We start from the raw sequence: 57,671 nt of genomic DNA, 5'->3' as shown, positions 1-57,671 counted from the left end.
CTTAGACTCGCGTAATACCACCCTCTCCCCGTTTGGGAGAGGGTGACAAGATTACCAGTACGGCTTCCAGCTCTGCGTCATGCGCACCAGCGCTTCCACATAGAAGTAATCTCCCCAGCTGCAGCACTCATCCACGCCTTTATCGCTGGCGAAGTGATAAACCGAGTGTTTCAGTACGCCGGTTCCCGGCTCATCCACGCCGACTAAGTAGCGTTTTGATAGCGATGACATCATGGCCATCGCCCACTGCTGATAACGTTCACGATCCGGATCGGTGATCGGCAAATACTTCACCAGTTCCAGCAGGCCACAGACCGCAATCGCCGCCGACGACGAATCACGTAGCGCGTCGGTACCGACCAGCGCTAAATCCCAATGGCAGATGGCATCTTCCGGCAGGCGGTTCAGGAAGTAATTCGCCAGTTTTTTCGATAGGCCAATGAGTTCTTTATCGCCGGTGTAAAGGAAGCTCAGCATAAAGCCATAAATCCCCCACGCCTGTCCCCGCGACCAGCACGAGTCATCGGCGTAACCCTGCTGCGTCTTGCCAAATCGCGGTGCGCCGGTTTGCACATCCATATAGTAGGTGTGCCAGGTTGAAGCATCGTCGCGCACCAGGTATTTTGCCGACTGACGCACGTGGGCGCGGGCGGCGTCGGCAAAGCGCGGATCGCCTGTCTGCTCGGTCGCCCAGTACAGCAGCGGCAGGTTCATGGTGCAGTCGATAATCATGCGGCCCGCCTGCTCCGGATCGGTCAGTACGCCCCAAGCTTGGATAATCTCGGCTTTACGGTGGAAGCGTTCTAACAGCGCTTCCGCCGCCTGCAATGAAAAACCTCGCGCCTCGCGGTTACCGGTCAAACGCCATGCCGCCACGCAGGAGAGCGTATATAAAAAGCCCAGATCGTGGGTGTTGGTATCCTGACGCCCGGCGATACGCAGGCCAAAAGAACGCACGTGTTTTTCGGCCAACTCGCGGTACTTTTCCTCTCCGGTCATTTCCCACGCCAGCCACAGCTGACCGGTCCAAAAACTGGTGGTCCATTCCACATTTTCCGTTAACGGGTAGATGCCCTCTACGCAGGCTTCGCCTGGGAATTTATCACCGAAATCCGTTATATGACGGCTAATCAGCTTAAGGACATGGCTACGCGCCGAGCACAGTTCATCGTTAAACGCTTGGAGATTAACGGGTGCCCCAGGGTATTCGCGCAGTTTTTCCAGAGCGATACGAGTTAACATTTTCGGTTCCTTCATTCAGTCGAGCTTATTTAGAAATACCGTTTTCAGCCACATCCAGCGCAGGCTGGCGATGATTCTGGCGTTGACAAGCGGATAGCGTGAAAGCGGAGATAAGCGTGAAGAACAGCGCAATACCGCCCATGATCATATAGGTCTTTTCAAAGCCAATTCGGTCGTATAATAAACCGGCGGGTGAAGAGACAACGACGTTACCGATATAAAGCATGGCCTGATAACCCAATAAATACATGGTTGCGTTGACGCGCTTATCAAAATGCTCAGCGATATATTTAAATACCGACACCAGCAACAAACAGATTTCCAAACCATACAACGGTTTGATAACTGAAATAAGCAGGTGAGAATCGCACAGCCCGGAAATAACCAAGCGAGCGCCAACTAAAACACCAACAATCAACAGGCCGCGTTTTGCGCCAATATAGTTAACGAACATCGGCATGAAGATATACATCACGAATTCGGTGCCAGACTGTACCGTCCCCAGCAGGCCAAATACCGTATTGCCCTCATGAACATCGCTAAAGAACGTCACGAAATAGCGGGAGAACTGTTGCTCCGCAACAAACATCATCCACGCCACCCCCGCCACGTACAGGCAGAAGGCCCAGAATTTACCGCTTTTCAGCAGATCAAAAACGTCTTTCAAGACAATCTTATCTTTGGAGATAACCGCGTCGGCATTGCGGGTCTGAGTATCAACCTTCAGGCTTATCAGTACCGCCAGCATCACAAGTGACGCCACGCTACCGAGAATAAAGTTATAGGCCGGAGAGATATTAAACAGCAGGCCGGAGAAGGATGAAGCGACCGCCCAGCCGAGCGAACCCCACATACGAATCTGGCCGAATTCCATGCTGTTTAGGCGGCTGTAGCGATCGGCATAAGACTCACAGGCCGCCACGCCCGCATACCAAGCAAAACTCAAGTAAATTGCCCCGACCACAATCCCCACCGTGGTGTGGGACAGCAGCAGCGGCTGATAGACATAAATAAAGAAGGGTGCCATCAGAGCCGACATCACCACTACAAAATAGAGCAAATATTTGCTCATGCCTATTTTATCGAGGATATAGCCATAAATCGGTTTTAAGACAACCGAGAATATACCGTTTACCGCAAATACAGTACCAATTACCGCGCCGCTCAATTCCGCTTTCTGCCCTAACCAGATGGCAAACAAGCCAATACTGGCCGACCAAGTAAAGAAGTATAAAAATATGAAAGAGCTTATTTTATAATATTCCAGTCTGTTTTGAGACGATATTTTTTCCATACGGTCCTCGACCAAACGTTGTAGGGTGTACGCTCTGAATATTGCTTTCAGAGCGTGCCAGAGGTTTTTATTTATTTCGTTATTTTAAATATGCAACACAAGGGTTTTACTACAGGTGTTATCCGTCACGCGCAGTGTATTATTTTCAATAAGCAGCGTTGGCAATACCGGCTGAAGCGCATTATCGTCGCCGCTGGCGTTGACGGCGCAGCATAGCCAATGTTCGCCGGGTTCAATTTCGCCCGTTAAGGTTGGGATCACCGCGCACTCGGCAAACATCACGCTACTGTTAGGTGGTGTGACTACGCTGTCGCCCTGGCGGGCAACAGGCGAAATATCGGCAATCATGCTGACGCCGTTGGTCGCCCGCACCCGGCTCCACCGCGCACGCGATTCGACATCCGCCTTCATCACGGCAAAGCCACCTTCTACGGTCTGTAGCCGCCGTGCGGTATTAACACGGTGTACGCGCACGTGCCAATCGCCGCACAGAATAAGCCAGGTCTCAATCCGCACGTCGTGCCACGGCAGCCAGCGGGAATAAATTGCCCCCTCCAGCATTTCAACGCACTCGCACTCGCGGCGTCCACGCCAGTAGTTGTCGCTATCCGATAACAGCAGCATCGAGTCACAGGCCGCATGTTTGATACCGTAACGCCCCCGTTCGATGGTGAAGCCAAAGCGGGTGGAATAGGCAAACTTGGTGTATTTGGCCTCGGTGTTGACGTAATTGTTCAGCTCCAACTGCCCAGAGGTCAGCATGACCACGTGCTGTGAGTTTTCGCTGTGCTGCAAAATTTGCTGAGCCGGAACAATCGCGTGAGTTGCTGACAGCGTCGGCAGCGGCATTTCTTCGGCCAGCCAGAAAGCGTGGTCTGCCGGCAGCGCTAAAATCAGGAACATTTTCAGCGCCCAGTACGGTGAGCCCGGTGCGTTGTAGTCTTCACACATCGCCAGATTCGGGTAAGCAAATCCGAGCGTTAAGATGCCATCACGGTCGAAAATCGGTTGCTTCAGCCACCAGCGCAGGTGACGCAGAATAATGCCCTTCACCACACCTGGCGAGAAAACGTCCAGCCCAGCAAAGGCTACGCCACTCCAGAAAGCGACCATCGCAAAGCGGTAGGTCAGGCTGCGGCCAAAAGGCACCGATGCGCCGTCGGCGGCGGAAAGATAGATGAAGTCTTTGGCAAACAAGCAGGCGCGTTCGCGCAACGTCGCCGCACGCGTCGGGTCGTCATGTGCGTTCAACGTGGCGTAAATCAGGCCATAGAAATGGAACGCCATCGAGATATAGTAATCTTTTGGCCGACCAGGGCCATCTGAGTACCAGCCATCGCCAAGGTAGTAGGCTTCCATCATGCCGAAGCGGCGATCGATTGCCGCCTGGTCGTACGGCAGGCCCGCACGTTTAAAACCGAGCTGAACGATAATGGCAAAGTAGTTCCAGTTACTGTCCGGCATCTGGGCGTCGGTGATTTGGTTAAGCCAGCGGTGCAGGTTGGCTAACTCAGCCTCGCTGAATACGTCAGTGAGTTTATTCTGCAACAGCGCCAGGCCCAAACCATAGGCTGCCATCTCCACCAGACGCTGATCGTACGGCCCGGTTTCGCCCCAGTAAGACGGGCTTTGCGGGTCGGTGCCAAGCTTTATCGCGGTAATGTATTTATCGCTAAACGGCACGTCGGCTCCGCCCGCCAGCAGCGGAAACAGGCCCCAAAGCGCTCTCGATAAACCCTCCATCTCCGCTATATCCGTGGAATAGTGCGCACAGGTTTTACCCAATGAGAACTGCGCCACGTCTGCGGGAAATTGTTTATCGAGAGCGCTCAGCATCGTCACCAACGTTTGCGTGACGTCTTCACGCGATGACAATATTTTTGATATTTCAGCCACTGTCCTGACCCCTAATTTAACCATCCTCGAAAGTGGCTAAAGCATAGAGAATCCAGCCGATAGAGAAATGTTAACCCGATCACAACTGATAGTATTGTCTGAACCACGTCTTGATAAAATTTAAAACAGTGGTTTAGTAGTAAGATTAACCCGGTAAAAATTTAAATTTATTGCACATGACTGCGTCTTGGAATGCCGAACATCTGGAGCTCATCACACTGAATGACACTGTGGCGTCATTCAGCCGACTTTTTGCCAATACCGTGCGCTACCACCACTGGCATCAGTGTCTGGAAATTCTCTATGTCGAAGAGGGATTTGGCGTGGTGATTGTCGATAATCGCCAGTACACCATGCGCCCCGGCAGGCTCTTTTTCTTCCCGCCGTTTACGCTGCATAAAGTCATGGTGGATGAGAAAGCGCAGGACAGCTATCGCCGCACCATCATTCACGTTGACCAGCATGCAATCGCTACATTTTTCCGCCATTTCCCTGAAAATCACCGCCGTTTGCAGGCGCTTTCCGCTCGCGGTCGCCCGGCATTTGTTGCCGATTTAGCGGATATTCACCCGCATATCGACCATCTGTTCAGCCTGTATACCCACGCCGCCACGCGCTCGGCCCTAAGCACCGAACAGATCGCCTGTATGCTGATGACGCTGTTCACCATGCTGCCGCCCGTACAGGAGAAAATGGCGGATACCGCACAGGGTATCGCCAGTCCGGTGATGTTCTGGATTGAAGAAAATTATCAGAAGAAGTTCAGCCTCGATGCGTTGGCAGCAGAGCTTGGAAAATCGCGCAGCTATCTGTCGCGCCGCTTTCATGCCGAAACCGGAGAACATATTCACGATTATCTCAATACGCTGCGCCTGCGTCGCGCCTGTGAACTGCTGCTGCACAGCGCCCTGCCGGTCAATGAAATTGCCGGACAGGTAGGATTTGCCGAGGTGACCTACTTTATTAGCTCATTTAAAAAGGGGATCGGCGAGACCCCCTTGCAGTATCGGAAAAATCACATTCAGCGCGGTTAGCGAAAATGCCCCGGCAGCCACAGCGAGATTGTCGGGATGTAAGTAATGGCAATCAGCACCAGGAACAGCACGCAGTAGAACGGGATCATCGCTTTCACGACGGTCTCAATTTTCTGCCCGCTCACGGCGCTCGCCACGAACAGTACGGAACCAACCGGCGGCGTGATTAGGCCAATCCCGAGGTTCATCATCATGATGATGCCAAAGTGCACCGGATCGATGCCCAGCGCAACCACCACCGGAAGCAGGATCGGCGTGAGGATCAGAATCAGCGGCGCCATATCCATCAGACAGCCTAGCAGTAACAGCATAATGTTGATAATCAACAAAATGACATACTTGTTGTCCGACAGTGACAGCAACCCGGCAGAAATTTCCTGCGGCAGCCCCACCAGCGTCATCACCGAGCCAAAGGCGGCGGCGAAGGCAATCAGCACCATCACCATGGTGACGGTCTTGATCGTGCGATGGATAAGCTTAGGGAAATCTTTGAGTTTATATTCGCGATAGACAAAGAACGTGACGAACATCGCCCAGATACAGGCAATGGCGCCGGATTCCGTTGGGGTGAAAAAGCCCGACAGAATGCCGCCGGAGATAATCACGATAGTGACCAGCCCCCAGATAGCATCTGAGGCAATTTTCAGTTTCCGCTTAAGCTCAACGCGCTCCTCTTTCGGGTAGTTATTTTTGCGCGCTGCAATCAGGCACATAACGATTAGCGTAACGCACAGCACCAGCGTGGGAATAATCCCGGCAAGGAACATCGCCGGAATGGTTACCGCGGCGGTGTTTGCCACGATCGCGAACAGCACCGAGTTGTGACTCGGCGGCACAAGGATCGCCTGTACCGAGGCGCTGGCGGTCAGCACCGCGCCGAAGGAACGCGGATAACCTTTACGCTCCATCTCGGGGATCAGCACCGATCCGATAGAAGCGGTATCCGCGACAGACGATCCGGAGATCGCACCAAACAGCGTGGACGCGAGGATATTCACCAACGACAGGCCGCCGCGGATCCAGCCGACGAACAGGCCGGCAAAATCCACCAGCCTACGCGCCATCCCGCCTTCAGCCATAATCGCCCCAGCGAACACAAAGAACGGGATGGTCAGCAGGTTGACGTTATCGGTGCTGTGGAAGATGGTAATGATCAGGCCATCGAGTGAGAAATCTGCGAAGGCCGTCACTACCACGGCGGTCAGGCCAACGGCGTACGCCACCGGCATCCCGACAGCCATCAACACCACGAAGGTCACAACAAAAACAATCAGCGTTAAGTCCATGATTACCTTTCCTTAGTGACCCACTTTTGGCGATCCAAACTGCACCAGCTCGCGGTGCGTTTGCGGACCACACAGTAGTTTCTCCACCACGAACAGCAGCGTGAAGAACGCGCCAATCGGAATCGGCATATGGGTGATACCGGAAGTCAGGAACGGCAGCGATGGCACCACGTCCTCCCAGGCATCCATACAGCCAATAATTCCCCAGTGGATAATAAACAAGCAGGTTGCCAGCATTGCCAGATCGACAAATACCGCCAGCGCCTTTTTCATCGCCGGGTTGATATGATCGACCAGCATGGTAATGGCAATATGGCTTCCTGCGCGGTACGCGGCTGCAGCGCCGACGAAGGAAAACGTGATCATGCAAATCTGCGACAGCGGCTCGGGCCAACTGGTTGACGCGTGCGGTAAAAAGCCAAGCCACGCGGGAAAGTCAGGGCGAAAGCGGGCGTAGATCCCCACCAGATAAATAAACGTCATAAACAACAGGCTAATCCCTGATAGCCAAATGCAAATCCGATATACGCCATCCATGACCAGGACATAGAAATTTTTCATCTTTATCTCCAGCTCAAATCGGGCAGACTGGACGCAGCCAGCCCGCCCCAATGCGCATTATTTGGTGTCCTGAATTTCCTGCATTAAATCACTGAACTGTTTACCGTATTTTTCACGTACCGGCGCAGTCGCGTCGACGAACGGCTTTTTATCGACCGGGAGGAATTTCACGCCCTGGCTCTGCAGACGCTGCTTGGATTTCTCAACGTATTCGGCCCACAGCACGCGCTCTTCCGCTTGCGCTTCTTTCGCCAGCTTGGCGATCAGAGCCTGATCTTCTGGCGTGAGTTTGCTCCATTTACGTTTCGAGAAGGCGAGCACTTCTGGGATCATAAAATGCTCGGTCAGATCGAAGTACTTGGTTCCTGCCACCACGTAGTTTTCGGTATCAAAGGTAGGTTCGTTGTTTTCTGCGGCGTCGATAACCCCGGTTTGCAGGCTAGCAAATACATCGCCAACCGGCAGAACAATAGGGTTCGCGCCAAGTGCTTTAAAGGTATCCAGACCAATCGGGTTGTTCTGCAGGCGGATTTTCACCCCTTTCAGATCGTCGAGAGTGGTGATCGGTTTTTTGGTGATCAGGCTGCGGGAGCCCGCATCCATCCATCCGAGGAATACCAGGCCGAGGTTGCTGTCGGAGATCTCTTTCGCCAGCTTGGTCCCTATGTTTCCATCCAGCACTTTGTGCTGATGATCGACGTCGCGGAACACAAACGGCATGTTGAATACGCTAACCTGAGGAAGAATGCCGCCGACCGGCGCCATGGAGACACGCAGAATATCAATTGCCCCTGCGCGTGTTTTTTCCAGCGTTGTACTTTCATCGCCCATCTGCCCGCTTGGGAACATCCGGATGGAAAGCCGCCCATCCGTTTGCGCGCTGAGTTTTTCACCCATATGGATAACCGCTGCGGTCGTCGGATAATCAGCCGGGTGCACATCGGAAGCAATGAACACCGTTTTTGCCATCACGGCCGCAGACCCCATCAGTAACGATAAAGATAAAACGCTTACTGCCAGTTTTGTTCTTAACATAGACGATTCTCTGTTGATGAAAGATAAAATTCACTATGCGAATCAATTGCCAGCACAGATTGACGTCCATGTTCAGAAGTATGTTTTATATCCCGCGAATGAATATGCAAGAAGTCATACAACTAAAATGTGACCTGTCATACCAAATTTTAAAATGGCATTTCAGTATGCGTAGAAATTAGAATTGAATCGATTCATTTGCCCGTAAGAACGCTGGCAAGATGTGCAAAAGGGTGTTGCGGGTAATAAAAAAGGAGACGCAAGCGTCTCCTTTTCATCATGTCGGATAAGTTTAGCGTATCAGCCTTCGATATCCGCCAAGTCGCCTTTTTCCTGCAGCCAGTTGCGACGGTCTTCCGAGCGTTTCTTGGCCAGCAGCATATCCATCATCGCATTGGTTTGATTTTCATCTTCATCGGTGATGAAAAGCTGCACCAAGCGGCGGGTGTTAGGATCGAGTGTCGTTTCACGCAGCTGCAGGGGATTCATCTCACCCAGACCTTTAAAGCGCTGAACGTTCGGTTTGCCCTTCTTGCGCTTTAACTGCTCCAGCACACCCGCTTTTTCCTCTTCGGTCAGGGCGTAGTAAACCTCTTTGCCCAGATCGATACGATAAAGCGGCGGCAGCGCCACATAAACGTGGCCTTCTTTTACCAGCGCGCGGAAGTGTTTCACAAACAGCGCACACAGCAGGGTCGCAATGTGTAAACCATCGGAGTCGGCATCCGCGAGGATACAGATCTTGCCGTAACGCAGCTGGCTGAGATCGGCGCTGTCAGGATCGATACCGATCGCCACGGAAATATCGTGCACTTCCTGCGACGCCAGCACTTCATCAGAAGAGACTTCCCAAGTATTGAGGATCTTACCCTTCAGCGGCATGATCGCCTGGTATTCACGATCACGAGCCTGTTTCGCAGAGCCACCCGCCGAGTCACCTTCAACTAAGAACAGTTCGGTACGGGCCAGGTCCTGCGCGGTGCAGTCTGCCAGCTTGCCGGGCAGCGCCGGGCCGCTGGTGAGCTTTTTACGCACCACTTTTTTGGCGGCGCGCAGACGACGCTGGGCGCTGGAAATCGCCATTTCCGCAAGCAGCTCAGCTGACTGAACGTTCTGGTTTAGCCACAGGCTGAAGGCATCTTTTACCACGCCGGAAACAAAGGCCGCACACTGACGCGAAGAGAGACGCTCTTTGGTTTGCCCGGCAAACTGCGGGTCCTGCATCTTCACGGAAAGCACGTAGGCGCAGCGATCCCAGATATCTTCCGCCGACAGCTTCACGCCACGCGGCAGAATATTGCGGTATTCGCAGAACTCGCGCATGGCGTCGAGCAGCCCTTGACGCAGGCCGTTCACGTGGGTGCCGCCCTGCATGGTTGGGATCAGGTTGACGTAGCTTTCAGTCAGCAGCTCGCCACCTTCCGGCAGCCACAGCAGCGCCCAATCGACCGCTTCAGTGTCGCCAGAGAAATTACCGACAAACGGTTTTTCCGGCAGCAACGGCAGGCCGTTAACCGCTTCGCTCAGATAATCGGTCAGGCCGTCGGCGTAGCGCCAGGTCTGTTCGGTATCATTCACTTTGTCTTTAAAGACAATTTCCACGCCCGGGCAGAGTACCGCTTTGGCTTTCAGCAGATGGCTTAAGCGGGAAGCTGAGAAACGTGGGCTATCGAAGAAGCTCTCGTCAGGCCAGAAGTGAACGCTGGTCCCGGTGTTGCGTTTGCCGCAGGTGCCGGAAACATGCAGTTCTTCAACCTTTTCGCCGTGTTCAAAGGCGATGCTGTAAATCTGACCGTCGCGGCGCACGTTAACTTCCACGCGTTTTGACAGGGCGTTAACCACCGAGATCCCTACGCCGTGCAGGCCGCCGGAGAACTGGTAGTTTTTATTCGAAAACTTGCCCCCCGCATGCAAACGACAAAGGATCAGCTCAATCGCCGGTACACCCTCTTCCGGGTGAATGTCGACGGGCATGCCGCGACCGTCATCAATAACTTCCAGCGACTGATCGGCATGAAGGATCACCTCGACACGCTTGGCGTGCCCGGCCAGCGCTTCATCCACGCTGTTATCAATCACTTCCTGACCCATGTGGTTAGGACGTGTGGTATCTGTATACATCCCCGGGCGGCGGCGAACCGGCTCAAGCCCGGTGAGTACCTCAATGGCATCAGCGTTATAAGAAGATTGCGTCATGATCTATTCGTAGGTAGTTGGCGCTGCTTAATGCAACCCCAGAAAATCGATAATCTGTGTGAAGTGATCTTCAAAGCCGGTAAATGCGTGATTACCGCCCTCCTCGACCGTTTGTCGGCAGGAGGTGAAATAGTCCACGGCCTGGCGATAATCAAGAACTTCATCACCGGTTTGCTGTAGCAACCAGATAAGATCCGGCGCTTCAAGCGGGTCAATTTGCATCACTTTAAGATCGTAAATATGGCGAGACTCTAGCACATATTGCTGCCCGGTGTAGGGATTCTCGTTCGGGCCAAGGAAATTCACCAGCAGTTCAAACGGCCTGACAGCCGGGTTCACCACCACCGCAGGCAGCATGAAACACTGCGACAGCCAAGTGGCGTAATAACCGCCCAAAGACGACCCAACAATGCCGAGCGGCGCACCGCCGTTTTTCAGCACCAGCGCCTCAAGCAGCTCGGCCGCCTGAGCAGGATATGCCGGCAATTGAGGGATCAGCATGTTCACATCGGGATAATGCTCCGCCAGCCATTGCTTAAGCGCGGTAGCCTTCGCCGACCACGGGGAGCTGTTGAATCCATGCAGATAGAGAAGCGTTGACATCAATAGCCTTCAGATGCGGTATCAGGATGGAATTCCACCCCGGCCAGACGGCAGACTTCGGTGGTCAGGGAACCATCATCATGCAGTTCCAGCCAGCGCCACCCTGGGGAGACGGTATCCAGAGTAAAGTTCGAGCAATGCGGTTTAAACTGCACGCAGGTCGACGGAGTCGCCATGATACGCCGACCATTCCAGTCAACGTCCAGCTCTTGGTGAATGTGACCACACAGCAGGTTTTTCACGCGCGGATAACGCGCCAACACGCCGTCCAGCGCCCCGGCATTGCGCAAACTGTGCTGATCCAACCAGCTACAACCTGACGGGAGCGGATGATGGTGTAAAAGCAGGAGAGTATGGCGCTCAGGCGCCTCGGCCAGACGTTTCTCCAGCCACTCCAGCTGAAACTCGCTCAGTTCACCGTGAGGCACGCCGAATACCTGGCTGTCCAGCAACAAAATCTGCCAGCGTTCGCCCACCAGCACGCGCTTCGCCGGGGAAATTCCAGCATCTTGCAGCGTGCTGTACATTGAAGGCTGAAAATCATGATTGCCCGGTAGCCAAACGCAGGGTGCAGAAAAACTCGCGATGCCATCAGCAAAATGCTGATAGGCCGCGGACGAGTGATCCTGTGCTAAATCGCCGGTTGCGACCACTAGGTCAATATCCCGCGCCGAGGCATGAATCGCCTGCAAGACGGCGTGATAGCTCTCCCAAGTGTTCACCCCTAACAGCGTTTCATCTTTCTGGGCAAACAGGTGAGTGTCAGTAATTTGCAGTACCCTAACACTGGCCCCACCAGCCAGAGGAAGGTTTAAAAGGCTTTCCAAATGGTGTCCTTAGGTTTCACGATGCAAATATACACATCATCCTCTCAGGCTACTTCGCGCGCGCTGCGTCTTTGATGACGCCTGAAGGGTGCTATGTACAAACCGGAATCGCCATCGCTCCATGTGCTAAACAGAATCTCAGCCAATCAGCCAAAAACTGATTAATTTGATGCTTTTCGTCGCGTTGATGCAACTTTTTATTTGGATAATCATACCGCGCTTTGAAGCGAAAGATCTGCTGACTTGAACACACTTCAGCCACCATCGCATCATGATACAGTCGAACCGTCATTGACGGCAGGCTCCAATAGCTTACCGCTGGCAGCGTTTGTTCAATCGTAACCAGCGTAGTGTAACGAGTTGATTCGACTATCGTTAAGCGATATTGCGCATTGGACACCTGATAGCTCACCGTTTCGCCGGCTTCATCAACGCGCGGCAGTAAGCGACGCAATTGTGCGAAGTTCGTTTCGCACAGGCGCATCATTTCTGGGAAGTCAGGTGTATATCGCTTCATTTGGTCCACTCTTTTCGTAAGTCCTGATAATGCAGCTGCAGCCATTGCAAAGCGATGACAGACGCTGCGTTGTCAATTTTTCCATCCTCTACACACTGATAAGCGAACTCCCGGCTTACCACGTGAACCCGAATGTCTTCGTGTTCATCTGCCAGGCCATGAATACCTTTGGCCGTTGTCGCGTCCACTTCGCCGACCATAATGGTCAGACGCTCGCTGGTACCACCCGGACTTGCCAGATAGCTAAGGCACTGTTTCACGCGCCCCACATCCAGCCCCGCCTCTTCCTGCGACTCCCGTCGCGCAACGTCCTCGACGGTTTCCCCTTCTTCTATCATGCCGGCGACCATCTCCAGCAGGTAGGGCGTTTCACTGGTGTCATAGGCGGCGATGCGAATCTGTTCAATCAGCACCACTTCATCGCGCACTGGGTCAAAGGGTAGCAAGACTGCAGCGTGACCGCGCTCAAAAATTTCACGTCTGACCTCACCGCTCATCTCGCCATTGAACAGGCGATGGCGAAAGCGATACACATCAAGCGAAAAAAAACCGCGATATACCGTTTCTCGTGCAATAATTTCTACATCATTTTTCGAGAGCGTTGCCACAGGGTTAACTGTTTTTTTCATAGACAGGCCTATGCAATAATTGTGTTGAAATTGTGGATTTAAAGTCGGTGGTTCTAAGGATTCACCAACTCTATGGTAGATTGGTGCAAATTAACGCCAGATGGCACATTACGACAACTTTTTAACGTGACAGACTCTGGTACAATCGGTGAATATTTTTTCTGTGAATTAGATCAGCGCTAAGCTTCACAACAAGGAATGCAAATGCAAATGAAGAAATTGCTCCCTATTCTTATTGGTCTGAGCCTTACGGGTTTCAGTGCAATGAGCCAGGCAGAGAATCTGTTACAGGTCTATCAGCAGGCACGGACCAGCAACCCGGATCTCCGTAAATCTGCCGCAGATCGTGATGCCGCATTCGAGAAGATCAACGAAGCGCGCAGCCCTCTGTTACCGCAGTTAGGCTTGGGTGCTGATTATACCTATACCAATGGTTTCCGCGACAGCAACGGCGTGAACTCTAACGTGACCAGCGGCTCACTGCAGTTAACGCAGAGCCTGTTTGATATGTCTAAATGGCGTGCTCTGACTTTGCAGGAAAAATCTGCGGGCATCCAAGACGTCACGTATCAGACCGACCAGCAGACGCTGATCCTCAATACTGCCACCGCGTACTTCAACGTTCTGAGCGCCATCGACTCGCTCTCCTACACCGAAGCACAGAAGCAGGCCATTTACCGCCAATTGGATCAAACGACCCAGCGCTTTAACGTTGGCCTCGTCGCTATCACCGACGTGCAGAACGCCCGTTCACAGTACGATACCGTCCTTGCGAACGAAGTCACCGCGCGTAACAACCTCGACAACGCCGTTGAAGCGCTGCGTCAGGTCACCGGTAACTACTATCCAGAGCTGGCTTCTCTGAACGTTGACGGTTTTAAAACCGACAAACCTCAGGGCGTAAATTCGCTGCTGAAAGAAGCAGAAAACCGCAACCTGGCCCTGTTGCAGGCTCGCCTGAGCCAGGATCTGGCGCGTGAGCAAATTCGTTTGGCACAAGATGGTCACCTGCCGACGCTGGATTTAACCGCTTCCACCGGGGTGTCTAACACTTCCTACAGCGGTTCCAAAACTAACGGTTCCAACTACAACGACAACGATGCCGGCCAGAACAAAATTGGCCTGAGCTTCTCCCTGCCGCTGTATCAGGGCGGGATGGTTAACTCGCAGGTCAAACAAGCACAGTACAACTTCGTGGGCGCCAGCGAACAACTGGAAAGCGCACACCGTTCTGTGGTGCAGACCGTCCGTTCTTCCTTTAACAACGTCAATGCCTCTATCAGCAGCATCAACGCCTACAAACAGGCAGTGGTTTCTGCGCAGAGTTCTTTGGACGCGATGGAAGCGGGTTACTCCGTGGGTACGCGTACTATCGTTGACGTATTGGATGCAACCACCACGCTGTATAACGCAAAACAGCAGCTTTCCAGCGCGCGTTATAACTACCTGATTAACCAGCTTAATATCAAATCTGCGCTCGGCACGCTCAACGAGCAGGATCTGCTGGCGCTGAACAATACGCTGGGTAAACCGGTTTCAACCTCTAACGCCACCGTCGCGCCGGAAAATGCTCAGCAGGACGCTGCGGCTGATGGTTACACCTCGGCGGCAACCAGCAAAGCACGTATTCGCTAACTCTGATTTAGCGTAAATAAAGGCTCGCATTATGCGAGCCTTTTTTATTTAGCCCCTCTCAACGTAAGGCAACGTAAAGATCCCCCGCTTTATCCCCTTCTTCGCTTCATTTTCAACCACTCATCCACTATCCTGAGCGCTATTGCAATACCACTCTACTGGGTCCAGGAAGATTAAAATGAAACGGACAAACAATATTTCGCACGCCGCATTTCGTAAAAGCTGGGGCGCGCGCCACTTAACGCCGGTCGCACTCGCCGTTACCGCAGTATTCATGCTGGCGGGCTGTGAGAAAAGCGACGAAACCGTAACGCTGTATCAGAACGCAGACGACTGCTCTGCCGCCAATCCGAGCAAAAGCGCGGAATGTACAACGACCTACAACAACGCCCTGAAAGAAGCCGAGCGCACCGCTCCGAAATACGCTAGCCGTGAAGACTGTATCGCTGAATTCGGTGAAGGCCAGTGCCAGCAAGCACCTGCACAAGCAGGTATGGCACCGACTGGCGAAGGCCAGGCTCAGGCGCAGAATCAGAGCAGCGGTAGTTTCTGGATGCCGCTGATGGCAGGTTACATGATGGGCCGTATGATGAGCGGCGGCATGGGCGGCTATCAACAGCAGCCGGTGTTCACGTCGAAGAACCCATCAAGCCCAGCGTACGGTAAGTACACCGATGCGGGCGGCAAAAACTACGGTGCAGCGCAGCCGGGTCGTTCAATGAACGTACCGAAAACGGCGATGGCACCAAAACCGGCAACCACCAACACCGTCACCCGCGGTGGCTTTGGTGAGTCCGTGGCAAAACAGTCCACCATGCAACGTAGCGCAACGGGCACCACCTCCCGTTCGATGGGCGGCTGATTATCATGGAAAGAGTCAGTATTGTTGAACGCCCGGACTGGCGTGAAAAAGCAACCGAATACGGCTTTAACTTTCACACCATGTACGGCGAGCCGTACTGGAGCGAAGAAGCCTATTACAAGCTGACGCTCGCTCAAGTGGAAAAGCTGGAAGACGTCACCGCCGAATTGCACCAGCTGTGCCTGAAAGTGGTTGACCGCGTTATCGCCAGCGATGAGCTGATGGCGAAATTCCGCATTCCAAAGCATACCTGGGGCTTTGTTCGCCAGTCATGGCAGACGAACCAGCCGTCGCTCTATTCCCGCCTCGATCTGGCGTGGGACGGCACCGGTGAGCCGAAGCTGCTGGAGAACAACGCCGATACGCCAACCTCGCTGTACGAAGCAGCGTTCTTCCAGTGGATTTGGCTGGAAGATCAGCTTAACGCTGGCAACCTGCCGGAAGGCAGCGACCAGTTCAACAGCCTGCAGGAAAAGCTAATTGAGCGCTTTGTCGAGCTGCGCGAGCAGCACGGTTTCCAACTGCTGCATATGACCTGCTGCCAAGATACCGTGGAAGATCGCGGTACGGTGCAATATTTGCAGGACTGTGCGGCAGAAGCGGAAGTCGCGACCGAGTTCCTCTATATCGATGAAATTGGGCTGGGCGAAAAGGGGCAGTTTACCGATCTCCAGGATCAGGTTATTGGCAACCTGTTCAAGCTTTATCCGTGGGAATACATGCTGCGTGAGATGTTCTCCACCAAGCTCGAAGACGCGGGCGTTCGCTGGCTTGAGCCGGCGTGGAAGAGCATCATCTCCAATAAAGCGTTGCTGCCGATGCTGTGGGAAATGTTCCCGGATCACCCGAACCTGCTCCCAGCCTACTTTGCCGAAGACGCACACCCACCGATGGATAAATTCGTGGTGAAACCGATCTTCTCCCGCGAGGGGGCAAATATCTCGATCGTCGAAAACGGTAAAACCATTGAACAGGTGGAAGGTCCGTACGGCGAAGAAGGAATGATCGTGCAACAGTTCTATCAGTTGCCGAAGTTTGGCGATAGCTACATGCTGATCGGCAGCTGGCTTATCAACGATCAGCCCGCTGGGATTGGTATTCGTGAGGACAGAGCGCTGATCACTCAGGATCTGTCACGTTTCTATCCCCACATTTTCGTTGAGTAATCGCTAGCCTATCAGTACCGATAGCATGCTTAAGGAGCCCATTTCGATACCGTCCACCGGGATCGTGATGGGTTCTTCTCCATCCCACGCGCCTAAGACATACAGCAGCGGCAGGAAGTGCTCCGCCGTTGGGTTCGAGAGCGAGCCGCCTTCATGCGCTAGATAGTTCACCAACGGATGCTGTTCAACCGGCCCTGTCCATTTCAGATTCGCTTTAACATAGTCGTTAAATGACGTCGCCCACGGATAAGGTGAGGAATCACCGTGCCATTTCGCGGTACGCAGGTTATGTACCACGTTGCCACTCGCCACCAGCATAATGCCTTCATCGCGCAGGCTGGCCAGCTTTTTCCCCATCTCAAGATGCCATGCCGCTGGTTTGGTACTATCAATACTCAACTGCACCATCGGAATATCGGCGTTCGGGTACATCTTAATCAGCACGCCCCATGACCCGTGGTCGAAACCCCAAGCTTCCGTATCCAGCGCGACGGGAACCGGTGACAGTAGCTCAACCAGTTTTTGCGCTAACTCAGGCGAGCCTGGAGCCGGGTAATGCGTGTCGTACAATGCCTGCGGGAAACCGCCGAAATCGTGGATCGTTTTTGGCGTTTCCATCGCCGTCACGCCCGTGCCACGGGTGAACCAGTGCGCGGAAACGACGACAATCGCTTTCGGACGAGGCAATGTCTCACCGAGGTGCTGCCAAGTACGGGTATAGAGGTTATCTTCCAGTACGTTCATCGGGCTACCGTGACCTAAAAACAGTGCTGGCATTCGGTTACGAGACATGATGTTATCCTTTCAGAGGCATAATTGAATAACACCACATTAACCTGTTTTCCGTGAGGATAAACTCAGATAAGCATGATGATGATCTTCAGAAAATTTGAATGTAAGGATGAGGTAAAGAATGCTGTCGCCTCTCGCCAGCCATCACGAATTTCAATATTATGAATGATAATCATTATCATAAGGAGTAAGCGATGTCGGTACCGCTGATTCTGACATTACTGGCAGGAGCTGCCACATTTATTGGCGCCATTCTCGGCGTCATTGGCCAAAAGCCGTCAAACCGGGTGCTGGCGTTTTCTCTCGGCTTCGCCGCCGGGATCATGCTGCTTATCTCGCTGATGGAAATGCTGCCTGCAGCGTTGGGCACTGAAGGCATGTCACCGGTGTTAGGTTACGGCATGTTTGTGGTCGGGTTGCTCGGTTACTTCGCGCTCGATCGTGCGCTACCGCACGCCCATCCGCAAGATTTGATGCAGAAAACCAACCCGCCTCTGCCGCGTAATATCCGACGCACGGCCGTGCTGCTCACGCTCGGCATCAGCTTGCACAACTTCCCAGAAGGTATCGCTACCTTCGTCACCGCCAGCAACAATCTCGAACTGGGGTTTGGTATCGCGCTCGCCGTGGCGTTGCACAATATCCCTGAAGGCTTGGCTGTCGCCGGGCCGGTATACGCGGCGACAGGTTCAAAGCGTAAGGCGGTATTCTGGGCCGGGATCTCAGGGATGGCGGAAATCCTCGGCGGCGTGCTGGCCTGGGCCATTCTCGGCAGCATGGTGTCGCCAATACTGATGGCGTCGATCATGGCGGCCGTGGCCGGAATTATGGTTGCCCTGTCGGTAGATGAATTGATGCCGCTGGCAAAAGAGATCGATCCTAACAACAACCCAAGCTACGGCGTGCTATGCGGAATGTCGGTGATGGGATTGAGCCTAGTGGCATTACAGGCGATGGGGATTGGTTGATATCGACAAAAAAGCCCGGCACATCTGGCCGGGCTTTAAATTCGTCATACTGCATCGCAGCTTAATTAGCTCGCTTTACGCTCGTGTTCACGACGGTAGGCCACTAAGTCTTCGATAGTTACCAACGCCATATTGTGTTCCTTCGCAAACTTGATGCACTCCGGCGCGCGCGCCATGGTGCCATCGTCATTGGTCAGTTCACACAGCACGCCTGCTGGTTTAAAACCTGCCAAGCTCACTAAATCGATAGTCGCTTCGGTATGGCCACCGCGGGTCAGGACGCCGCCCGGCTGCGCGCGCAGCGGGAATACGTGGCCAGGACGGTTCAGGTCTGACGGTTTTGCGTTGTCGGCAATCGCCGCACGCACGGTAGTCAGGCGGTCAGCAGCAGAAACGCCGGTGGTCACACCGTGCGCCGCTTCGATGGTGACCGTAAAGCCGGTGCCGTAGGCGCTGGTGTTGTTTTCCACCATCATCGGCAGTTCCAGCTGTTTACGACGTTCATCGGTCAAGCACAGACAAACGATGCCGCTACCGTGACGGATAGTCAGCGCCATTTGTTCAACGGTCATGTTTTCGGCGGCAAAGATCATGTCGCCTTCGTTCTCGCGATCTTCGTCGTCCAGCACCATCGCACCGCGGCCTTCGCGCAGAGCAATCAGCGCGTTTTCAACGCGTTCGAAAGAAGTACCAAAAGAGGAAAGTAGCGTCTGATTCATGGTAAAAAAACCTCATTAAAATTATGGTTACCAGAATCAGGGCAGTCTTAGGAGTGCCGATAAACGGCCAATAGATAACGCGAGCGGGCGCAAACCCGGCTGGATCGTTACTCTCTCCCATCCGGACTCTAACCGTCGGCCCCGGAATTACACCGGATCTGCTGACCTTCCCGTTGTACACAGAAAGCGCTCGCGGGCTTTCAGCCGTAGCTGATTTACCGCCGGTGGGGAATTTCGCCCCGCCCTGAGAATAAGCGTACTTACTATAACGCTATTGATTATCTTCGGCAATGCATTAGCTTCGAACAATTCTGGTTTATCGCACCGGGAGAAGCCACTACAATAGCGATAACGCCGACAGAATCAGGGAAACACAGATGATCGATCCGAAAAAAATTGAGCAAATCGCACGCCAGGTACATGAATCCATGCCGAAAGGCCTGCGTGAGTTTGGTGATGACATTGAGAAGAAAGTTCGTCAGGTGATCCAGTCACAGCTGACGCGTCTTGATGTGGTTAGCCGCGAAGAGTTTGACGTGCAGACGCAGGTTTTGCTGCGTACTCGCGAGAAGCTGGCACTGCTGGAGCAGCGGATTAGCGAGCTGGAAAACCGTACGGCTACAGACGAGAAAGCGTAAAAAAACAAAGCCCCTCATCCCGACCCTCTCCCCCATAGGGAGAGGGTTAGGGTGAGGGGAAGCGCGAAGCGTTACTTCCCGCTATCTTTCTGAATTTTCTTGATAATATTGGTCGTTGAACAACCATCTTCAAAGTTCAGCACCAGCACTTCACCGCCGTTCGCCCACACTTCTTCGCTGCCGGCAATCTGTTCTGGCTTATAGTCACCGCCCTTAACCAGACGATCTGGCAAGATCCCCGCAATCAAACGCTGCGGCGTATCTTCTTCAAACGAGACCACCCAGTCGACCGACTCCAGCGCCCCCAGCACGATCATGCGCTGATCCAATGGATTCACCGGACGAGAATCACCTTTCAGGCGTTTGGTTGAAGCATCGCTATTCACAGCGACGATCAGGCGATCGCCCAGCTTGCGCGCATTTGCCAGATAAGAGACGTGACCCGCGTGCAAAATATCGAATACGCCGTTGGTCATCACCACTTTCTCGCCGCGACGACGCGCAGCGGCAACCGCTTGTTTGAGTTCTTCTTCGCTCATCACCCCAAAACCGGTATCCGCACGACCGCGCACGGCGTTTTCCAGCTCGATTGGCGAAACGGTAGAAGTCCCCAGTTTACCGACCACGACACCAGCCGCTGCGTTGGCAAAGAAGCAGGCTTCTTCTAAGGTTTTTCCGGACGCAAGCGTCGCTGCCAGCACGCCAATCACCGTGTCACCAGCACCGGTCACATCGTAAACTTCCTGTGCCTGAGTCGGCTGATGCAGCGGCGCTTTGCCCGGCTGCAGCAGCGTCATACCCTGCTCGGAGCGGGTCACTAACAGCGCAGAAAGATCGAAATCGGCAATCAGCTGCATGCCGCGCTCAATCAGTTCTTCTTCGGTTTTACACTTGCCCACTACCGCTTCAAACTCAGAAAGGTTCGGCGTCAGCAGCGTCGCACCGCGATAGCGTTCGAAATCAGTACCTTTCGGATCGATAAGCACCGGCACTTTCGCCTGGCGTGCCAGCTTAATCATCTGCTGTACGCTCTCCAGCGCCCCTTTGGCGTAGTCGGAAAGCACCAGCGCACCCACGTTCGGCAGACCGCTTTGAATACGATCATGCAGCGGCTGCGGATCGACACCAGCAAAACCCTCTTCAAAATCGAGACGGATCAGCTGCTGGTTACGCGACAACACACGCAGCTTGGTGATGGTCGGGTGTGTTGGGACGGAGACAAAATCGCATTTGACGTTCACGTCGGCCAGCGCTTTATTCAACGCCCGCGCCGCATCATCAATACCGGTCAGGCCGACAAGACGAGAACCCGCGCCCAAGGAGGCAATGTTCATCGCCACGTTCGCCGCGCCGCCAGGACGTTCTTCGATAGTTTCCACTTTCACCACGGGCACCGGGGCTTCTGGGGAAATACGGCTGGTTGGGCCATACCAGTAGCGATCCAACATGACATCGCCAACCACCATCACTCCTGCGCGTTCAAATTCCGGCAGCGTTACTTTCATTCGTGTCTCCAAAGAGAATCAAAATTTTGGCGCGATAATAGCACATTTCACGGTTGAACCAGCCACTTCAGCCAGCTGGCGCTGACCAGTTCACGTTCATGGGTGAAGCTCGCCAGGTCAACATTTCCCGGCAGTTCCTGCAACGCCAGATGATGTAGCGCATCGCGAAGCGTGGTGTAAGCCCGGGTCAGCGCCTGGGCTTCCTGTTCATCCATAATGTCGTTTTGCGCCAGCAGTTCGAGAATTCGCACATTATCCGACCAGCGGGTCAACTTTGGCTTTTCGTGAGCGTAGCGCAGCACCAGATATTGGGTAATAAATTCAATGTCGGTGATCCCACCGGCATCGGTTTTGATATCGAAACGATCGTGATGCTTGCTGCCAAGATGAGCGCGCATTTTCTCACGCATTTCACGAACTTCAGTTTGCAGTACTGCGCCATCACGCGCGGTGGTCATAATTTGTCGACGAATAGCATCGAACTGCTGCTGAAGCTGCGGATCGCCGTAGACCACTCGGGCACGTACCAGCGCCTGATGTTCCCAGGTCCATGCTTCATTTTGCTGATAGTCAGCAAACGCTTCAGCGGTCGTGACGAGCATTCCCGCAGCGCCGGATGGACGCAAGCGGGCATCGACTTCATACAAAATACCCGAAGAAGTACGGGTGCTGAACAGATGCATAATGCGCTGCGCCAGACGCAGATAGAACTGACGGCCATCGATTTCGCGTTCGCCGTCGGTCATCGCATCCATCGGGCAGTCGTGGAGGAACACCAAGTCCAGATCCGAGCTGTAGCCCAGCTCCCAGCCGCCCAGTTTGCCGTAGCCAATAACCGCAAAACCACGACCATTACGCTCACGCAGATGCGTTGGCTGGCCGTAGCGCGCTACCATTTGCACCCATGCCTGCTGGACGACGGCATCGATCATCGCTTCCGCAAGCCAGGTGAGATGGTCGCTGACCTTCATCACCGGCAGCGTGCCGGCGATATCTGCCGCCGCAATATGCAGAAGCTGCGCCTGCTTGAACTGACGCAGCGCTTCTAGCTGCTGCTCTTCATCTTCTTCCGGCACGCGCAGTAGATACTGGCGCAACTCATCACGATAGGCATCGGTTGCCGTCGGTTGATACAACGTGCTCGGATCCAGAAGTTCATCAAGCAACAACGGATAGCGTGCCAGCTGGCTTGCCACCATCGGCGAGGCGGCACACAGGCGAATAAGATGCTTTAACGCGCCAGGGTATTCGCTCAGCAGTTCAAGATAAGTAGTACGCGTAACGATCCCGCTCAGCAGCGGCGTAATCCGCGTTAGCAGCACCTGCGCATCTTCGCGGGCGCATACTTCGCTCAGCAAATGCGGCATCAGGGAATCCAACACCTGACGCCCACGCGGGCCGATAGTTCGCTTATCTAGCTCTTTGCGGAAATCGGCAATTTGCGATACCACACGCTGGCGATCATCGCGGCTTAAATGCGTCAGCACCGCTGGAGTATCATCCTCCTGCAGCGTGTCCTGCCAGAGTTCACGCCAATCTTCAGAAAGCTGCTCTTCCTGCGAGGGCTCCTCGTCGTCACCGATAAGATCATTAAAGACGCGGCGTACCTCAGCCATCAGCGCATCAAGGCGTTCAGTCAGCGTAACCCAGCTATCGGCATGCATGCCCCACGCCAGACGTGCGCGGTTAAGCTCATCGACCGGCAGGGTTTGCGTCTGTTCATCGTTGATGCTTTGCAGCAGGTTTTCTAGGCGCCGCAAGAACAAATAGGCCTCACGCAGCGCCAGTGCGTCCGTTTCAGACAGCAGATGTAGCGCTTCAATGGCCGAAAGCGTCGGCAGCAGCGATCGACTTTGCAACGACGGTTCGCGCCCGCCGCGGATCAACTGAAACACCTGCACGATAAATTCGATCTCGCGGATCCCGCCCGCCCCCAGCTTGATGTTGTCTTTCAATCCCCGGCGGCGCACTTCACGTGTGATCATGCCTTTCATGTTTCGCAGGGATTGAATAACGCTAAAGTCGATGTAACGGCGGAAAACAAACGGCCGCAGCATGGCGCGCAGTTCGCTGGTATAGACACCATCGTCATCGCCCATGATCCGCGCTTTCACCATCGCATAGCGTTCCCAGTCGCGGCCCTGCTCTTGGTAATAATCTTCCAGTGCCGCAAAGCTCAACACCAGTGGGCCGCTATCGCCAAATGGGCGTAGACGCATGTCGACGCGATAGACAAAACCATCCTGCGTCGGCTGGTCGAGTACCTTAATCAGTCGCTGTCCCAGGCGAGTAAAGAACTGGGCGTTGTCCAGCTCACGACGTCCGCCTTGGGTGCTGCCATGTTCAGGCCAAGCAAAAATCAGATCGATATCAGAGGAGAAATTGAGCTCACCGCCGCCCAACTTGCCCATCCCCAGGATCAGCAACGGCTGCGGTACGCCCTCCGCACTGCACGGTGTCCCCCAGTCGCGGCAGCAGGCGTCGTAGAGCCAATTGCGCGCATGAACGATGAGCGTCTCTGCCAAATGGCTAAGCTGTTGGAGCGTATCTTCTTCGCTTATCTGCGAGAGCGCCTGTGACCAAGCAATACGCACCATGATGCGGCGACGGAATACCCGCAGCGCGCGCATGAGCGCCGTTTCATCATGAACCTCAGCCAGCTCAGCTTGGAGCCAACCCGCGTACTTCTGCCACTCATCCGCCTGCGGCGGGTCACTTTCCAGCGACGTGAGCCACTCGGGGTACGCCATCAAACTTTGCTGAACAAAATCACTGAAGGTGAAAACAGCCTGGGCATTTGCGCTAAGCGTCGCGATTGGAAAATCTTCCGGAGCGCGCTCCACCAGCGTGTGCCAGTGCTGCTGTAACTGCGAAGAAAGCGGCGTCATACACGGGTTCCCTGAAGTAAATTAACGTTTTCCGCTGTGTAGCCAGAACGGTTCGACCGCCAGTGCCTCATTGCGGTAATGCTCAATTTCAATGTGTTGGCGCGTTTCGATGGCGTGGCGCAAGCCCTGCCAATTCGTCAACCAGCGCTGGGCTTTCTCTGCGTCGTAGTAGCCCGCCAGAATCTGCACGCTGTTGATGTCGCGCGTCAGGCGCGGCAGTTGATCGCCGTATGCATCGCCAAGCGGATAGGCAAACGTCGTGCGCAGTTCGGCGGCCTGACGAGAAAGATGGGTATCGGCAAAGCGCTTGAACGAGTCGGCCATTTTGCCTTCTGCTTTCGCATCAAGAGATGCCTGCCAACCGCGCGTGACCAGCCATTCGGTAAAGGCCTGCTTTACCAACGCCGTTTCACGGCTGAAAGCCGCGTCGTGCGCCGAAATCTTGCCGGCCATTAATGCGTCAACCTGGGTTAACCCATCACGCAGCGGTGCGCTCGCTTTACGCGGTACGATGCCGCCAAACAACGTCAGGATGTGGCGAATCAGCCCCTGGGCGTTGATCACTTCAACTTTCGCCTTCGCCTTGCCTCGCAGCCACAGCTCTTCGTGGTACTGCCAATGCGCCAGCGCGCTTTCCAACGCCGCTTCAAACGCCTGCCCTACCGTGGCTTTTGGCGGCAACGTCAAAATGGTCAGCGGTTTGATCTCACGTTCCAGATTGCCCTGCGCCAGATGATAACCACGCGCGGCCTTGCTCAGACTGCCCTGTCGCAGCAGGCCGGTTTGCGCCAGCTGTTGCGCCAGCGCCAAGACGTCAGCGGTTTCACCGCTTAGCAGTTCCAGCTCCAGTTCGCAGATGGCTTCCTGGTGCTCCCCCGCTTTGACTTCGCCCTGATCCAGTGCAATTTCAATCTGGCTTTTGCCTTGGTTTACCACCCATTTTTCACGGAAGAAATCGGTGCTAAAGAGTGGATTAACCTGTTCTGCCAGCCCTTGTGGCATTTCACCGTTCGGCCAGACTTCAGCGGGCAGCTTGTCGAGCGCCAGCTCAGCCTTGCTAAGAGCAATATTGTATTCTGGCCGCTGGTGCAGACCGCCAACGGTATGACCGGCGATTTTCATGGTCATCTCATAGCGACCGTTATCACCGCGAATGCGCAGTCCCATATCGTGGCGGCGAAGCCAGTTATCGGCAGTTTCATAGTAGATATTGAGCAGTTGCCCCGGTGGAGTATGCTCGGCATTCAGGGATTGCAGATGGTTGCGTAGCGCTTCAACGCCAGCGTCGTCGACGATAAATTTTAATTCGATTTCTTGAGCCATGATTGAATTCTTTTGGTTTCGTTGCCCGGAAATACCTTTATGGCGAACTTACAGGTATTCTTTTTGTCAGTAGATAGTATTTTGCGACAAATTGCCATGCAATGCGCAATTTGTCAGGTGGGCAGCTGACGCCGGTTTTTTTCCTCCTGGAGGATTCCGATTGCCGCAGAATGCTTTGCGTCGTCAGACTGTTGCCACTACTATCGTTCCACTTTTATGACAAAAACGATGATCTGATGCCAAAATTACGCTTAATTGCCATTACTTTACTGACGCTGACCGCTTCGACCATCGCTCACGCTGATGAAAAGCGTTACGTTTCTGATGAACTGAACACTTGGGTACGTAGCGGCCCGGGTGATAACTATCGCCTAGCCGGCTCTCTGAATGCAGGTGAAGAAGTCACCCTGCTGCAGACCAATGACAGCACCCAATATGGCCAAGTGCGTGATAGCAACGGCCGTACCGCATGGATCCCGCTGAAAGAACTCACCGCAACGCCAAGCCTGCGTACCCGCGTACCGGATTTGGAAAATCAGGTCAAAACCCTGACCGATAAGCTCACCAATATCGATACCACTTGGAATCAGCGCACCGCAGAAATGCAAAAGAAGGTCTCTGAGAGCGATAGCGTGATTAATGGTTTGAAAAATGAAAACCAGAAGCTTAAGAATGAGCTTATCGTAGCGCAGAAAAAGGTGAATGCTGCCAATCTTCAGTTGGATGAGAAACAGCGTACCATCATCATGCAGTGGTTTATGTATGGCGGCGGCGTGCTGGGAATGGGTCTGCTGCTTGGACTGGTCCTGCCACACATCATCCCAAGCCGTAAGCGTAAAGATCGCTGGATGAACTAAGTTCTTTCCTTGGCTTTTGGGCTGGGGATAATTCGCCTTATCGGCGCTTCTTTCGTATTATCTGAAAGAAAATGATGAGGAGAAGCGTGGCGTGAAGAGTTATCTGGTCGGTGGTGCGGTTCGGGATGGGTTATTAGGCCTACCGGTCAAAGATAAAGATTGGGTTGTTGTCGGCGCCACGCCGCAGCAAATGCTCGACGCGGGCTACCAGCAGGTAGGCCGCGACTTCCCTGTTTTTCTACATCCCAATAGCCACGAAGAATACGCACTCGCGCGTACCGAGCGTAAGTCGGGTTCGGGATATACCGGTTTCACCTGCTACGCAGCGCCAGATGTCACGCTGGAGCAAGACCTGTTGCGCCGCGACTTAACCGTCAACGCGTTAGCACAAGATGACGACGGCACGATAATCGACCCCTACGGCGGTTGCCAAGATCTCCAGCAACGCATTCTGCGCCATGTTTCCCCAGCTTTTAGCGAAGATCCGCTGCGCGTCCTACGCGTGGCGCGTTTTGCCGCACGCTATGCGCATCTTAGTTTCCGCATTGCCGATGAAACCATGACGCTGATGCGCGAGATGACCGACGCCGGCGAGCTGGCGCATCTGACGCCAGAACGCGTGTGGAAAGAGACGGAAAATGCTCTCGGCACCCGCAACCCGCAGGTGTTCTTCCAAACGCTACGCGACTGCGGCGCATTAAAAGTACTGTTCCCAGAAATTGATGCACTTTACGGCGTGCCGGCCCCGGCAAAATGGCACCCGGAAATTGATACCGGTATACATACGCTGATGACGCTCACGATGGCTGCCATGCTCAGCCCGGATATCGACGTACGCTTTGCCACTCTGTGCCACGACTTAGGTAAAGGGCTGACGCCCAAAGAATTCTGGCCTCGCCACCACGGCCACGGCCCGGCAGGCGTGAAGTTGGTTGAACAGCTAAGCCTGCGCCTGAAAATCCCCAATGAGATGCGCGACTTAGCAAAACTGGTGGCTGAATTCCACGATCTCATTCATACGCTGCCCATTTTGCAGCCAAAGACGCTGATTAAGTTGTTCGACTCTATCGATGCCTGGCGCAAACCGCAGCGCGTCGAGCAAATTGCCCTAACCAGTGAAGCCGACGTTCGCGGCCGTACCCATTTTGAAGCCTGCGACTATCCGCAAGGGCGACTGTTGCGCGAAGCGTGGGAAGTGGCAAAAAGCGTGGGGAACAAAGAGGTGATCGAGGCTGGATTTAAAGGCCCAGAGATCCGTGAAGAGCTGACGCGGCGGCGAATTCAGGCGGTAGCGAACTGGAAGGAAAAGCGTTGCCCTCAGCCAAAAGACTGAGGGCAACGTATCAGAAGAAGACCACGTAAACGGCTGCCGCCACGATAAAGCGGTAGATCGCAAACGGGATAAACGAGATTCGTTTGATAATCTTCAGGAAGGTTTTGATGGCAACCAGCGCGACAAGGAATGCCATCACAAACCCGACGGCAAACATCGGAATATCGCCCACGGTTAGGAAGTGCCAGCTTTTATAGAGATCCAGCGCCGTTGCGCCCATCATCATCGGCACCGCCAGCAGGAATGAAAACTCGGATGCCGCGTAGCGACTCACGCCCATCAACATGCCGCCGGAAATCGTCGCGCCAGAGCGTGAAAAGCCGGGCCAAAGCGCCAAACACTGGAAGCAGCCGATCGCAAACGCCTGACGATAGGTCATATCATCAACCCCCACCGCGCGAGGCGTTTTGGGTTTCAAGCATTCAGCTGCAATCAGCAGCAAACCGCCAACGACCAATGCATACATGACGTTAATGGGATTAAAGAGCGATTTGATCGCATCGTGGAGAACCAGCCCCAACACCACCGCCGGGATCATCCCCAGCAGAATATGGATAAGCGACAGGCGACCGGTTCCTTCGCCTTCATGCACCGGCGGACGGCCAAAATGAATGCCGATAAGACCAAACAGGCGACGCCAGAACATCACCACCACTGCGAGAATTGAGCCTAGCTGGATAACCACCTCAAAAGTCTTCGCCGTTTCCCCTTCAAACCCCAGCAAATGGCCAACGATAATCATATGACCAGTGCTGGATACGGGCAGGAACTCCGTCAATCCTTCGACCACACCCAAAATTGCCGCCACGAGCAGCGAGTGTATATCGCTCATTAATAAACCCTTAAAAAGTAAACAATAAAATAAACCCGGCACTATGACCGGTATAAATCATTTTGGTTTAAGTTAAATGACGGCCAAATACTTTATTTAGGATTATGCCCACGCTCAATGATAACCCCGACGTTCGCCGCCCGCGCGACGGCGCCGGGTTTGCTGACTTTAATTCGCACCCATGGTGAGTGAAAACGGGACATCAAAAGCTCTGCCAGCTCTTCTGCCACACGCTCAACCAGCGCAAAACGGCTGCCCTCTACGTGTTTAACCACCGCTTCGCTGATATCCGCATAGCTCAAGCAGTCTTCAACGTTGTCGCTGGCCGCTGCTTTGCGGTTATCCCAGCCCAATTCGATATCGAACACCAGCTTCTGCTCGATGGTCTGTTCCCAGTCATAAACACCGATAGTGGTGATTACCGAAAGTTGCTCTATAAATACAATATCCATCACGACCTGCTTGGTTTTAGGCTAAACCGGATACCACTTCCGGCGAATTATGCGTATTATCCACAGATGCAGAGAATACTTCGACATTTTCAAAATGGAACAGCGTTATGAGTGCAATCGAGCCTGGAATGATTCTCCTCGCCTACCTTTGCGGCTCAATCTCCAGTGCCATTCTGGTCTGCCGCGTCGCGGGATTACCCGATCCCCGTGAAAGTGGTTCCGGTAATCCCGGTGCTACTAACGTCCTGCGCATTGGCGGCAAAGGCGCTGCTTTAGCCGTATTGATATTCGACGTTCTGAAAGGAATGCTTCCCGTCTGGGGCGCTTACGCTCTTGGGCTATCCCCATTCTGGCTTGGGCTGGTCGCTATCGCCGCCTGTCTGGGTCATATCTGGCCAGTATTTTTCCATTTCCATGGCGGAAAAGGTGTCGCCACCGCATTTGGCGCGATTGCACCTATCGGGCTAGACCTAACCGGCGTCATGGCTGGCACTTGGTTGCTCACCATTTTACTGAGCGGCTATTCTTCGCTGGGCGCTATCGTCAGCGCACTGGTGGCTCCGTTTTATGTCTGGTGGTTCAAACCGCAATATACCTTTCCGGTCTCAATGCTCTCATGCCTGATCCTGCTGCGCCATCATGACAATATCCAGCGGCTGTGGCGACGTCAGGAAACCAAAATTTGGTCGCGCCTAAAGTGGCGCAAAAAGAAAGACGCCGAATAGCGAACACAAAAAAGCCCTCTTCACGTTGAACGAGGGCTTTTTATTGGCACCTACAACGCATCAAGCTGCAGGCAATTCCGCCAGCGGCCAGCGAGGACGGACGGTCACCCCCAACGAGTGGCTAACGCCGGTTTTCAGCCGCACCATACCTGCATAGGCAATCATCGCGCCATTATCGGTGCAAAATTCCGGACGCGCATAAAACACTTCGCCGCCACGTTTTTGCATCATCTCCGCCAGTTTAGCCCGCAGCGTACGGTTGGCGCTAACGCCGCCCGCCATCACTAGGCGTTTAAAACCGGTTTGTTCCAGCGCACGCTTGCATTTGATCATCAGCGTATCCACCACCGCATCTTCAAACGCACGGGCAATATCCGCACGCGTCTGATCGTCATTTTCATTATTGCGGATAGTGTTAGCCGCGAACGTTTTCAGGCCGGAGAAACTGAAGTCCAGACCCGGACGATCGGTCATTGGACGCGGGAAGATAAAACGTCCAGCCGTGCCCTGAGAGGCCATTTTGGACAACATCGGCCCACCGGGATAGTCCAGCCCCAGCAGTTTCGCCGTTTTATCGAAGGCTTCGCCGGCTGCATCGTCAATCGATTCACCCAGCAGCGTGTACTGACCAATACCGGTAACGCTAATCAGTTGCGTATGACCGCCTGAAACCAGCAGCGCCACAAAAGGATATTCCGGTGGATTATCTTCCAGCATCGGAGCCAACAGATGCCCTTCCATATGGTGTACTGGGATAGCCGGAACGCCCCAAGCAAACGCCAGAGAGCGCCCCACGGTTGCGCCGACCAGCAGCGCACCGACAAGACCCGGGCCTGCGGTATAGGCCACGGCATCAATGTCTTTTGCCGTCAGATTCGCTTCTTTTAATGCCGCCTGAATGAGCGGAACCGTTTTACGCACGTGGTCTCGCGAGGCCAATTCCGGCACCACGCCGCCGTAGTCAGCGTGCAATTTCACCTGACTATACAGTTGGTTGGCTAACAGACCTTTTTCGTCGTCATAAATTGCGATGCCGGTTTCATCGCAGGATGTTTCAATACCCAGTACACGCATGGCTAGATTTACCTCATTTCAATACCGCGCAGTGTAGAGCCTGGGCGGGTTGATGTAAAACTTTGTTCGCCACGGGAGGATGGCTTGTGTATACTCCTTGTCCTTATAAAAGTCCCTTTCAAAATCGCGTCGGTGCTTTACAAAGCAGCAGCAATTGAAGTAAAATTCCGCACCATTTTGAAATAAGCTGGCGTTGATGCCAGCGGCAAACCGAATTTATTAAAGGTGAGAGTTACATGCCGGTAATTAAAGTACGTGAAAACGAGCCGTTCGACGTAGCACTGCGTCGCTTCAAGCGTTCATGCGAAAAAGCAGGTGTTCTGGCGGAAGTTCGTCGTCGTGAGTTCTATGAAAAACCAACGACCGAACGTAAGCGCGCTAAAGCTTCTGCTGTGAAACGTCACGCGAAGAAACTGGCTCGCGAAAACGCACGCCGTACTCGTCTGTACTAATCTTTTGAGAGCGCTGTCTCTCAACTGTCAGACCGAGTTGTAGTTGCAAGGCCGTGCTTCCGAAAGGAATGCGCGGCTTGTTTTCGTTTATACATCAGCACTTACACAAAATCATTCACACTGTATTTAGGCGGCAAGCGAGTGAATCCCGGAGCTTACATCAGTAAGTTATAGGGTGAACGAACGCAGCCAACGCAGAGGCAGTTTGAAGGATAAAGTGGAAATAAACGGGGCCTATGGCTGGACGAATCCCACGCGTATTTATCAGTGACCTGCTGGCTCGCACCGACATCATCGATCTTATCGATGCACGGGTGAAGCTCAAAAAGCAGGGCAAGAATTATCATGCGTGCTGTCCATTCCATAACGAGAAATCCCCCTCTTTCACCGTAAATGGTGATAAGCAGTTTTACCACTGCTTCGGCTGCGGTGCGCACGGTAACGCCATCGACTTTTTAATGAACTACGACAAGCTCGAGTTTGTTGAAACCGTCGAAGAACTGGCAGCCATGCACAATCTTGATGTGCCGTACGAAGCCGGAACAGGTCTTAGCCAGATAGAACGTCATCAGCGACAGAATCTCTATCAGCTAATGGACGGATTGAATGCGTTTTACCAGCAAGCCTTCGTCCAACCCAATGCCGAGCCTGCACGCCAGTACCTGGAGCAACGCGGCCTAAGCGCCGAGATTGTCCAGCGTTTTGCTATTGGTTTTGCGCCGCCAGGCTGGGACAACGCATTAAAACGTTTCGGCGGTAATGTCGACAACAGAAAGCTGTTGCTCGATGCCGGAATGCTGGTCACCAACGACCAGGGACGTACTTACGACCGTTTCCGCAATCGCGTGATGTTCCCGATTCGCGACAAACGGGGCCGGGTGATTGGTTTTGGTGGCCGCGTACTCGGCAACGATACGCCGAAATACCTGAACTCCCCGGAAACCGATATTTTCCATAAAGGCCGCCAGCTGTATGGCCTTTATGAAGCCCAGCAGCACAACGCTGAACCACCGCGTCTGCTGGTTGTCGAAGGGTATATGGATGTCGTCGCGCTGGCGCAATACGGTATTAACTACGCCGTTGCATCGCTGGGTACATCGACCACAGCTGATCACATGCATATGCTATTTCGTGCGACAAATAACGTCATTTGCTGTTACGACGGCGACCGTGCCGGACGCGATGCCGCATGGCGTGCGCTAGAAACGGCAATGCCTTACATGACCGACGGTCGTCAGCTACGCTTTATGTTCCTGCCCGACGGTGAAGACCCGGATACGCTGGTGCGTAAAGAGGGTAAAGAGGCTTTTGAAGCACGGATGGAGCATGCACAACCGCTCTCCGTGTTCTTATTTAACAGTCTCTTGCCACAGGTTGATTTAAGTACGCCAGATGGCAGCACGCAGCTTGCCGCGCTGTCATTGCCGCTGATAAGCCAGGTTCCAGGCGATGCGCACCGTATTCAACTGCGCCAAACGTTGGGGCTGAAGCTGGGCATTTTCGACGATGCAGCCCTTGATCGTTTAATGCCAAAACAGGCAGAAAATGGCGTCGTACGCCCGACTCAGCAGCTAAAACGCACGACCATGCGTATACTTATAGGGTTACTGGTGCAAAACCCCGATCTCGCGCCACGGGTTCCACCGCTAGCCGGACTGGACCCGAAAAAGCTGCCGGGTCTGGAGCTGTTTGCTGAGCTGGTTAATACCTGCTTATCACAGCCCGGTCTGACCACTGGTCAACTTTTAGAGCAATATCGAGGGACAAATGAGGCTGCAACCCTTGAAAAACTGTCGATGTGGGACGATATAGCAGATAAGGATATTGCAGAAGCAACCTTCACCGACTCGCTCAACCATATGTTTGATTCGTTGCTTGTACTGCGACAAGAAGAGTTGATAGCTCGCGATCGCACACACGGTTTAAGCAGCGAAGAACGCCGGGAGCTCTGGACATTGAACCAGGAACTGGCCAAGAAATGAATTTAACGGCTTAACTGCCGAATACCTATCGGGTAGCCCCCGACAGCCGCACCGAGGCGCAGCGGCACTAATATAAGTACGCCCTCGCATTAAATGTCGGCGGTTCGTTCGCCGGCCGACACCAATCAAATGAATTAAGTGTGGATACCGTCTTATGGAGCAAAACCCGCAGTCACAGCTCAAGCTTCTTGTCCAACGTGGTAAAGAGCAAGGCTATCTGACCTATGCCGAGGTCAATGACCATCTGCCGGAAGATATCGTCGATTCAGATCAGATCGAAGACATCATCCAAATGATCAACGACATGGGCATTCAGGTGATGGAAGAAGCGCCGGATGCCGATGATCTGTTGCTGGCTGAAACCTCCAACAACACTGATGAAGACGCAGAAGAAGCCGCTGCACAAGTTCTGTCCAGCGTGGAATCTGAAATCGGCCGTACTACTGACCCGGTGCGCATGTACATGCGCGAAATGGGTACCGTAGAACTGCTGACCCGTGAAGGCGAAATTGACATCGCCAAGCGTATTGAAGACGGGATTAACCAGGTACAGTGCTCCGTTGCCGAATACCCGGAAGCGATCACTTACCTGCTCGAACAGTACGATCGCGTTGAAGCAGAAGAAGCGCGCCTGTCCGACATCATCACCGGTTTCGTCGATCCTAACGCCGAAGAAGACCTGGCGCCAACCGCGACTCACGTCGGTTCAGAGCTGTCCCAGGAAGAAAGGGATGACGACGAAGACGAAGAAGAAGAAGACGACGATAGCAGCGACGACGACAACAGCATCGATCCAGAGCTGGCGCGTGAGAAATTCGGCGAACTGCGTACTCAGTACGAATTAGCCCGCGACACCATCAAAGCCAAAGGCCGTAGCCACGCTGCTGCTCAGGAAGAGATTCACAAGCTGTCCGAAGTCTTCAAGCAGTTCCGTCTGGTACCAAAACAGTTCGACTACCTGGTCAACAGCATGCGCGTCATGATGGATCGCGTGCGTACCCAGGAACGCATCATCATGAAACTGTGCGTTGAGCAGTGCAAAATGCCGAAGAAGAACTTCATCACGCTCTTCAGCGGTAATGAAACCAGCGATACTTGGTTCAACGCGGCAGTCGCGATGAACAAACCGTGGTCCGAAAAACTGCACGATGTTGCTGACGACGTTAACCGTGGTCTGCAGAAACTGCGCCAGATTGAAGAAGAAACCGGCCTGACCATCGAGCAGGTTAAAGACATCAACCGTCGTATGTCCATCGGTGAAGCGAAAGCCCGCCGTGCGAAAAAAGAGATGGTTGAAGCAAACTTACGTCTGGTTATTTCTATCGCCAAGAAATACACCAACCGTGGTCTGCAGTTCCTTGACCTGATTCAGGAAGGTAACATCGGCCTGATGAAGGCGGTTGATAAGTTCGAATACCGTCGCGGTTACAAGTTCTCCACCTACGCAACTTGGTGGATTCGTCAGGCGATCACCCGTTCTATCGCAGACCAGGCGCGCACCATCCGTATTCCGGTGCATATGATTGAGACGATTAACAAGCTCAACCGTATCTCTCGCCAGATGTTGCAGGAAATGGGTCGTGAGCCGACGCCGGAAGAACTGGCCGAACGTATGCTGATGCCGGAAGACAAGATCCGTAAAGTGCTGAAAATTGCCAAAGAGCCAATCTCCATGGAAACGCCAATCGGCGACGATGAAGATTCACATCTGGGCGATTTCATCGAGGATACCACCCTCGAGCTGCCGCTGGACTCTGCAACTACTGAGAGCCTGCGTGCTGCCACCCACGACGTCTTGGCTGGCCTGACCGCCCGTGAAGCGAAAGTCCTGCGTATGCGTTTCGGTATCGATATGAACACCGACCACACGCTGGAAGAAGTGGGTAAACAGTTCGACGTTACCCGCGAACGTATCCGTCAGATCGAAGCGAAGGCGCTGCGTAAACTGCGTCACCCAAGCCGCTCTGAAGTGCTGCGTAGCTTCTTGGACGATTAATCGGCCGAGTAAAAACGTAAAAAGCTCCCTGATGGGAGCTTTTTTTTTGCCTGTGGTTCTACGTTATTTTTCCAAGTCTGGGCTTGCTACGGTGTTATAAACCACGCGCTTTCAGCGCCACGTCCAGCTCCTGATACGCCACCACCAGCTTATCAAGCGTAATTCGGCTCAGCCCACTCGGGTTCGGCAATACCCACACCTCGGTATCGCCAATCATAAAGGTCTGTTTCCCCCAGGTAGCGCCACGTTGGCCCAGACCACGCTCATAGGCCTGCTTACCTAATACTGCCAGAGCTGCCGGCTTATAGTGTTCAACCTTCTCAATCAACGCCTGACCGCCGCTACGCAGCTCCTGCACACTCACTTCGCTCGCCTGCACCGTTGGGCGCTCAACCATCTTGGTTACACCACAGCGAAAATCGAGCATTTGCTCCGCCTCTTCCGGCTTCAACTGATGCTCAGTAAACCCCGCCAAATGCAGCACTTTCCAGAAGCGATTTGCCGGATGGGCGAACGGATAGCCCAACGAGGAAGATGACAGCCCCGGGTTAATGCCGCAAAACAGCACCCGCAATCCCGAATCAATAATGTCCTTAACCATATTATCCTCAACCGATACATCGTCAGTTGAGTATAACGAATTGATAATGCATTGTTTATAAAAACAGCATGTGCGCGCTTAATGCTGGATTGGTGCCCACTGTTACTTTATAATCGTCGGCTATTCAGGCCCCTTAGCTCAGTGGTTAGAGCAGGCGACTCATAATCGCTTGGTCGTTGGTTCAAACCCAACAGGGGCCACCAAATACAACAAGGGCTGACGATTTCTCGTCAGCCCTTTTCAGTTTCTAGGTAAGGCTAAGAAAAATACTCTCACGACGTAGGTGAGAGCAACAAAAGCGGGGTTATACCAGCGCGCTCAGTTCCTCGCGCATGTAGGAGGAGAAGAACTCTGGGTTCTTAATGACAATACGTTCGCCAGACTCGACACGCTCGGCCCAGTTGGCCACTTTACTCGTGAAGCCGTTATTCCACCCGTCATGTTGGCCGCGTTCGGTCACGGCGACAGGGCTGATTGGCGTACCCAACTCACTCAAATAGTTAAGAATTCCCTTCGCTGTACTTTCATCCATGGACTGTGGTACTGGCTCAGACGTGTTCATACCACCAATGAAATCCAATGCTTTATCAATGACTGCTGGCATATGCTTGTCCTTAAATTAACCACGTAGTAAACAAGTTTATACTATGGACTGAAACAGGTTGCCATTTCAAAGAAACAGCTCACGTTATTGCGTTTTTTCGTGAGCTAAAGCCAATTTTGCTGCCATTTAGCACAAAAAAAACCAGCGCCACTGGCGCTGGTTTTAGTAGAACGGGTTGGATTACGCGTTAGTCGCTGAATTTTGCTCGGCGCTGGACTTGCTGTTCTCCAGCATGCGACGCACCGGCACAATCAGTACGCACAGAACGGCGGCGCAAATCAGCAATGCGATAGAGCAACGGGCGAACAGGTCAGGCAGCATATGGAGCTGATCGGCCTTCACATGCCCACCAATCAAGCCTGCTGCGAGGTTGCCCAGCGCACTGGCACAGAACCACAGCCCCATCATCTGACCACGCATTCTTTCCGGTGCCAGCAGCGTCATCGTTGCCAAGCCAATTGGGCTCAAGCACAGCTCACCAAGCGTCAGCATCAGGATGCTGCCCACCAGCCACATTGGCGAAACACCTGCCCCACCGTTGCTCAGCACGTTCTGAGCGGCCATCATCATCAAACCAAAGCCGGCAGCGGCACACAGAATACCGATGACAAATTTAGTGATGCTGCCCAGACGCACATTTTTACGCGCCAGCGCAGGCCATGCCCAGCTAAATACCGGAGCCAGCAGGATGATAAACAGGGCGTTTATCGACTGGAACCATACCGCCGGGATCTCGAAATCACCGATCATACGGTTGGTGTAGTCATTAGCGAACAGGTTGAAGGAGGTCGGTTTCTGCTCAAAAGCAGACCAGAAGAACGCCGCCGAAACCAGCAGGATAAAGCACACCAGCAGACGCGCGCGTTCTTTGCGGCTGAGGCCCGCAAAAGCAAACAGGTAGATAAAGTACAGGGCAACCGATACGGCAATCACATAAACCAGTACGCTCGCTACCGCAACCGGGTTAATAACGATAATGCCCTGAATAATCAGCGTGATGATAACCGCAACACCAACGGCCAGCGCCACAAGCCAAGCACCTACGCCACTCTTCTTGGCAACGGGGTTATTCCACGTTGAGTCTAGCCCGACTTCACTGTCATAGCGTTTCATCGCCGGTACGGCAAAGATGCGGAAGATAACCAGTGCCACCAGCATCCCAATACCGCCGATACCAAAGCCCCAGTGCCAGCCATGGCTTTTAATCAGCCAGCCGGAAATCAGCGGCGCAATAAACGACCCCATATTGATGCCCATATAAAACAGGGAGAAGCCGCCATCACGGCGAGCATCACCTTTTTTATACAGCGTACCGACCATCACCGAGATACAGGTTTTAAACAGCCCAGAACCCAGCACGATAAACATCAGGCCGATAAAGAACAGGTTGTCGCCCATAAATGCGGACAGCGCAATGGACAAGTGGCCCAGCGCTATCAGAATCGAACCGTACCAGACGGCCCTTTGTTGCCCGAGCCAATTATCTGCCAGCCAGCCGCCCGGCAGCGCTGCCAAGTACATGGTCCCCGCGAAGATGCCGACAATCGCCGACGCATTTTCACGAGCCAGTCCCATACCACCGTCATATACGGTCGCCGCCATAAACAGGATCAGTAATGGGCGGATACCGTAAAACGAGAATCGCTCCCACATTTCGGTAAAGAACAGCGACCCCAATGGATAAGGGTGACCGAAAAAGGTTCGGCTTTCGTTTTTATTAACAGAGGAATGCATAGTTTCTCCAAACAAGGTGCGCCGCAACGCGTATAAGTTGTGTAAGCAGACTAGCCATTTTTTAATTTTGTCGATGCTTTACATCTGACGCGGTATTTTTTAACCATTTGATAACCATCTTATGGTCATGTCTAGCCATTGACCCCATACTTTTAGACGAAAAGTCGATAAACATCTACTTTTACAGATTTTTTATTGGCATAAAAGCAAAGGTGATTGACATCATCATTAGGCATGAAAATCGACTAATTATTCATATAAAACAATAATATATTCCGTTTTTAAACGCAATAAATGCACTAAAATCCGCTCAAATATAGGAGCATAAAAAGTGTGGAAAATACGGCACTCACTGAGCTTATACGCGTAAGACACGATAAATAGCGTTGAGCAAAAGAAGCAGAAAGCGGCATTGGTAGGAAGGCAGACAGGTTTGGGAAACAGGCGCGGAATGCGCCTGTTGATGGCTTATTTTGCGTGCCAATATGCGCTTGAGCGGACCAGCTGCGGATCAATAGACTCGGTGACGAAGCCGTCGGTCAGCGCTTTTACCACCTTGCCTTCGCCCGTCAGCCAAATAAAATAGTCCGACTCCGGCACCGTGAACTGTGCCAAACGCGCCGCTACAGCCGCAGCATCGTATCGGGTAAACCACTCGATATTACAATCCTCAAATCCGGCCAGATAGGCTTTATCCGCCTCGCCACGTACCATCACCAGCGCGTTGACCTGAGGGCGTTTAGGCAGGTGGCGCAAGGCCTCGAGTCGACGGCGCAGCGCGGGCATTCCCGTCTCATCGCAAACATACAGTTGCCAAGCATAATCCTCAGGCACGACCAGAGAACCACGCGGGCCGCCGATCAGCAGCGTATCTCCGGCTTTGGCATCCATCGCCCACTGGCTGGCAACGCCGCCGTCATGGATGAAGAAGTCATAGGCCAATTCATGGCGTTCAGCGTTATACAGCGGCGTATAGTCACGCGCCTGTGGGCGAACGCCATCCGCCCAGACGATGCCTTCGTCGCTCATCGTGGGTGGCGTTAGCGTTGCTCCCGGTTGTGGGAAAAACAGCTTGGTGTGGTCGTCAAAACCGCGCGAGCTAAAGCCCTCAAGCGCGTCGCCGCCCAGCACGATCCGCTGGAAATCAACGCCTATGCGCTCAACGCGCAGTACAGTTAATTCACGGAAACGGAGTTCATTGCGTACGCGCTGTGGGTATTTTTGCTCTTTCATTTGGCGTCTCTCTCGTAAATAGATATATCTAAAAATTCTGTAAATGATAATGATTGCCAATTGAAAAGAAAGCAAGCTCTTTTTATGATATATTTAAAAGGTCGTAAGCTCGTTCCAAAGCACGATATAAAACCATTACATATCAACAAAATAAACAACTAATTATTTTAGATATTGCTAAAGATAGATATTTAGATATAAATTAGATATATCAAAAAAACATAATGGGAAACAACGAATGAAACCTTTCTCTGGCCCCGAACACCACGGTGGCGGTCGTCGTCAGCGCTTCTTCGGGCATGGCGAGTTACGACTAGTCATCCTCAACATCCTCAAAGACAACACCAGCCACGGCTATGAGCTCATTAAAGCAATTGAAGCTCTTACCCAAGGCCACTACAGCCCAAGCCCCGGCGTTATCTATCCGACGCTCGATTTATTGCAGGATCAGGGGCTCATTACCGTTCAGGAAGAGGACGGCGGGCGTAAAAAAATTGCCATAACCGCCGATGGCAGCCAGGTGCTTGAGGAAAATCTAGCGTCTGTAGAACAAATCCAGGCCCGGCTAAAAGCCAGAATGGTGGGACATGAGTTGCGTAAAAATCCGCAGATGAAGCGCGCGTTGGATAACTTCAAAGCCGTGCTAGATTTGAGGGTGAATCAGGGCGATATCAGCGACGCGCAGCTAAAACAGATCATCGGTATCATCGACCGCGCGGCGCTAGATATCATCCAGTTAGATTAATGCAGCACGGTAACCGCATCCTGAAGACGGCTGGCGCGGCGTTTGACCATCGCCGATACGCTGGCGCTCTCCGCCACCAGCCCCGCATTCTGCTGGGTTATCTCATCAAGCTTCGCCACTGCACGCGTTAGCTCAGACAGCCCCGTTGCCTGTTCTGACGTTGACTGACTAATCTGCGCAATGAGCTGGGTGACATTTTGTACCTGTGAAACAATGTCATCCATCGTACGCCCCGCTGCATGCACTTGCTCAGATCCCGACTGTACCTTACTGGCGCTGGCTTCAATGAGTTGGCGAATTTCGTTGGCGGCAGTCGCACTGCGGCTGGCCAAATGGCGCACTTCGCCGGCAACAACCGCAAAGCCCCTTCCCTGCTCACCGGCACGCGCGGCCTCAACGGCGGCATTCAGCGCCAAAATATTGGTTTGGAAAGCGATGTCATTAATTAGAGTGGTAATCGACCCAATGCGCTGCGTGCTATCGGCAATATCCTCCATGGTTTTTACCACCCGGTGCATGGCCTGCCCACCCTGCGTAGCGGCCCCACTGGCGGCAAGCGAAAGCTTATCGGCCTGAGCCGCAGTGTGTGAATTGTTCTGCACCGATGCCGCCATCTGATTCATTGTGGTGACCGTTTGCTGCACGTTTTCGACCGTTTCCTGGGTGCGCTGATTAAGCGAATCATTGCCGCGCGCCAGCACATCGCTGCCATCGCTGACGCTGTTCACTTGGCTTGAGACATCATTAATCAGCCAACGGCACATCAAGCCAAGCTGCCCCACAGAGCGCAAGATCAGTCCCAGCTCATCGCTACGGTCGAATTGTTCAACGCTGTTACGTTCGCCGGTCGCCACGCAGAGCGCCTGTCGCGCCACGTTCTCAATGGGCCGAACGATCTGCCGTTCGAACACCACGGTGGTCAGCAGCAATAAAACCGCGGATGCCAGCACGGCCATCATTGGCGCATTCAGAGCGAGCAGCGAGCAGGCCAACAGCAGAAATAGCCCCATCATCACGTTTCTCACGCGCCAACGCAGCGGTATCGCTGACAGCTTGCCCCACCAGCGTTTGCTGATGACACGCCCCTTATGCAGCCGCTGATGGCTGCGATCTTCGCGTAACGCCTGATAGAGCGGTTCCACGGCCGCCACTTCCTGCGGGCTGGCCTTGGTACGAATCGACATATAGCCGATGGTTTTGCCATTACGCACCTGAGGAATGGCATTAGCGCGAACCCAATAATGACCGCCGCTTTTCGGGCGATTTTTCACGATTCCGGTCCATGGCTCACCTTGCTTGAGCGTTCGCCACATGTCGGCAAACGCCGCTTTAGGCATATCGGAATGGCGCACCAGATTGTGCGGCACGCCGAGCATCTCTTCACGGCTATAGCCGCTTATCTTCACAAAGGCATCGTTAACATGGGTAATACAGCTATTAAGGTCGGTGGTCGACATGAGGGTGATGTGATCGTCCAGCACAGATTCATGCTGGTTTTGGTCGGACAGGGTAGACATACGGACATCCTTTTCAGGTGCGGAAAGAAAATGTATTACAATTGTTATATCGGAGGTTATTTAATTAACCTTAATTGTTAATTTTGCGTTAGATCGCAAAATAGACAAAAGCCCTACTTTTTACAAGGCGCGCAACCCTGGCGCAAAATGCGCACCGCGCTGGGGCAACCTGCACAGTAGGGTTGCAGCCCAAAGCGTGCCTTTTTCCCCTCCCCGCATCGCTGGACGATTAAATATTGTACAGATGCGATTTCCCCTGGCATTTATCCCGATTTTCACCGCAGCCTCGGAAGTGGCGTAATCCCTGCAATACTTAACTCAGTATCATGTGATACGTGATTCCCGGGAGCACATTTTGAACAGGTTACCTTCCAGCGCATCGGCTCTGGCCTGCAGCGCACACGCACTGAATCTCATCGAAAAGCGAACGCTTGACCATGAGGAGATGAAAGCTCTTAACCAAGAGGTCAGGGAATACTTTAAAGAACATGTGAATCCGGGGTTTTTAGAGTATCGAAAATCTGTAACAGCCGGTGGGGATTACGGAGCCGTAGAGTGGCAGGCGGGAGGGTTAAATACGCTTGTTGACACCCAAGGCCAGGAGTTTCTGGATTGCTTGGGCGGTTTTGGTATTTTCAACGTGGGGCACCGTAATCCAGTGGTGGTTTCCGCCGTACAGAATCAGCTCGCCAAACAACCGCTTCACAGCCAAGAGTTACTCGACCCGCTACGGGCGATGCTCGCTAAAACGCTGGCCGCACTTGCGCCAGGCAAACTCAAGTACAGCTTCTTTAGCAACAGCGGTACCGAGTCGGTGGAAGCTGCGCTAAAACTGGCGAAAGCTTACCAGTCGCCGCGCGGCAAATTCACGTTTATCGCCACCAGCGGCGCGTTCCATGGCAAATCGCTTGGAGCACTGTCTGCTACGGCCAAATCCACCTTCCGTAAACCGTTTATGCCGCTACTGCCGGGCTTCCGCCACGTGCCGTTCGGCAATATCGATGCCATGCGCACCATGCTGAGCGAATGCCAGAAAACCGGCGATGATGTGGCCGCGGTGATTCTTGAACCTATTCAGGGCGAAGGTGGCGTGATCCTGCCGCCTCTAGGCTATCTGCCCGCCGTGCGTAAACTGTGTGATGAGTTCGGTGCGCTGCTGATCTTTGATGAAGTTCAAACCGGGATGGGCCGCACCGGCAAGATGTTCGCCTGTGAGCACGAAAACGTGCAGCCGGATATCCTGTGCCTAGCCAAAGCACTCGGCGGAGGCGTGATGCCTATCGGCGCCACCATTGCCACGGAAGAGGTGTTCTCGGTGCTGTTCGACAACCCGTTCCTACACACCACCACCTTTGGCGGCAACCCGCTGGCCTGTGCGGCGGCGCTGGCCACCATCAACGTATTGCTGACTGAAAACCTGCCCGCTCAGGCCGAGCAGAAAGGCGATATCCTGTTGGATGGTTTCCGCAGTATGGCCCGCGAATATCCAGACTTGGTGCGGGAAGCACGTGGCAGAGGAATGCTGATGGCGATTGAGTTTGTCGATAATGAAATCGGCTACAACTTTGCCAGCGAGATGTTCCGCCAGCGTGTACTGGTAGCCGGTACGCTTAACAATGCCAAGACGATCCGTATTGAACCTCCGTTGACTCTAACGATGGAACAATGCGGTCAGGTGCTGAAAGCCGCGCGTAATGCGCTGGCAGCCCTGCAAGTCAGCCAACACCAGGTGGCAACTGAGCAGTAAACTTACGCCCCCTACGCATCCGTAGGGGGCGTTCTTTTTCTATCTTGCGCGAACGGCGGAGCAATATCCCACCACTGAACTTCGCAATCGCTGGTTCCACAGAACAGTCGAACGTTCCCCTTACCATCCTCCAGCAGCCCGGCTGGAAAAACAACGTCTTGCAGGTCGTCGCTCTTGCTCTCTCCCGGCAAAAAATCATCCCGAGAGGCAATAATCGCCATCGGAGAAGAGGTACCGGAAAGAGGGTCAAAGATGAAACGCGCCGCGTAATAATGGCGGTTTCCCGCATGGTCAAACTGAGCGACATGCGCCAGAACGCCAACGTTACCCGAGGGTAGCAGGTACGCCGCATTAACGCCGCACCAGCAGCGTTCATCAACGTGTGAAATCAGCGCGGCGCGGGCTATCGTCTGCGCATTGAGTTCATCCAACCGGGAAATGATCGTCCAGCCGATGGTGCCGCGTCCGCCTATCTCCCCCTGTGGCCGGGTAAATACCAGAATGCGCCCATCATACAAGGAGACCAGACGAATATCTTTCATGCCCCATGGCCCGGTCGCTAGCGGCCGCAACGTGGCGATAGTTGCGCCATAGAAGAACTGCGTGCGCCAGCGTAGCGGCGTGCCATCCGCCGAAAAAGAGACCTCTACGCCGCCAAACAGCAACTGCCCATCGATGCGCCCAATAAAGGGATCCTGTAGCACAAATACCGGCGCGTCAGGCAGCAACGTTGCCTGCTCACCGCCATCCCAGGCAAAAAAACATACCTGAGAGCGCTCGCAGTCGCGCACCTCAACGCGCGCGGCGATGCACCAGCCACCGTTGTTTAGAAAAGGCACTGTAGGGTTGTACACATCCCTCCCTTCTACGCCATGGAACACTATTTTTCCACGGCGCGACGGCTGCGCGTTCCGCCGGTAGCGACGGTACAGTTCACTCACCTCATCGTGCATTAAACTAGGCCCAAATGATGCCAAAGTGCATCCATCGGTAGCGTCGCCAACGCAGTGCATTCATCCGCCGCGCCATACCAGACATACAGAACATCTTCGCGCACCAACGCCCCGCAGGTAAAGACAACGTTACCGAAAAATCCTTCCCGCTCGTAGGGCGCCGTTGGCTCCAGCAGCGGCACCGGTGATTTCGCCAAAATTTTCAGCGGATCGTTAAGATCCAGCAGTAGCGCCCCCAGACAGTAGCGCTGCCTTGCATCTACGCCGTGATAGATCTCAAGCCAGCCGCGCTCGGTTTTAATCAGCGGCGCACCGCCGCCCGATTTGTTCGCGTCCCACTCATCCCCGGAGCGCCCAAGCAGATGCTGATGATTACCCCAGTGCAGCATATCGGGTGACTCGCAGATCCAGATCTCGGGGTGGCCAAAATGGCACGGCGCAGGACGCGTTAACGCCATATAGCGACCGCCAACTTTTTCCGGGAAGAAGCAGACATCGCGGTTATCCGGGCAGAAAATCAGCCCCTGCTTTTCTACATGGACAAAATCACGGGTGATGGCGAGACCTGTGGAGATACCTAATGATGAAACGGCGGAATAGTTGATATACCAGCGATCGTCAACCCGCGTGATGCGTGCATCTTCGCAGCCATACTCCTCATAGCGGCTGTCGGCGAGGATAAACGGCTGAGCATCAATGGTGTAATGCACGCCGTCCCGGCTACGCGCCAGGCGTAGATGGGACATCGAGGTCAGCCACACCTGCGCCGGATCGTTCTTGAGCACAATAGTGCGCGGATCGCTGAAGTCGAAGCGCTCATCAGCGCGATCGAATGTTTTCGTCGACTGCCGCCAGATGCCATTTTGCTCTTCAAGCAGCGGCACGACGATCTGCCGAGGATCGTCGTTGATAACGCTTTCAGCCACGCGTAGCAACAGGATGATCTCGCCGTTGTACTCGGTTACGCCGGTGTTGAATACGCATTCGACTTTCCGCCCCGGTATCGATGGCACCACATCGTGCGGCGTAATCAGCGGATTAAGACTGTGTCGATTCATGAACTCTCCTTTTCATCAAAATGTGATTTTTGCCCAGCCATTGTGTGTCCTGCCCGTACAGCACATCGGCGGCAATCGCCCGCCAGGGATTGTGTACCGGCATGCCGAAATTGATTGCCACCCATATCCGTTCGTTTGGCGTCGAGCGTGTAAACCGGACGCACCCCTTGGTAAGCGCCAACAGCCCGGCGTCGCCCTCGCGCATAGCCTCCGTTTGCCTGCGCAGCGCAATCAGCGCCTGATAATGCCGCCATAGTGAATCGGGCATTTGCTGCTGCTTCACGGCATTGATTTGCGGATAGTCATCGCCGATCGGCATCCAAGGGCGCACGGTTGAAAATCCGGCAAACGGCGCATCGCTCCACGGCAGCGGCGCGCGCGAGGCATCGCGCGAATGTTCGAGCGCCAGCGTCAGCGCTTGGTCGGCATCCGCCCCCTGCTCAAGCGCGGTGTGGTAACGGGTTTTGCCCTGAACATCAAAAATCTGCTCCACTGACTGCGGGAGATAGTCTGTCATCCCCAGCTCTTCACCCTGAAAAATAAAAGGCACGCCGCGCAGGGTCAGCTGTAGCGCCAGCACCGCAAGCGCCCGCTCGCTATCGCGCGGGCCTTCGCCAAAGCGACCGATCATTCGCGGCATATCGTGGCTGGAAAAAAAGAGCGTAGGTAGGCCAGATTGCCGCGCCTGCGTGGCGTTGATCTCTGAGCATAAGCGAGAGATATCAAAGGTTTTCTGGCTACCAATATTGAAATTGAACACCACATCCATCAGCTCGGGGCTTTGGTAGCGCGCCAGAATATCCAGCTCGTCGCTGCCGATCTCAGCGATCAAGAAGCTGCTCCCCTGCTGGCGAACATAGCCGCATAGGCGGCGTAGCGTGTCGATAATGCCCGGCTGGTTGATATCAAATTCGTGGCGCTGTTCGCCGTCTTCTATCGGGTTATCAGGGCCAATGCCGTTGGTGGTCAGAAAATTGATCACATCAAAACGAAAGCCATCTACACCCTGCGCTTTCCAGAAATCAATAACCCGGTAAATCTCCTGCTCCACCTGCGGGTTCGCCCAATTCAGGTCGACCTGCTGCGGGGCAAACTTATGGTAGTAATATTCGCCGGTATCCGGCTCCGCGCACCAGGCGCTGCCAGAAAAGAATGACTGCCAGTTATTCGGCGTCTTGCTAAACAGAAAGTAGTTGCGGTAGCGGCTGGCCGGGTTATTCCACGCATCGCGAAACCACGGATGCGCCGACGACACGTGGTTCACCACGAGATCGATAATGACGCGAATACCACGTGCGTGGCAGCATTCGACCACCCGTTGAAAATCGGCCAGCGTACCAAAGCGTGGATCGACAGCACAGTAATCGCTGATGTCATAGCCGTTATCGACCAGCGGCGACGGGTAAAACGGAGTGATCCAGATAGCGCCGACGCCGAGCTGCTGTAAGTAGTCCACTTTCGATAATAAACCGGGGAAATCCCCCAGCCCATCGCCGTTGCCATCACAAAACGAGGGCAAATATATTTGATAGCAGGTAGACGCCTGCCACCAGGGTTGATCAGTCACCGCAGCGTTCCTTATTTCAGTGATAACGACATGCCCTGTAAGAAGTATTTACGGAACAGGATGAACAACACCACCACCGGCAGCATCTGCACGACCGCACCGGCCATGACCGGGCCCAGATAGACACCATAGGATTTGCTGAAGGTGGCGAGCAGCACCGAGAACGGCATCTTGTCGACGTCACGTATCACGATCAGCGGCCAGAGGAAGTTGTCCCAGGAGCTGGAGAAGGTAAACAGCGCCACAATGGCCAGAATGGATTTGTTCAGCGGCATCATGACGTGCCGCAGAATGCCCCACAGGCTGGCGTGATCGAGTCGCGCGGCGTACAGATAATCGTTCGGCGTTCCCTTGAAGCTTTGCGACACCATAAAGATCCCCCACGCGCTCATGGCATAGGGCAGGATCATCGCGCTGTAGCCGTTAATCAGCCCCAGCTCACGCATCAAGACAAATTGCGGGATGATGAACATGAACACCGGGAACACCATCTGCACAATGAGCAAATTGCGAAAAGCGTTTTTGCCGTAAAACTCGGTCTTCGCCAGCGCGTATCCCACCAGCATTGAGGTCACGGTGACACAGGCCGTAATGGTGAGTGAAACGAACAGCGAGTTGCCCAGCGTACGGAGGAAGGGTTTGTCCGCACGATTGCTGTTATCAAAAAGAAAGCTGTAGTTCTCCAAGGTGAAATGACCGGAAAACAACCCAGTGGTGTAAATCTCCGCCGTTGGTTTTAGCGAAGAGATCACCATCCAGATGAACGGGTAGAGCCAGCTTAGCGCCAGCAAAAACATCACCGCATGAATTGCTAAGCCTAATGGCGTGAGTTTTTTCATTCACACAATCTCGATATTTTTTTCAAACAGTTTGCGGAAAATCCAGATCGCCAAGAAACTGCATCCAGCAACGATAATCGACATCGCGGCGGCCCAGGTAGGCTTCATATTCTGGAATGCCGCTTCATACATCACCACCATCGGGCTGGTCGTGCTATTTAGCGGCCCACCGCCGGTTATCAGATAAGGCTCGGTAAAAATGCTAAAGGCGACGGTAATTGCCAGTACCATCACCATCACGATCTGCGGGTTCATCATCGGCAGCGTGATGGCCCAACCTTGTTTGAAACGGCCAGTTTTATCCAGCACGGCGGCACTATAAATATCCTGAGGAATGGCCTGCATTCCAGAGTAAAGAATAAGTCCGTAATAGCCGACAAATTTCCAGGTGACGATCAGCGCTATCGAGAGCATGGCGCAATCTGGGTTGGTAAACCAGGGAACAGATATATTGAACGTCTCACGTAAAAACTGATTAACCGGGCCGTACTCACTAAACAACTTAGAAAACACGATGGAATAGGCCACGCCTGATGAGATATTGGCCAGTAAAAAACTGAGTGCAATAAATCCTTTACCGTATTTAATTCTGCGCAAGCCGGCGGCGAATAATAATGAAGTGATAAATACGATCGGTAAATACCACATCAGGAATCGACAAATATTCCACATTGAGATCCAGAATAATTTATCATTCACCACGCCAATAATATTCTGTAGCCCCGTAAAACGGGGCGTACCGATAAACTGCCAGTGGGTCACGCTCAACACTAGCAGCCAGGCCAATGGGTAGAACCAGAACAGCAATGAATATCCAATCCATGCGGAGGCCAACAGACCTCCGGTGCGGGAATCATATCCGGCCATGACTTCCCCTTATTTGGCTAGCTGGGCATTAATTTCTTGTTGAGATTGCTCTAACGCTTTTGCCGGGGCGTCATGGTTAAAAATCACGCGCTCCAGCATTTGCGTCATGCTGCGCTGGACTTCGGTAGTTTGCGGGGTCGCCACCGGCGGCAGGGCAACATCCACGTAAGAGGCGATCTCTTTTTCCAGCGGGTTTTGCGCAAAATATTGGGTAAACAGCGGGTTGGTCATCAGGTCGGCGCGGGCAGGCGGCATGCCGGTCAGCTCAAGCCAGGTGCGATCGTGCTCAGCATTGTTAAAGACCCACTGCATAAACGTCCAAGCCTCGGTTTTATACTTGCTGGAACTGAACATCACCATGCCTTTACTGTCGCCAAATGTATGCGGGTGTGCCACGCCGTTTTGTGTCAGCATCGGGCCAATCTTGATAGTTTTCAGGATGTCAGGATACTGTTTGCGGTAGCGAGCAAGATCCCAGGGGCCCCGCGCAGAAGCCAGCACCTGCCCTGTTGCCAGCGGGTCGTCGGCGGAAGTGAAATCGTAGCTGCTCCATTTTTTGCTAAAGACTTTATCCATAAAGGTCAATACAGCCTGGCCCGCAGGGTTATTAAACCCGGCTTTTTTATCTGCGATATAGGATTCACCGCCGCCTTGCGCATAGTACAGTGGAATGAAGTCAAACCAGCGATCCCACCAGTTTTTACCGGCGGTTAGCTGCATCACATAGCCGTTGTTATCCGCCGCCCGACGCTCAGCCAGTTGATACACCTCGTCATAGCGGGTTGGGGCATGGTCGAAACCGTATTTTTCCAGCAGATCGCCGCGCCACCACCAAACGATAGGGTTGATATAAATGGGCAGAACGTTTTGCTGATCGTTGAGCTTCCATGCAGGAAGAATTGCCGTCATCTGGCGCGTTTTAATCAGATCATCAAAACCCGGCATTTTGGATAAATCCTCAATCTGCCCTACATCGACCAACTGACTTGCAAAGCCAATAAAGATATTACTGGAAATATCCGGCTCAGTTCCGGAAGCAAGCGCATTCATAATGGCTTCTTCCGAACTATTGGCGGCGGGAATCGTGGTAAATGTAACCGGCGTATGCGCGGGGTCTTTATTCCATTCTGTTACCATTTTGTTCCAGAAGGCTTCTTCATTCTCATTGGGTGCCACCCACATTTTAATAGGAGTTTGAGCACTCTCCTGCGTCTCCTTTTTATCGTCTGGCCCGCAGCCGGAAATACAGAGACCAAGTAATATTGACGCCGTTAATTTAGCAACCGTTGAAACATTCACAATATATCTCCCTAACGCTTTATCAGTATTATTTATTTACCGCAGCCCTGCCGTGAATAACGCGTAAGCTAACACCCATTTTTTATGTTTAACGTTAAACAAATCACAAAACTATTTTTGTTTAACGATAAACTCAGCTGCAATTTATTAAGAAATAAAAAGACAGATAAATCATAATTAACGCGAACACAAAACAAGAAAATATAATGTCCGATATATACAAAGAGACGTCAAAAGAAAGAGTCACCGTTAAATCATTAGCGAAAGATATGGGTATTTCTCATACTACGGTATCTAATGCATGGAATAACCCCGACAAGCTCTCAGCCAGTTTGCGCGAGCGCATTTTATCCTATGCAAATTCGGTTGGTTTTCAGGGGCCAGATAAGCTTGCCCGTGCGCTACGTACCGGAAAATCGGACACCATCGGGGTGATATTTAATGACTCGATGAGCTATGTTTTTATCGATCCCCACGACATCAAGTTGATGCGCGGAATTGCCGTACGTTGCGAAGAACAGAATACCAATCTAGTGTTGATCCCGTTAAAAAAAGGGGCCACCAGCGCAGCGCCTTCGCTCACCACGCTGGTCGACGGCTATATCCTCAATGCCACCCATAACAGCGCCGCCATCATCCAGCAAACGCTCGCACGGAGCCTCCCGGTGGTGACGCTCGATTTCCAACTACCGCAGTACAGTAGCGTCTCTATTGATAACGCCAGCGCCATGCGTGATATCACCACCTACCTGATTAACAAAGGGCATCGCCACTTTGGCATCATCTCGTTCTCCTCAAGCCCAGGCATTCATGGAATACGTAATCTTGAGCAAACCATCGCTGGCGATAACACCCTGATGCTGACGCGCGTCAATGCCTGCCGGGAGACGTTTCTCCAGTACGCCATTCCGTCAGATGACTGCTGGCTCTACGAAACATCTCATGATGAGCAACACGGCGAGCTGGCGGCAGAAACCCTGCTGGCGCGTCATCCAGCCATTACCGCCCTGATCTGTCTGTCGGATCGTTTTGCCATTGGCGCGATGAATTTCTGTCAGCGAAATAATCTTGCCATCCCTCAGCAAATTGCCATTACGGGCTTCGACAACATCACGCCGGAAGTGAACGGCATAGGGCTGACCACCATCGCCCAGGATGCGGAGCGCAAAGGCGAAATCGCCGTTGAATTACTCCTGAACAATGGGCCAATCACCCACCATGCGCTGGAATACCAGCTCATCGTGCGGGAAACGGCCTAGCGCATAATGCTTAACAGAAGAGTGGATTATGGATGAACTGACCTGTTTTAAAGCTTACGACATTCGCGGCAAAGTCGATGTCGACCTGACGCCCGAAGTCGCCTTTCGCATTGGCCGGGCCTATGCCGCTTGGTTACGCCCACGGCGGGTGGTCGTCGGCGCGGATATTCGCCTGAGCTCAGAGGCGCTGAAAACTGCGCTGGCCGAGGGGCTAATGGCCAGCGGCGTTGATGTGATTGATATTGGCTTGTCGGGAACCGAGGAGATCTACTTCGCCACCCGCGAACTGCGGGCCGATGGCGGCATTGAGATCACCGCCAGCCATAATCCCGCTGATTACAACGGCATGAAGCTGGTCCGCGAAGAGGCGCGCCCTATCAGCAATGACAATGGGCTGCTGGAGATCAAAGCGCTGGCGGAAAAAAATGCCTTTTCCCCTGCTGTTCATCACGGCGTAATGACCGCCTACGATAACCGCCCCGCCTGGGTTCAATGCCTGCTATGCTTCTTCAGACTGCCACCGGTTCGCCCGCTGCGCGTCGTGGTCAATGCCGGGCACGGCACGGCGGGAGCGGCATTCGATGCGCTGGCGAAAGGGCTGGAAAGTGCTGGCGCACACATTGAATTTATCCGTCTACACCATCAGCCTGACGGCCACTTTCCGGCGGGGGTACCAAACCCAATGCTGGTTGAGAACCGGCGAACAACCCAACGGGCAGTTATCGAACAGCATGCAGATTTCGGCATCGCCTGGGACGGCGATTTCGATCGCTGCTTTTTCTTCGACGAGCGCGGTGAGTTTATCGAGAGCTATTACCTTGTGGGGCTGTTTGCCCGGCATTTTTTACACCAATCACCCAACAGCTACGTGATCCTTGACCCGCGCCTAACCTGGAATACTTTGGATATCATCAATCTCAGCGGTGGTAAGCCTATTATCAGCAAAACCGGGCATGCGTTTATCAAAGCCCGCATGCGTGAGGAAGATGCCATCTACGGCGGCGAAATGAGCGGCCATCACTACTTTCGCGAATTTGGTTACTGTGACAGCGGCATGATTCCACTGGTGCTGATGCTGCAAATCATTGGTGCCGGTAGCCAGCCTCTGTCCGCCTTTATCGCCGACGCCCGGGCGCGTTTTCCCGTTTCCGGCGAGATTAATCTGGTCGTTGACGACCCGGCGACCATCCTGCAAAACATCGCCGCACACTACCGGGCAAAGGACGCGCGATACGACGACTGCGATGGAGTCAGCCTCGCCTTCGCTGACTGGCGTTTTAATTTACGCGCTTCCAACACCGAGCCGCTGCTACGCCTGAATGTCGAAACCCGCGGCGATGCCGACCTGCTCGCCACCAAAACCAAGGAAGTGCTGGCCTTGATAACCGCTCATCGCACTGCAAAGGAGATGCTATGACCGCCCTTTCCCTGAGCAATATCCATAAGAATTACGGCAAGGCGACCATCATTGAAAATTTGTCATTGGAGATTACCTCTGGCGAATTCATCGTGCTGGTCGGCCCTTCCGGCTGCGGTAAGTCGACGCTGCTGCGCATGATAGCCGGCCTCGAGATGCCCGATAGCGGCACGCTGATGATGGGAGAAAAAAACGTCACCCACCTAGCGGCAGGAAAGCGTAGCCTATCGATGGTTTTCCAGTCTTATGCGCTTTATCCCCATATGACGGTGCGGGAAAATCTCTCTTTTGGTCTACGCAATATTCGTACCCCGGCCGATGAAATCACTCGGCGCATCGATCGCGCCGCCGACATGCTTAAGCTCGGTGAGATGCTCGACAGGCTGCCGCAAAATCTTTCCGGTGGTCAACGCCAGCGCGTGGCCATTGGGCGCTCTATCGTCCAGCAGCCGGAGCTGTTTTTATTCGATGAACCGCTGTCTAATCTGGACGCCGCTCTGCGCGTAGAAATGCGCCAGGAAATTCAACAACTGCATAATTCACTCAAAAATACAATGATTTATGTCACCCACGACCAAGTCGAAGCCATGACGCTCGCCGACCGAATCGTGGTGCTATACAAAGGAAAAGTTGAGCAGATCGGCACGCCACTTGAACTGTATAACACCCCAGCAAACCTGTTTGTAGCCGAGTTTATAGGCACGCCAAAAATCAATATTCTCCCTGCCGTCTGGTGCCAGGGCGCGTTACATATTACTGATAACATCATCTTCCCCCTCTCGCGTCAGCCCTTGGGAGTGCGTGAAGGAGATAAGATGTTTGTCGCCATTCGCCCTGAGAATATGCAGTATCAGCAGGCGGGCGACTTCAGCCTGAGCGGTCATACCCGCTTATGTGAGCTTCAGGGAGACTCCACGCTGGTCTGGCTAGAGATCGCCGGGCGTTCGGTTTGCCTGAAATCTTTCCAGCAGTTGAGTTTCCCTGCCATGCAGCCGCTTACGTTGACCGTGCAGGAAGCTCACCTCCATCTGTTTGATACGCTTGGTAAGCGGGTTGCATTCGCAGAGTCCACACACTGAGATACGCCCCCAGCAAAGGGGGCGTTCTTTGAATCCCATCACATTCATCGCATTCCCCTTTTCCCCTTTTTCTTGCCGACGGCTAAATTAGTAACTCATCCGACCACATAACAATAATTTTACATACTGGACAATCTTATGAGCTATCCGTCGCTGTTCGCCCCGCTCGATCTGGGTTTTACCCAGCTAAAAAACCGCGTGCTGATGGGTTCAATGCACACCGGGCTTGAGGAGTATCCCGACGGTGCAGAGCGTCTGGCGGCGTTCTACGCTGAACGCGCACGCCATGGCGTCGCGCTGATTGTCAGCGGCGGGATTGCCCCTGACGCCACCGGCGTCGGAATGGCGGGCGGTGCGATGCTCAATGACGTTAGCCAGCTCCCCCATCACCGTATCATTACTGACGCAGTGCACCAGGAAGGCGGGAAAATTGCGCTGCAGATCCTGCATACCGGCCGCTACAGCTACCAGCCAAAGCTGGTCGCGCCCTCGGCGCTTCAGGCGCCGATAAACCGCTTTACGCCGCACGCGCTCACGCATGACGAGATCCTCGCCCTGATTGATGACTTTGCCCACTGTGCCCAGTTAGCGCGTGAGGCAGGCTACGACGGCGTGGAAGTTATGGGTTCTGAGGGCTATCTGATTAACGAGTTTCTGGCAGCCCGCACCAACCAGCGTGATGACCAATGGGGCGGCGACTACGCTAACCGCATGCGATTTGCCGTAGAGGTGGTACGCGCGGTGCGCCAGCGCGTCGGCAAAGATTTCATTATCGTTTATCGCCTGTCGATGCTCGACCTAGTGGACAACGGCGGGACGTTTGATGAAACCGTTCGGCTGGCGCAAGCCATTGAGGACGCGGGCGCGACGATAATCAACACCGGGATAGGCTGGCACGAAGCGCGGATCCCAACGATTGCCACGCCGGTACCACGCGGGGCGTTTAGCTGGGTTACGCGCAAACTTAAGGGCCATGTGACGATCCCGCTGGTCACCACTAACCGTATTAACGATCCGCAGGTTGCTGACGATGTCCTGTCGCGCGGCGATGCCGATATGGTGTCGATGGCGCGCCCGTTCCTCGCCGACGCTGAGCTGTTATCAAAAGCGCAATCGGGCCGGGCCGATGAGATCAACACCTGTATCGGCTGTAACCAGGCCTGTCTGGATCAGATCTTTGTCGGCAAAGTCACGTCCTGTTTGGTGAACCCGCGCGCCTGCCATGAAACCAAAATGCCGATAGTCCCCGCTACGCATCGCAAAAATCTGGCGGTAGTCGGCGCAGGTCCGGCGGGGCTTTCGTTTGCTGTTAATGCCGCCTCGCGTGGCCATCAGGTGACGCTGTTTGACGCCAATGCCGAGATCGGCGGACAGTTTAATATCGCTAAGCAGATCCCGGGGAAAGAAGAGTTTTATGAAACGCTGCGCTATTACCGGCGGATGATTGATGTCACCGGCGTGACGCTGCGCCTGAATCAGCGGGTCAGCGCCGATTCTCTGCTGGATTTTGATGAGGTTATCCTCGCCAGCGGGATCGTGCCGCGCACGCCACCGATCGAGGGGATCGACCATCCCAAAGTGTTGACCTACCTCGACGTGCTGCGTGATAAAGCGCCGGTCGGCCAGCGGGTGGCGATCGTCGGCTGCGGTGGGATCGGCTTTGATACCGCCATGTATCTAAGTCAGTCCGGCAATCCAACCAGTCAAAATATTGCCGAGTTTTGCGTCGAATGGGGCATCGATACCAGCCTTCAGCAGGCGGGCGGCCTGCGCCCGGAAGGGCCGCATCTGACACGCAGCCCACGGCAGATTGTGATGCTGCAGCGTAAAGCCAGTAAACCCGGCGAGGGACTTGGCAAAACCACCAGTTGGATCCACCGCACCACCCTGCTGTCTCGCGGCGTGAAAATGATCCCAGCGGTAAGCTATCAGAAAATCGACGATGCGGGATTACACGTGGAGATCGACGGCCAGCCGCAGCTATTGGCAGTTGATAACGTGATTATTTGCGCCGGCCAGGAGCCTAACCGTGAGCTCGCTGAGCCGCTACAGGTGGCAGGGAAAAAGGTGCATCTGATTGGTGGTAGCGATGTGGCAGGCGAGCTGGACGCCCGTCGGGCCATTGCGCAGGGAACGAAGTTGGCACTAGAAATGTAGGCCGGATAAGGCGGTCACGCCGCCATCCGGCAATCTGCACCGTATTGCCTGATGGCGCTTTGCTTATCAGGCCTACGGGATAGAACAGGTGATTTAATTAGCGGCGGCGGCCTAATTTCACCGCTTTCAGCACCACAAACTTGTTATTGGTGGCGATGGTTTCGCAGTTACCGAAAATCTTCTTAAGCTTGTGGAAATAATCCAAGTGGCGGTTGGCCACGATATACAGCTCGCCGTTAATTTTCAGGCAGCGGCGCGCATGGTGGAACATTTCCCACGCGATGTTATCGGTCAGCGCATGTTTCTGGTGGAACGGCGGGTTGCACAGCACCGCGTTAAAGCGGAATGGCTCAACGCCAGACAGCGCGTTGTTGATCATAAACTCGCAGCGATCCAATGCTTCCGGCAGGTTGCTTTCTACGTTCAAACGGCTGGAGGCCACCGCCATCGGGGATTCATCAACAAATACCACGCTGGCTTCTGGATTCTTCTCCAGCAAAGTCATACCGATAACGCCGTTACCGCAGCCGAGATCGACAATCTCGCCTTCCAAATTATCCGGCAGGTGCTCCATAAAGAAGCGCGCGCCGATATCCAACCCGGTACGCGAGAAGACGTTCGCGTGGTTGTGGATAGTCCAGTCGGTGCCTTCTAACTTCCAGCTCAGCGTCAGCGAAGCATCCGCCAGATCTGGCTTACTGAAGGTGCAGTTAATAAGACGGGCTTTCTTCCACGCCAAGGTCGTCGTAGTCGGGCCAAGTACTTTTTCAAACAGTTCAAGCGTTGAGGTGTGAATATCGCGGGCTTTCGCGCCAGCGATAATGCGCGTTTGCGGCGTCACCACTTCACGCAATGCGCGCAGCTGTTGCTCCAGCAGCGCCATCGTTTTTGGGATCTTAATCAGCACCACGCCCGGCGCCTGCGGATATTCTGCGGTGCTGTCGAGAAACTTGACGCTGGATTCCGCGATATCGTTATGACGCAGGTTTTCACGCGTCGCCAGCTCGCTTAAGTAAGAGTCGCCAATGCTATACGGCGTATGTTCCGCCAGCGCACAGCCCAACGCGCCAAAGGTATCATTCAGGATGAGCACCGGGCCGCTAATTTCCGTGTCGTCCAGCTGTTGCAGCAGATATTCATCTGCCGCTTCCCACGCCAGCAGCGGGTTAACGTCATCCGTCTCCGGGAAACGTTTAAGTGTTAGCGAACGGAAACCGTTGTCTATGTGGCTCATCGGCCCTCCTGAATGGTAAAATTTCGGCGTATCCCTGAAAAGGGTGCGTGAGTATACACTTTTTATGATTTGCGTGGGCAAAGATGAACCAACTAACTTACCTCCAGGGCTATCCGGAACACTTGTTAAGCCAAGTGCGTACCTTAATCGCCGAAAAGCGTTTGGGCACGGTGCTGGAAAAACGCTATCCCGACACACACGATTTCGCCACCGATAAGGCGCTCTGGCAGTATACGCAGGATCTGAAAAGCCAGTATCTGCGCAACGCCCCGCCTATCAATAAAGTGATGTATGACAACAAGATCCACGTGCTGAAAAATGCGCTCGGACTACATACCGCGGTCTCTCGCGTACAGGGAGGAAAGCTCAAAGCAAAAGCCGAGATCCGCGTCGCCACCGTTTTTCGCAATGCGCCGGAAGCTTTTTTGAAGATGATCGTGGT

Annotated in this window: 50 protein-coding genes, 1 tRNA gene and 1 riboswitch (1 of these 52 cut by a window edge); of the genes, 20 read left to right on the top strand and 31 right to left on the bottom strand. The window is 53.7% G+C overall.

Annotated elements, in window-relative coordinates; genetic code table 11:
- Positions 1-51 precede the first annotated feature (51 nt).
- The 3 genes from AB4K05_RS01085 to AB4K05_RS01075 form a co-directional block, all read right to left on the bottom strand.
- A complete protein-coding gene (locus AB4K05_RS01085; RefSeq protein ID WP_368478220.1) occupies positions 52-1,242 on the bottom strand; it encodes a glycoside hydrolase family 88 protein in 1,191 nt (396 codons plus the stop codon).
- Between the two features lie 25 nt (positions 1,243-1,267).
- Positions 1,268-2,536 (bottom strand): oligosaccharide MFS transporter, encoded by a 1,269-nt coding sequence (locus tag AB4K05_RS01080; RefSeq protein ID WP_368478219.1) that lies wholly within the window; start codon positions 2,534-2,536, stop codon positions 1,268-1,270.
- Positions 2,537-2,620: 84 nt separating this feature from the next.
- On the bottom strand, positions 2,621-4,432 hold the full coding sequence (locus AB4K05_RS01075) for a DUF2264 domain-containing protein (protein ID WP_368478218.1): 1,812 nt from the start codon (positions 4,430-4,432) through the stop codon (positions 2,621-2,623).
- A gap of 176 nt (positions 4,433-4,608) precedes the next feature.
- Between AB4K05_RS01075 and AB4K05_RS01070 the strand changes: the two genes are divergently transcribed.
- On the top strand, positions 4,609-5,466 hold the full coding sequence (locus tag AB4K05_RS01070; protein WP_368478217.1) for a helix-turn-helix domain-containing protein: 858 nt from the start codon (positions 4,609-4,611) through the stop codon (positions 5,464-5,466).
- On the opposite strand, the gene AB4K05_RS01065 is transcribed toward AB4K05_RS01070, so the two are convergent.
- From AB4K05_RS01065 to nudF, 8 genes are all read right to left on the bottom strand, one after another.
- Positions 5,463-6,752: a TRAP transporter large permease gene (locus tag AB4K05_RS01065; protein WP_368478216.1), complete on the bottom strand. Its 1,290-nt coding sequence runs from the start codon at positions 6,750-6,752 to the stop codon at positions 5,463-5,465. The genes AB4K05_RS01070 and AB4K05_RS01065 overlap by 4 nt on opposite strands.
- 12 nt (positions 6,753-6,764) lie before the next feature.
- The gene (locus AB4K05_RS01060) at positions 6,765-7,313 is read right to left on the bottom strand and encodes a TRAP transporter small permease (protein ID WP_368478215.1); all 549 of its coding nucleotides are present in this window, start codon (positions 7,311-7,313) and stop codon (positions 6,765-6,767) included.
- Between the two features lie 57 nt (positions 7,314-7,370).
- Positions 7,371-8,348 (bottom strand): TRAP transporter substrate-binding protein, encoded by a 978-nt coding sequence (locus AB4K05_RS01055; RefSeq protein ID WP_368478214.1) that lies wholly within the window; start codon positions 8,346-8,348, stop codon positions 7,371-7,373.
- Between the two features lie 300 nt (positions 8,349-8,648).
- Positions 8,649-10,544, bottom strand: a complete 1,896-nt coding sequence (parE, locus tag AB4K05_RS01050) for a DNA topoisomerase IV subunit B (RefSeq protein WP_368478213.1) — start codon at positions 10,542-10,544, stop codon at positions 8,649-8,651.
- Positions 10,545-10,571: 27 nt separating this feature from the next.
- The gene (yqiA, locus tag AB4K05_RS01045) at positions 10,572-11,147 is read right to left on the bottom strand and encodes an esterase YqiA (protein ID WP_368478212.1); all 576 of its coding nucleotides are present in this window, start codon (positions 11,145-11,147) and stop codon (positions 10,572-10,574) included.
- Positions 11,147-11,974, bottom strand: a complete 828-nt coding sequence (gene cpdA / locus AB4K05_RS01040; RefSeq protein WP_368478211.1) for a 3',5'-cyclic-AMP phosphodiesterase — start codon at positions 11,972-11,974, stop codon at positions 11,147-11,149. The genes yqiA and cpdA overlap by 1 nt, the downstream gene beginning before the upstream one ends.
- Before the next feature lie 91 nt (positions 11,975-12,065).
- Positions 12,066-12,491, bottom strand: a complete 426-nt coding sequence (locus AB4K05_RS01035; RefSeq protein WP_368478210.1) for a DUF1249 family protein — start codon at positions 12,489-12,491, stop codon at positions 12,066-12,068.
- Positions 12,488-13,120: an ADP-ribose diphosphatase gene (nudF, locus tag AB4K05_RS01030; protein WP_368478209.1), complete on the bottom strand. Its 633-nt coding sequence runs from the start codon at positions 13,118-13,120 to the stop codon at positions 12,488-12,490. Before nudF ends, AB4K05_RS01035 begins: the two co-directional genes overlap by 4 nt.
- A 210-nt stretch (positions 13,121-13,330) precedes the next feature.
- On the opposite strand from nudF, the gene tolC reads away from it, so the two are divergent.
- From tolC to AB4K05_RS01015, 3 genes are all read left to right on the top strand, one after another.
- Positions 13,331-14,755 (top strand): outer membrane channel protein TolC, encoded by a 1,425-nt coding sequence (gene tolC, locus AB4K05_RS01025; RefSeq protein ID WP_368478208.1) that lies wholly within the window; start codon positions 13,331-13,333, stop codon positions 14,753-14,755.
- Positions 14,756-14,933: 178 nt separating this feature from the next.
- Positions 14,934-15,617: a DUF1190 family protein gene (locus AB4K05_RS01020; RefSeq protein ID WP_368478207.1), complete on the top strand. Its 684-nt coding sequence runs from the start codon at positions 14,934-14,936 to the stop codon at positions 15,615-15,617.
- A gap of 5 nt (positions 15,618-15,622) precedes the next feature.
- Positions 15,623-16,783, top strand: coding sequence for a glutathionylspermidine synthase family protein (locus tag AB4K05_RS01015; protein ID WP_368478206.1), 1,161 nt, complete (start codon positions 15,623-15,625; stop codon positions 16,781-16,783).
- 3 nt (positions 16,784-16,786) lie between these two features.
- On the opposite strand, the gene ygiD is transcribed toward AB4K05_RS01015, so the two are convergent.
- The gene (ygiD, locus tag AB4K05_RS01010; RefSeq protein WP_368478205.1) at positions 16,787-17,575 is read right to left on the bottom strand and encodes a 4,5-DOPA dioxygenase extradiol; all 789 of its coding nucleotides are present in this window, start codon (positions 17,573-17,575) and stop codon (positions 16,787-16,789) included.
- 194 nt (positions 17,576-17,769) lie between these two features.
- Between ygiD and zupT the strand changes: the two genes are divergently transcribed.
- On the top strand, positions 17,770-18,543 hold the full coding sequence (gene zupT, locus AB4K05_RS01005) for a zinc transporter ZupT (RefSeq protein ID WP_368478204.1): 774 nt from the start codon (positions 17,770-17,772) through the stop codon (positions 18,541-18,543).
- 65 nt (positions 18,544-18,608) lie between these two features.
- On the opposite strand, the gene ribB is transcribed toward zupT, so the two are convergent.
- Positions 18,609-19,262: a 3,4-dihydroxy-2-butanone-4-phosphate synthase gene (gene ribB, locus AB4K05_RS01000; RefSeq protein ID WP_349595425.1), complete on the bottom strand. Its 654-nt coding sequence runs from the start codon at positions 19,260-19,262 to the stop codon at positions 18,609-18,611.
- A 105-nt stretch (positions 19,263-19,367) separates the two neighbouring features.
- A riboswitch (FMN riboswitch) is annotated at positions 19,368-19,518 on the bottom strand.
- A 121-nt stretch (positions 19,519-19,639) separates the two neighbouring features.
- Here ribB and AB4K05_RS00995 point away from each other — a divergent pair.
- Complete coding sequence (locus AB4K05_RS00995; RefSeq protein ID WP_368478203.1) at positions 19,640-19,900, top strand: accessory factor UbiK family protein; 261 nt, start codon at positions 19,640-19,642, stop codon at positions 19,898-19,900.
- 71 nt (positions 19,901-19,971) lie between these two features.
- Here AB4K05_RS00995 and hldE read toward each other — a convergent pair whose 3' ends face one another.
- The 3 genes from hldE to AB4K05_RS00980 are packed head-to-tail and all read right to left on the bottom strand — an operon-like array spanning position 19,972 to position 25,616.
- Positions 19,972-21,405 (bottom strand): bifunctional D-glycero-beta-D-manno-heptose-7-phosphate kinase/D-glycero-beta-D-manno-heptose 1-phosphate adenylyltransferase HldE, encoded by a 1,434-nt coding sequence (hldE, locus tag AB4K05_RS00990; RefSeq protein WP_368478202.1) that lies wholly within the window; start codon positions 21,403-21,405, stop codon positions 19,972-19,974.
- Positions 21,406-21,452: 47 nt separating this feature from the next.
- The gene (glnE, locus tag AB4K05_RS00985) at positions 21,453-24,293 is read right to left on the bottom strand and encodes a bifunctional [glutamate--ammonia ligase]-adenylyl-L-tyrosine phosphorylase/[glutamate--ammonia-ligase] adenylyltransferase (protein WP_368478201.1); all 2,841 of its coding nucleotides are present in this window, start codon (positions 24,291-24,293) and stop codon (positions 21,453-21,455) included.
- A gap of 21 nt (positions 24,294-24,314) precedes the next feature.
- A complete protein-coding gene (locus AB4K05_RS00980; RefSeq protein ID WP_368478200.1) occupies positions 24,315-25,616 on the bottom strand; it encodes an inorganic triphosphatase in 1,302 nt (433 codons plus the stop codon).
- Positions 25,617-25,852: 236 nt separating this feature from the next.
- On the opposite strand from AB4K05_RS00980, the gene AB4K05_RS00975 reads away from it, so the two are divergent.
- Together AB4K05_RS00975 and AB4K05_RS00970 are read left to right on the top strand one after the other, a co-directional pair.
- Positions 25,853-26,473, top strand: a complete 621-nt coding sequence (locus tag AB4K05_RS00975) for a TIGR04211 family SH3 domain-containing protein (RefSeq protein ID WP_368478199.1) — start codon at positions 25,853-25,855, stop codon at positions 26,471-26,473.
- Positions 26,474-26,564: 91 nt separating this feature from the next.
- Positions 26,565-27,806 (top strand): multifunctional CCA addition/repair protein, encoded by a 1,242-nt coding sequence (locus AB4K05_RS00970; RefSeq protein ID WP_368478198.1) that lies wholly within the window; start codon positions 26,565-26,567, stop codon positions 27,804-27,806.
- A 10-nt stretch (positions 27,807-27,816) separates the two neighbouring features.
- Here AB4K05_RS00970 and bacA read toward each other — a convergent pair whose 3' ends face one another.
- Positions 27,817-28,638: an undecaprenyl-diphosphate phosphatase gene (gene bacA / locus AB4K05_RS00965; RefSeq protein ID WP_368478197.1), complete on the bottom strand. Its 822-nt coding sequence runs from the start codon at positions 28,636-28,638 to the stop codon at positions 27,817-27,819.
- 92 nt (positions 28,639-28,730) lie between these two features.
- Complete coding sequence (gene folB / locus AB4K05_RS00960; protein ID WP_368478196.1) at positions 28,731-29,090, bottom strand: bifunctional dihydroneopterin aldolase/7,8-dihydroneopterin epimerase; 360 nt, start codon at positions 29,088-29,090, stop codon at positions 28,731-28,733.
- Between the two features lie 107 nt (positions 29,091-29,197).
- Between folB and plsY the strand changes: the two genes are divergently transcribed.
- Positions 29,198-29,815: a glycerol-3-phosphate 1-O-acyltransferase PlsY gene (gene plsY, locus AB4K05_RS00955; RefSeq protein ID WP_368478195.1), complete on the top strand. Its 618-nt coding sequence runs from the start codon at positions 29,198-29,200 to the stop codon at positions 29,813-29,815.
- A 60-nt stretch (positions 29,816-29,875) separates the two neighbouring features.
- On the opposite strand, the gene tsaD is transcribed toward plsY, so the two are convergent.
- The gene (gene tsaD, locus AB4K05_RS00950) at positions 29,876-30,889 is read right to left on the bottom strand and encodes a tRNA (adenosine(37)-N6)-threonylcarbamoyltransferase complex transferase subunit TsaD (protein ID WP_368478194.1); all 1,014 of its coding nucleotides are present in this window, start codon (positions 30,887-30,889) and stop codon (positions 29,876-29,878) included.
- A 236-nt stretch (positions 30,890-31,125) separates the two neighbouring features.
- Here tsaD and rpsU point away from each other — a divergent pair, with 236 nt between their 5' ends.
- The 3 genes from rpsU to rpoD all read left to right on the top strand — a co-directional run bounded on the left by rpsU (position 31,126) and on the right by rpoD (position 35,319).
- Entirely contained in the window at positions 31,126-31,341 is a 216-nt protein-coding gene (gene rpsU / locus AB4K05_RS00945) for a 30S ribosomal protein S21 (RefSeq protein ID WP_001144069.1), read from the top strand.
- Positions 31,342-31,577: 236 nt separating this feature from the next.
- Positions 31,578-33,323 (top strand): DNA primase, encoded by a 1,746-nt coding sequence (gene dnaG / locus AB4K05_RS00940; RefSeq protein ID WP_368478193.1) that lies wholly within the window; start codon positions 31,578-31,580, stop codon positions 33,321-33,323.
- 154 nt (positions 33,324-33,477) lie between these two features.
- Positions 33,478-35,319, top strand: a complete 1,842-nt coding sequence (gene rpoD, locus AB4K05_RS00935; RefSeq protein ID WP_368478192.1) for an RNA polymerase sigma factor RpoD — start codon at positions 33,478-33,480, stop codon at positions 35,317-35,319.
- 94 nt (positions 35,320-35,413) lie between these two features.
- Here rpoD and mug read toward each other — a convergent pair whose 3' ends face one another.
- On the bottom strand, positions 35,414-35,920 hold the full coding sequence (gene mug / locus AB4K05_RS00930) for a G/U mismatch-specific DNA glycosylase (protein ID WP_368478191.1): 507 nt from the start codon (positions 35,918-35,920) through the stop codon (positions 35,414-35,416).
- A 127-nt stretch (positions 35,921-36,047) separates the two neighbouring features.
- Here mug and AB4K05_RS00925 point away from each other — a divergent pair.
- Positions 36,048-36,123 (top strand) — tRNA-Ile (locus tag AB4K05_RS00925).
- A gap of 101 nt (positions 36,124-36,224) precedes the next feature.
- Here AB4K05_RS00925 and AB4K05_RS00920 read toward each other — a convergent pair.
- The 3 genes from AB4K05_RS00920 to AB4K05_RS00910 form a co-directional block, all read right to left on the bottom strand.
- Positions 36,225-36,524 (bottom strand): DUF1889 family protein, encoded by a 300-nt coding sequence (locus AB4K05_RS00920; protein ID WP_368478190.1) that lies wholly within the window; start codon positions 36,522-36,524, stop codon positions 36,225-36,227.
- Positions 36,525-36,704: 180 nt separating this feature from the next.
- Positions 36,705-38,258, bottom strand: coding sequence for a peptide MFS transporter (locus AB4K05_RS00915; RefSeq protein ID WP_368478189.1), 1,554 nt, complete (start codon positions 38,256-38,258; stop codon positions 36,705-36,707).
- Positions 38,259-38,726: 468 nt separating this feature from the next.
- Positions 38,727-39,491, bottom strand: a complete 765-nt coding sequence (locus AB4K05_RS00910; RefSeq protein WP_368478188.1) for a siderophore-interacting protein — start codon at positions 39,489-39,491, stop codon at positions 38,727-38,729.
- A 238-nt stretch (positions 39,492-39,729) separates the two neighbouring features.
- On the opposite strand from AB4K05_RS00910, the gene AB4K05_RS00905 reads away from it, so the two are divergent.
- Positions 39,730-40,236, top strand: coding sequence for a PadR family transcriptional regulator (locus tag AB4K05_RS00905; RefSeq protein WP_368478187.1), 507 nt, complete (start codon positions 39,730-39,732; stop codon positions 40,234-40,236).
- On the opposite strand, the gene AB4K05_RS00900 is transcribed toward AB4K05_RS00905, so the two are convergent.
- Positions 40,233-41,753, bottom strand: a complete 1,521-nt coding sequence (locus AB4K05_RS00900; RefSeq protein ID WP_368478186.1) for a methyl-accepting chemotaxis protein — start codon at positions 41,751-41,753, stop codon at positions 40,233-40,235. The genes AB4K05_RS00905 and AB4K05_RS00900 overlap by 4 nt on opposite strands.
- 355 nt (positions 41,754-42,108) lie before the next feature.
- Between AB4K05_RS00900 and ygjG the strand changes: the two genes are divergently transcribed.
- Positions 42,109-43,500 carry a putrescine aminotransferase gene (ygjG, locus tag AB4K05_RS00895; protein WP_368478185.1) on the top strand — a complete coding sequence of 464 codons (1,392 nt, stop codon included), beginning with the start codon at positions 42,109-42,111 and terminating at the stop codon, positions 43,498-43,500.
- Positions 43,501-43,511: 11 nt separating this feature from the next.
- Here the strand turns inward: ygjG and AB4K05_RS00890 are convergent, their stop codons facing one another.
- The 6 genes from AB4K05_RS00890 to AB4K05_RS00865 are packed head-to-tail and all read right to left on the bottom strand — an operon-like array spanning position 43,512 to position 50,083.
- Complete coding sequence (locus tag AB4K05_RS00890) at positions 43,512-44,453, bottom strand: DUF1861 family protein (RefSeq protein WP_368478184.1); 942 nt, start codon at positions 44,451-44,453, stop codon at positions 43,512-43,514.
- The gene (locus AB4K05_RS00885) at positions 44,453-45,511 is read right to left on the bottom strand and encodes a glycoside hydrolase family 130 protein (RefSeq protein ID WP_368478183.1); all 1,059 of its coding nucleotides are present in this window, start codon (positions 45,509-45,511) and stop codon (positions 44,453-44,455) included. Before AB4K05_RS00885 ends, AB4K05_RS00890 begins: the two co-directional genes overlap by 1 nt.
- Positions 45,492-47,078 (bottom strand): alpha-glucosidase, encoded by a 1,587-nt coding sequence (locus AB4K05_RS00880; protein WP_368478182.1) that lies wholly within the window; start codon positions 47,076-47,078, stop codon positions 45,492-45,494. Before AB4K05_RS00880 ends, AB4K05_RS00885 begins: the two co-directional genes overlap by 20 nt.
- Before the next feature lie 11 nt (positions 47,079-47,089).
- Positions 47,090-47,917 carry a carbohydrate ABC transporter permease gene (locus tag AB4K05_RS00875; RefSeq protein WP_368478181.1) on the bottom strand — a complete coding sequence of 276 codons (828 nt, stop codon included), beginning with the start codon at positions 47,915-47,917 and terminating at the stop codon, positions 47,090-47,092.
- The gene (locus AB4K05_RS00870; RefSeq protein WP_368478180.1) at positions 47,918-48,784 is read right to left on the bottom strand and encodes a carbohydrate ABC transporter permease; all 867 of its coding nucleotides are present in this window, start codon (positions 48,782-48,784) and stop codon (positions 47,918-47,920) included. It lies immediately after the preceding gene.
- A gap of 9 nt (positions 48,785-48,793) precedes the next feature.
- Positions 48,794-50,083 (bottom strand): ABC transporter substrate-binding protein, encoded by a 1,290-nt coding sequence (locus tag AB4K05_RS00865; protein ID WP_368478179.1) that lies wholly within the window; start codon positions 50,081-50,083, stop codon positions 48,794-48,796.
- Between the two features lie 206 nt (positions 50,084-50,289).
- On the opposite strand from AB4K05_RS00865, the gene AB4K05_RS00860 reads away from it, so the two are divergent.
- From AB4K05_RS00860 to AB4K05_RS00845, 4 genes are all read left to right on the top strand, one after another.
- On the top strand, positions 50,290-51,342 hold the full coding sequence (locus AB4K05_RS00860) for a LacI family DNA-binding transcriptional regulator (protein WP_368478178.1): 1,053 nt from the start codon (positions 50,290-50,292) through the stop codon (positions 51,340-51,342).
- A 28-nt stretch (positions 51,343-51,370) separates the two neighbouring features.
- Positions 51,371-52,759: a phosphomannomutase CpsG gene (locus AB4K05_RS00855; protein ID WP_368478177.1), complete on the top strand. Its 1,389-nt coding sequence runs from the start codon at positions 51,371-51,373 to the stop codon at positions 52,757-52,759.
- The gene (locus tag AB4K05_RS00850) at positions 52,756-53,838 is read left to right on the top strand and encodes an ABC transporter ATP-binding protein (RefSeq protein ID WP_368478176.1); all 1,083 of its coding nucleotides are present in this window, start codon (positions 52,756-52,758) and stop codon (positions 53,836-53,838) included. Before AB4K05_RS00855 ends, AB4K05_RS00850 begins: the two co-directional genes overlap by 4 nt.
- Before the next feature lie 138 nt (positions 53,839-53,976).
- Positions 53,977-55,995 (top strand): FAD-dependent oxidoreductase, encoded by a 2,019-nt coding sequence (locus AB4K05_RS00845; protein WP_368478175.1) that lies wholly within the window; start codon positions 53,977-53,979, stop codon positions 55,993-55,995.
- A gap of 97 nt (positions 55,996-56,092) precedes the next feature.
- Here the strand turns inward: AB4K05_RS00845 and rlmG are convergent, their stop codons facing one another.
- Positions 56,093-57,229: a 23S rRNA (guanine(1835)-N(2))-methyltransferase RlmG gene (gene rlmG / locus AB4K05_RS00840; RefSeq protein WP_368478174.1), complete on the bottom strand. Its 1,137-nt coding sequence runs from the start codon at positions 57,227-57,229 to the stop codon at positions 56,093-56,095.
- Between the two features lie 83 nt (positions 57,230-57,312).
- On the opposite strand from rlmG, the gene AB4K05_RS00835 reads away from it, so the two are divergent.
- Positions 57,313-57,671: the 5' portion of a YgjP-like metallopeptidase domain-containing protein gene (locus tag AB4K05_RS00835; protein WP_368478173.1), read on the top strand. It continues 142 nt past the right edge of the window; the window shows 359 of its 501 coding nt (coding positions 1-359); it begins with the start codon at positions 57,313-57,315; its stop codon lies beyond the right edge, outside the window.

The sequence above is a fragment of the Kluyvera sp. STS39-E genome (assembly GCF_040932435.1).
Taxonomy (GTDB): domain Bacteria; phylum Pseudomonadota; class Gammaproteobacteria; order Enterobacterales; family Enterobacteriaceae; genus Kluyvera.
Note: the sequence above shows the minus strand (reverse complement) of the source record. Positions and strands in the feature narration are given on the sequence as shown.

What these genes read in the sequence shown, in the direction of transcription:
- AB4K05_RS01085 (WP_368478220.1), bottom strand. Translation starts at nt 1,242, where the DNA reads ATGTTAACTCGTATCGCTCTGGAAAAACTGCGCGAATACCCTGGGGCA.
- AB4K05_RS01080 (WP_368478219.1), bottom strand. Translation starts at nt 2,536, where the DNA reads ATGGAAAAAATATCGTCTCAAAACAGACTGGAATATTATAAAATAAGC.
- AB4K05_RS01070 (WP_368478217.1), top strand. Translation starts at nt 4,609, where the DNA reads ATGACTGCGTCTTGGAATGCCGAACATCTGGAGCTCATCACACTGAAT.
- AB4K05_RS01065 (WP_368478216.1), bottom strand. Translation starts at nt 6,752, where the DNA reads ATGGACTTAACGCTGATTGTTTTTGTTGTGACCTTCGTGGTGTTGATG.
- AB4K05_RS01060 (WP_368478215.1), bottom strand. Translation starts at nt 7,313, where the DNA reads ATGAAAAATTTCTATGTCCTGGTCATGGATGGCGTATATCGGATTTGC.
- AB4K05_RS01055 (WP_368478214.1), bottom strand. Translation starts at nt 8,348, where the DNA reads ATGTTAAGAACAAAACTGGCAGTAAGCGTTTTATCTTTATCGTTACTG.
- parE (WP_368478213.1), bottom strand. Translation starts at nt 10,544, where the DNA reads ATGACGCAATCTTCTTATAACGCTGATGCCATTGAGGTACTCACCGGG.
- yqiA (WP_368478212.1), bottom strand. Translation starts at nt 11,147, where the DNA reads ATGTCAACGCTTCTCTATCTGCATGGATTCAACAGCTCCCCGTGGTCG.
- AB4K05_RS01035 (WP_368478210.1), bottom strand. Translation starts at nt 12,491, where the DNA reads ATGAAGCGATATACACCTGACTTCCCAGAAATGATGCGCCTGTGCGAA.
- nudF (WP_368478209.1), bottom strand. Translation starts at nt 13,120, where the DNA reads ATGAAAAAAACAGTTAACCCTGTGGCAACGCTCTCGAAAAATGATGTA.
- tolC (WP_368478208.1), top strand. Translation starts at nt 13,331, where the DNA reads ATGAAGAAATTGCTCCCTATTCTTATTGGTCTGAGCCTTACGGGTTTC.
- AB4K05_RS01020 (WP_368478207.1), top strand. Translation starts at nt 14,934, where the DNA reads ATGAAACGGACAAACAATATTTCGCACGCCGCATTTCGTAAAAGCTGG.
- AB4K05_RS01015 (WP_368478206.1), top strand. Translation starts at nt 15,623, where the DNA reads ATGGAAAGAGTCAGTATTGTTGAACGCCCGGACTGGCGTGAAAAAGCA.
- ygiD (WP_368478205.1), bottom strand. Translation starts at nt 17,575, where the DNA reads ATGTCTCGTAACCGAATGCCAGCACTGTTTTTAGGTCACGGTAGCCCG.
- zupT (WP_368478204.1), top strand. Translation starts at nt 17,770, where the DNA reads ATGTCGGTACCGCTGATTCTGACATTACTGGCAGGAGCTGCCACATTT.
- ribB (WP_349595425.1), bottom strand. Translation starts at nt 19,262, where the DNA reads ATGAATCAGACGCTACTTTCCTCTTTTGGTACTTCTTTCGAACGCGTT.
- AB4K05_RS00995 (WP_368478203.1), top strand. Translation starts at nt 19,640, where the DNA reads ATGATCGATCCGAAAAAAATTGAGCAAATCGCACGCCAGGTACATGAA.
- hldE (WP_368478202.1), bottom strand. Translation starts at nt 21,405, where the DNA reads ATGAAAGTAACGCTGCCGGAATTTGAACGCGCAGGAGTGATGGTGGTT.
- glnE (WP_368478201.1), bottom strand. Translation starts at nt 24,293, where the DNA reads ATGACGCCGCTTTCTTCGCAGTTACAGCAGCACTGGCACACGCTGGTG.
- AB4K05_RS00980 (WP_368478200.1), bottom strand. Translation starts at nt 25,616, where the DNA reads ATGGCTCAAGAAATCGAATTAAAATTTATCGTCGACGACGCTGGCGTT.
- AB4K05_RS00975 (WP_368478199.1), top strand. Translation starts at nt 25,853, where the DNA reads ATGCCAAAATTACGCTTAATTGCCATTACTTTACTGACGCTGACCGCT.
- bacA (WP_368478197.1), bottom strand. Translation starts at nt 28,638, where the DNA reads ATGAGCGATATACACTCGCTGCTCGTGGCGGCAATTTTGGGTGTGGTC.
- folB (WP_368478196.1), bottom strand. Translation starts at nt 29,090, where the DNA reads ATGGATATTGTATTTATAGAGCAACTTTCGGTAATCACCACTATCGGT.
- plsY (WP_368478195.1), top strand. Translation starts at nt 29,198, where the DNA reads ATGAGTGCAATCGAGCCTGGAATGATTCTCCTCGCCTACCTTTGCGGC.
- tsaD (WP_368478194.1), bottom strand. Translation starts at nt 30,889, where the DNA reads ATGCGTGTACTGGGTATTGAAACATCCTGCGATGAAACCGGCATCGCA.
- rpsU (WP_001144069.1), top strand. Translation starts at nt 31,126, where the DNA reads ATGCCGGTAATTAAAGTACGTGAAAACGAGCCGTTCGACGTAGCACTG.
- dnaG (WP_368478193.1), top strand. Translation starts at nt 31,578, where the DNA reads ATGGCTGGACGAATCCCACGCGTATTTATCAGTGACCTGCTGGCTCGC.
- rpoD (WP_368478192.1), top strand. Translation starts at nt 33,478, where the DNA reads ATGGAGCAAAACCCGCAGTCACAGCTCAAGCTTCTTGTCCAACGTGGT.
- mug (WP_368478191.1), bottom strand. Translation starts at nt 35,920, where the DNA reads ATGGTTAAGGACATTATTGATTCGGGATTGCGGGTGCTGTTTTGCGGC.
- AB4K05_RS00920 (WP_368478190.1), bottom strand. Translation starts at nt 36,524, where the DNA reads ATGCCAGCAGTCATTGATAAAGCATTGGATTTCATTGGTGGTATGAAC.
- AB4K05_RS00915 (WP_368478189.1), bottom strand. Translation starts at nt 38,258, where the DNA reads ATGCATTCCTCTGTTAATAAAAACGAAAGCCGAACCTTTTTCGGTCAC.
- AB4K05_RS00910 (WP_368478188.1), bottom strand. Translation starts at nt 39,491, where the DNA reads ATGAAAGAGCAAAAATACCCACAGCGCGTACGCAATGAACTCCGTTTC.
- AB4K05_RS00905 (WP_368478187.1), top strand. Translation starts at nt 39,730, where the DNA reads ATGAAACCTTTCTCTGGCCCCGAACACCACGGTGGCGGTCGTCGTCAG.
- AB4K05_RS00900 (WP_368478186.1), bottom strand. Translation starts at nt 41,753, where the DNA reads ATGTCTACCCTGTCCGACCAAAACCAGCATGAATCTGTGCTGGACGAT.
- AB4K05_RS00890 (WP_368478184.1), bottom strand. Translation starts at nt 44,453, where the DNA reads ATGCACGATGAGGTGAGTGAACTGTACCGTCGCTACCGGCGGAACGCG.
- AB4K05_RS00885 (WP_368478183.1), bottom strand. Translation starts at nt 45,511, where the DNA reads ATGAATCGACACAGTCTTAATCCGCTGATTACGCCGCACGATGTGGTG.
- AB4K05_RS00875 (WP_368478181.1), bottom strand. Translation starts at nt 47,917, where the DNA reads ATGAAAAAACTCACGCCATTAGGCTTAGCAATTCATGCGGTGATGTTT.
- AB4K05_RS00870 (WP_368478180.1), bottom strand. Translation starts at nt 48,784, where the DNA reads ATGGCCGGATATGATTCCCGCACCGGAGGTCTGTTGGCCTCCGCATGG.
- AB4K05_RS00860 (WP_368478178.1), top strand. Translation starts at nt 50,290, where the DNA reads ATGTCCGATATATACAAAGAGACGTCAAAAGAAAGAGTCACCGTTAAA.
- AB4K05_RS00855 (WP_368478177.1), top strand. Translation starts at nt 51,371, where the DNA reads ATGGATGAACTGACCTGTTTTAAAGCTTACGACATTCGCGGCAAAGTC.
- AB4K05_RS00850 (WP_368478176.1), top strand. Translation starts at nt 52,756, where the DNA reads ATGACCGCCCTTTCCCTGAGCAATATCCATAAGAATTACGGCAAGGCG.
- AB4K05_RS00845 (WP_368478175.1), top strand. Translation starts at nt 53,977, where the DNA reads ATGAGCTATCCGTCGCTGTTCGCCCCGCTCGATCTGGGTTTTACCCAG.
- rlmG (WP_368478174.1), bottom strand. Translation starts at nt 57,229, where the DNA reads ATGAGCCACATAGACAACGGTTTCCGTTCGCTAACACTTAAACGTTTC.